At 44.4% G+C, this 56,923-nt stretch carries 51 protein-coding genes; 27 read left to right on the top strand and 24 right to left on the bottom strand.

Going from position 1 to position 56,923, the window contains the following annotated elements:
- Positions 1-32 precede the first annotated feature (32 nt).
- Both QUA10_RS18445 and QUA10_RS18440 read right to left on the bottom strand, forming a co-directional pair.
- Positions 33-221 (bottom strand): hypothetical protein, encoded by a 189-nt coding sequence (locus QUA10_RS18445; protein ID WP_333083932.1) that lies wholly within the window; start codon positions 219-221, stop codon positions 33-35.
- Positions 222-530: 309 nt separating this feature from the next.
- A complete protein-coding gene (locus QUA10_RS18440) occupies positions 531-902 on the bottom strand; it encodes a helix-turn-helix transcriptional regulator (RefSeq protein ID WP_333083931.1) in 372 nt (123 codons plus the stop codon).
- 433 nt (positions 903-1,335) lie between these two features.
- On the opposite strand from QUA10_RS18440, the gene QUA10_RS18435 reads away from it, so the two are divergent.
- The 7 genes from QUA10_RS18435 to QUA10_RS18405 all read left to right on the top strand — a co-directional run bounded on the left by QUA10_RS18435 (position 1,336) and on the right by QUA10_RS18405 (position 15,689).
- On the top strand, positions 1,336-3,033 hold the full coding sequence (locus tag QUA10_RS18435; RefSeq protein ID WP_333086334.1) for an aromatic amino acid ammonia-lyase: 1,698 nt from the start codon (positions 1,336-1,338) through the stop codon (positions 3,031-3,033).
- Positions 3,034-3,263: 230 nt separating this feature from the next.
- Complete coding sequence (locus QUA10_RS18430; protein ID WP_333083929.1) at positions 3,264-3,596, top strand: hypothetical protein; 333 nt, start codon at positions 3,264-3,266, stop codon at positions 3,594-3,596.
- Positions 3,597-3,603: 7 nt separating this feature from the next.
- Positions 3,604-5,166, top strand: coding sequence for a long-chain fatty acid--CoA ligase (locus tag QUA10_RS18425; RefSeq protein ID WP_333083928.1), 1,563 nt, complete (start codon positions 3,604-3,606; stop codon positions 5,164-5,166).
- A 131-nt stretch (positions 5,167-5,297) separates the two neighbouring features.
- The gene (locus QUA10_RS18420; protein WP_333083927.1) at positions 5,298-6,419 is read left to right on the top strand and encodes a 3-oxoacyl-[acyl-carrier-protein] synthase III C-terminal domain-containing protein; all 1,122 of its coding nucleotides are present in this window, start codon (positions 5,298-5,300) and stop codon (positions 6,417-6,419) included.
- Between the two features lie 236 nt (positions 6,420-6,655).
- Positions 6,656-12,106 (top strand): AAA family ATPase, encoded by a 5,451-nt coding sequence (locus QUA10_RS18415; protein WP_333083925.1) that lies wholly within the window; start codon positions 6,656-6,658, stop codon positions 12,104-12,106.
- Between the two features lie 307 nt (positions 12,107-12,413).
- Positions 12,414-13,688, top strand: a complete 1,275-nt coding sequence (locus QUA10_RS18410; RefSeq protein ID WP_333083923.1) for a response regulator — start codon at positions 12,414-12,416, stop codon at positions 13,686-13,688.
- Positions 13,689-13,946: 258 nt separating this feature from the next.
- Positions 13,947-15,689, top strand: a complete 1,743-nt coding sequence (locus QUA10_RS18405) for an EAL domain-containing protein (RefSeq protein WP_333083921.1) — start codon at positions 13,947-13,949, stop codon at positions 15,687-15,689.
- 733 nt (positions 15,690-16,422) lie between these two features.
- On the opposite strand, the gene QUA10_RS18400 is transcribed toward QUA10_RS18405, so the two are convergent.
- Entirely contained in the window at positions 16,423-16,599 is a 177-nt protein-coding gene (locus QUA10_RS18400) for a hypothetical protein (RefSeq protein ID WP_333083919.1), read from the bottom strand.
- 219 nt (positions 16,600-16,818) lie between these two features.
- Between QUA10_RS18400 and QUA10_RS18395 the strand changes: the two genes are divergently transcribed.
- The 6 genes from QUA10_RS18395 (at position 16,819) to QUA10_RS18370 (ending at position 29,242) form a co-directional block, all read left to right on the top strand.
- Positions 16,819-17,094 (top strand): hypothetical protein, encoded by a 276-nt coding sequence (locus QUA10_RS18395; protein ID WP_333086333.1) that lies wholly within the window; start codon positions 16,819-16,821, stop codon positions 17,092-17,094.
- Between the two features lie 381 nt (positions 17,095-17,475).
- The gene (locus QUA10_RS18390) at positions 17,476-18,723 is read left to right on the top strand and encodes a hypothetical protein (protein ID WP_333083917.1); all 1,248 of its coding nucleotides are present in this window, start codon (positions 17,476-17,478) and stop codon (positions 18,721-18,723) included.
- A gap of 127 nt (positions 18,724-18,850) precedes the next feature.
- The gene (locus QUA10_RS18385) at positions 18,851-21,184 is read left to right on the top strand and encodes an NAD(P)-binding protein (protein WP_333083916.1); all 2,334 of its coding nucleotides are present in this window, start codon (positions 18,851-18,853) and stop codon (positions 21,182-21,184) included.
- Between the two features lie 401 nt (positions 21,185-21,585).
- A complete protein-coding gene (locus QUA10_RS18380; protein ID WP_333083915.1) occupies positions 21,586-27,153 on the top strand; it encodes an AAA family ATPase in 5,568 nt (1,855 codons plus the stop codon).
- A 301-nt stretch (positions 27,154-27,454) separates the two neighbouring features.
- Positions 27,455-28,159, top strand: a complete 705-nt coding sequence (locus tag QUA10_RS18375) for a site-specific integrase (RefSeq protein WP_333083914.1) — start codon at positions 27,455-27,457, stop codon at positions 28,157-28,159.
- Between the two features lie 186 nt (positions 28,160-28,345).
- Entirely contained in the window at positions 28,346-29,242 is an 897-nt protein-coding gene (locus QUA10_RS18370) for a GIY-YIG nuclease family protein (protein ID WP_333083913.1), read from the top strand.
- A 53-nt stretch (positions 29,243-29,295) separates the two neighbouring features.
- Here the strand turns inward: QUA10_RS18370 and QUA10_RS18365 are convergent, their stop codons facing one another.
- Complete coding sequence (locus tag QUA10_RS18365; protein ID WP_333083912.1) at positions 29,296-30,567, bottom strand: alpha-L-fucosidase; 1,272 nt, start codon at positions 30,565-30,567, stop codon at positions 29,296-29,298.
- A gap of 130 nt (positions 30,568-30,697) precedes the next feature.
- On the opposite strand from QUA10_RS18365, the gene QUA10_RS18360 reads away from it, so the two are divergent.
- The 3 genes from QUA10_RS18360 (at position 30,698) to QUA10_RS18350 (ending at position 33,741) form a co-directional block, all read left to right on the top strand.
- Complete coding sequence (locus tag QUA10_RS18360; RefSeq protein ID WP_333083910.1) at positions 30,698-31,063, top strand: DOPA 4,5-dioxygenase family protein; 366 nt, start codon at positions 30,698-30,700, stop codon at positions 31,061-31,063.
- 155 nt (positions 31,064-31,218) lie between these two features.
- Positions 31,219-31,722, top strand: coding sequence for a hypothetical protein (locus tag QUA10_RS18355; RefSeq protein ID WP_333083909.1), 504 nt, complete (start codon positions 31,219-31,221; stop codon positions 31,720-31,722).
- A gap of 66 nt (positions 31,723-31,788) precedes the next feature.
- Positions 31,789-33,741 carry an AAA family ATPase gene (locus tag QUA10_RS18350; protein ID WP_333083908.1) on the top strand — a complete coding sequence of 651 codons (1,953 nt, stop codon included), beginning with the start codon at positions 31,789-31,791 and terminating at the stop codon, positions 33,739-33,741.
- A gap of 518 nt (positions 33,742-34,259) precedes the next feature.
- On the opposite strand, the gene QUA10_RS18345 is transcribed toward QUA10_RS18350, so the two are convergent.
- The 5 genes from QUA10_RS18345 to QUA10_RS18325 all read right to left on the bottom strand — a co-directional run bounded on the left by QUA10_RS18345 (position 34,260) and on the right by QUA10_RS18325 (position 36,860).
- On the bottom strand, positions 34,260-34,451 hold the full coding sequence (locus QUA10_RS18345) for a hypothetical protein (RefSeq protein ID WP_333083907.1): 192 nt from the start codon (positions 34,449-34,451) through the stop codon (positions 34,260-34,262).
- A 900-nt stretch (positions 34,452-35,351) separates the two neighbouring features.
- Positions 35,352-35,507, bottom strand: coding sequence for a hypothetical protein (locus QUA10_RS18340; RefSeq protein WP_333083905.1), 156 nt, complete (start codon positions 35,505-35,507; stop codon positions 35,352-35,354).
- Positions 35,508-35,683: 176 nt separating this feature from the next.
- The gene (locus QUA10_RS18335; protein ID WP_333083904.1) at positions 35,684-35,965 is read right to left on the bottom strand and encodes a hypothetical protein; all 282 of its coding nucleotides are present in this window, start codon (positions 35,963-35,965) and stop codon (positions 35,684-35,686) included.
- Positions 35,931-36,158, bottom strand: a complete 228-nt coding sequence (locus QUA10_RS18330; RefSeq protein WP_333083903.1) for a hypothetical protein — start codon at positions 36,156-36,158, stop codon at positions 35,931-35,933. The genes QUA10_RS18335 and QUA10_RS18330 overlap by 35 nt, the downstream gene beginning before the upstream one ends.
- 45 nt (positions 36,159-36,203) lie before the next feature.
- Positions 36,204-36,860 (bottom strand): hypothetical protein, encoded by a 657-nt coding sequence (locus tag QUA10_RS18325; protein ID WP_333083902.1) that lies wholly within the window; start codon positions 36,858-36,860, stop codon positions 36,204-36,206.
- Positions 36,861-36,987: 127 nt separating this feature from the next.
- Here QUA10_RS18325 and QUA10_RS18320 point away from each other — a divergent pair, with 127 nt between their 5' ends.
- A complete protein-coding gene (locus tag QUA10_RS18320; RefSeq protein ID WP_041623929.1) occupies positions 36,988-37,212 on the top strand; it encodes a hypothetical protein in 225 nt (74 codons plus the stop codon).
- A gap of 214 nt (positions 37,213-37,426) precedes the next feature.
- Here QUA10_RS18320 and QUA10_RS18315 read toward each other — a convergent pair whose 3' ends face one another.
- From QUA10_RS18315 to QUA10_RS18295, 5 genes are all read right to left on the bottom strand, one after another.
- Positions 37,427-38,059 (bottom strand): hypothetical protein, encoded by a 633-nt coding sequence (locus QUA10_RS18315; RefSeq protein ID WP_333083901.1) that lies wholly within the window; start codon positions 38,057-38,059, stop codon positions 37,427-37,429.
- Complete coding sequence (locus QUA10_RS18310; RefSeq protein ID WP_333083900.1) at positions 38,059-38,313, bottom strand: hypothetical protein; 255 nt, start codon at positions 38,311-38,313, stop codon at positions 38,059-38,061. Before QUA10_RS18310 ends, QUA10_RS18315 begins: the two co-directional genes overlap by 1 nt.
- A 14-nt stretch (positions 38,314-38,327) precedes the next feature.
- Positions 38,328-38,747, bottom strand: coding sequence for a hypothetical protein (locus QUA10_RS18305; protein ID WP_333086332.1), 420 nt, complete (start codon positions 38,745-38,747; stop codon positions 38,328-38,330).
- 130 nt (positions 38,748-38,877) lie between these two features.
- Positions 38,878-39,693, bottom strand: coding sequence for a siphovirus Gp157 family protein (locus QUA10_RS18300; RefSeq protein ID WP_333083898.1), 816 nt, complete (start codon positions 39,691-39,693; stop codon positions 38,878-38,880).
- Between the two features lie 163 nt (positions 39,694-39,856).
- Positions 39,857-40,192 (bottom strand): DUF3846 domain-containing protein, encoded by a 336-nt coding sequence (locus tag QUA10_RS18295; protein ID WP_333083897.1) that lies wholly within the window; start codon positions 40,190-40,192, stop codon positions 39,857-39,859.
- Between the two features lie 399 nt (positions 40,193-40,591).
- Between QUA10_RS18295 and QUA10_RS18290 the strand changes: the two genes are divergently transcribed.
- The 6 genes from QUA10_RS18290 to QUA10_RS18265 all read left to right on the top strand — a co-directional run bounded on the left by QUA10_RS18290 (position 40,592) and on the right by QUA10_RS18265 (position 45,787).
- Complete coding sequence (locus QUA10_RS18290; protein ID WP_333083896.1) at positions 40,592-41,128, top strand: hypothetical protein; 537 nt, start codon at positions 40,592-40,594, stop codon at positions 41,126-41,128.
- A gap of 53 nt (positions 41,129-41,181) precedes the next feature.
- On the top strand, positions 41,182-42,237 hold the full coding sequence (locus QUA10_RS18285) for a hypothetical protein (RefSeq protein ID WP_333083895.1): 1,056 nt from the start codon (positions 41,182-41,184) through the stop codon (positions 42,235-42,237).
- Complete coding sequence (locus QUA10_RS18280) at positions 42,230-42,742, top strand: hypothetical protein (protein WP_333083893.1); 513 nt, start codon at positions 42,230-42,232, stop codon at positions 42,740-42,742. The genes QUA10_RS18285 and QUA10_RS18280 overlap by 8 nt, the downstream gene beginning before the upstream one ends.
- A gap of 49 nt (positions 42,743-42,791) precedes the next feature.
- Positions 42,792-43,589, top strand: coding sequence for a mobilization protein MobD-like protein (locus QUA10_RS18275; RefSeq protein WP_333083892.1), 798 nt, complete (start codon positions 42,792-42,794; stop codon positions 43,587-43,589).
- 595 nt (positions 43,590-44,184) lie between these two features.
- Positions 44,185-45,306: a DUF6753 family protein gene (locus tag QUA10_RS18270; protein ID WP_333083891.1), complete on the top strand. Its 1,122-nt coding sequence runs from the start codon at positions 44,185-44,187 to the stop codon at positions 45,304-45,306.
- 58 nt (positions 45,307-45,364) lie between these two features.
- Positions 45,365-45,787 carry a hypothetical protein gene (locus QUA10_RS18265; protein ID WP_333083890.1) on the top strand — a complete coding sequence of 141 codons (423 nt, stop codon included), beginning with the start codon at positions 45,365-45,367 and terminating at the stop codon, positions 45,785-45,787.
- Here the strand turns inward: QUA10_RS18265 and QUA10_RS18260 are convergent.
- Positions 45,729-46,958: a hypothetical protein gene (locus QUA10_RS18260; protein WP_333083889.1), complete on the bottom strand. Its 1,230-nt coding sequence runs from the start codon at positions 46,956-46,958 to the stop codon at positions 45,729-45,731. The two genes, QUA10_RS18265 and QUA10_RS18260, sit on opposite strands and share 59 nt — an antisense overlap.
- 178 nt (positions 46,959-47,136) lie before the next feature.
- Between QUA10_RS18260 and QUA10_RS18255 the strand changes: the two genes are divergently transcribed.
- From QUA10_RS18255 to QUA10_RS18245, 3 genes are all read left to right on the top strand, one after another.
- Positions 47,137-47,370 carry a hypothetical protein gene (locus QUA10_RS18255; RefSeq protein WP_194012320.1) on the top strand — a complete coding sequence of 78 codons (234 nt, stop codon included), beginning with the start codon at positions 47,137-47,139 and terminating at the stop codon, positions 47,368-47,370.
- Positions 47,371-47,522: 152 nt separating this feature from the next.
- Positions 47,523-48,143: a Uma2 family endonuclease gene (locus QUA10_RS18250; protein WP_333083888.1), complete on the top strand. Its 621-nt coding sequence runs from the start codon at positions 47,523-47,525 to the stop codon at positions 48,141-48,143.
- Positions 48,130-48,276 carry a hypothetical protein gene (locus QUA10_RS18245; RefSeq protein ID WP_333078341.1) on the top strand — a complete coding sequence of 49 codons (147 nt, stop codon included), beginning with the start codon at positions 48,130-48,132 and terminating at the stop codon, positions 48,274-48,276. Before QUA10_RS18250 ends, QUA10_RS18245 begins: the two co-directional genes overlap by 14 nt.
- 109 nt (positions 48,277-48,385) lie before the next feature.
- Here the strand turns inward: QUA10_RS18245 and QUA10_RS18240 are convergent, their stop codons facing one another.
- From QUA10_RS18240 to QUA10_RS18230, 3 genes are all read right to left on the bottom strand, one after another.
- Entirely contained in the window at positions 48,386-48,907 is a 522-nt protein-coding gene (locus QUA10_RS18240; protein ID WP_333083887.1) for a hypothetical protein, read from the bottom strand.
- 181 nt (positions 48,908-49,088) lie between these two features.
- Entirely contained in the window at positions 49,089-49,448 is a 360-nt protein-coding gene (locus QUA10_RS18235) for a hypothetical protein (RefSeq protein ID WP_194060967.1), read from the bottom strand.
- A 282-nt stretch (positions 49,449-49,730) separates the two neighbouring features.
- Positions 49,731-50,453 (bottom strand): hypothetical protein, encoded by a 723-nt coding sequence (locus QUA10_RS18230; protein ID WP_333083886.1) that lies wholly within the window; start codon positions 50,451-50,453, stop codon positions 49,731-49,733.
- Positions 50,454-50,615: 162 nt separating this feature from the next.
- Between QUA10_RS18230 and QUA10_RS18225 the strand changes: the two genes are divergently transcribed.
- Positions 50,616-52,292, top strand: coding sequence for an AAA family ATPase (locus QUA10_RS18225; RefSeq protein ID WP_333083885.1), 1,677 nt, complete (start codon positions 50,616-50,618; stop codon positions 52,290-52,292).
- Between the two features lie 253 nt (positions 52,293-52,545).
- Here the strand turns inward: QUA10_RS18225 and QUA10_RS18220 are convergent, their stop codons facing one another.
- The 6 genes from QUA10_RS18220 to QUA10_RS18195 form a co-directional block, all read right to left on the bottom strand.
- Positions 52,546-53,490, bottom strand: coding sequence for a zinc-binding dehydrogenase (locus QUA10_RS18220; protein WP_333083884.1), 945 nt, complete (start codon positions 53,488-53,490; stop codon positions 52,546-52,548).
- Between the two features lie 162 nt (positions 53,491-53,652).
- The gene (locus QUA10_RS18215) at positions 53,653-54,444 is read right to left on the bottom strand and encodes a CPBP family intramembrane glutamic endopeptidase (protein WP_333083882.1); all 792 of its coding nucleotides are present in this window, start codon (positions 54,442-54,444) and stop codon (positions 53,653-53,655) included.
- 28 nt (positions 54,445-54,472) lie between these two features.
- On the bottom strand, positions 54,473-54,808 hold the full coding sequence (locus QUA10_RS18210) for a CPBP family intramembrane glutamic endopeptidase (protein ID WP_333065018.1): 336 nt from the start codon (positions 54,806-54,808) through the stop codon (positions 54,473-54,475).
- A 438-nt stretch (positions 54,809-55,246) separates the two neighbouring features.
- Positions 55,247-56,110 (bottom strand): extracellular catalytic domain type 1 short-chain-length polyhydroxyalkanoate depolymerase, encoded by an 864-nt coding sequence (locus tag QUA10_RS18205; protein WP_333083933.1) that lies wholly within the window; start codon positions 56,108-56,110, stop codon positions 55,247-55,249.
- A 15-nt stretch (positions 56,111-56,125) separates the two neighbouring features.
- Positions 56,126-56,344 (bottom strand): hypothetical protein, encoded by a 219-nt coding sequence (locus QUA10_RS18200; RefSeq protein WP_333065020.1) that lies wholly within the window; start codon positions 56,342-56,344, stop codon positions 56,126-56,128.
- A 58-nt stretch (positions 56,345-56,402) separates the two neighbouring features.
- On the bottom strand, positions 56,403-56,923 hold a 521-nt coding region (locus QUA10_RS18195), incomplete at its 5' end, for a TMEM175 family protein (RefSeq protein WP_333083881.1).

Below are 56,923 nucleotides of genomic sequence, written 5' to 3'. Positions count from 1 at the left end.
CAAAACACCTTCAAACAGGTAGGTGACGGTTGCTAAGTTGATGTGCGGATGCGGTCTGACATCCACGCCCCGGCCGGTGGAAACACCGCAGGGCCCAGATGGTCAAAAAAGATGAACGGGCCTACCAGTGCTAGAACGTCTGAGGGAAGCAAGCGGCGCGCTTGGAATCCACCCAAATCTTGAATGTGCGGCTCGATGAGATGCTGAATGCTATCCGTCATGATGTTGATGAAGTTTATAGCGGTTCTCAGATAAATCAGGTATACAGAAACCCTGTATTGTCAAGCTTTCCAGGTCAAAATTCGTACCTCACCTTTTTGAAAAAGGCTATATCTCCTTTTAAAGTTGTCTTAATGGAGACTGTCCGCTCTTTTCTAATTTTTGATGTTTCACAGAATTTTACTGATTTTTAGAGGCGATAAAAAAGTTAGTGAAATCAGCGTAATCTCTCTTAATCCTGTTCAGCAATAGTTTCAGAAATGGGGCAATAGTTGTGGAATTATTGCCTGTACAAACGAGCCGTTAAATTATTAGCCAATTAGCTCAAAACCCTTAGCAGGAGAGGAAACACTATTCTTAATCCGCGCCGCCACCACCATCAGTAGCAAGGCCAAACTGTCGTCAGAGAGTCCATCAACCAATATCTGCATATCTAACAAAGACTCTAGGTGCTTTGGCACTGACATCTGGCTGCTGTTGCCAAATCCCTCTCCACCCGTCAGCCGATTACAGAAGTAAACGCGGGCTCCCGGCTTAATCTCGTCCATTGCCTCGATTAATTTCCACAGCACCTCCGTAGAGATGCCTGTCTTGTCCCGCCGAAACTCAGAAATATGATTCTCGCTAACGCCTGAAAACTTGGATAACTGTTTTCCAGATATCCCGTAGCGTTCAATAGTCATCCTAAAAATTTCGGAAATCATTGTAACGTTTTGTGACAAAAATCTATGATTAGCCTTGAGCGGTGGTATTGTCCTGAAGTTATCGGTCAATAGCCCCAGTAACAGCTTAACAGCTTTAATAACTCAATCAATTATAACTCTGCCCGCATAATGTAGTGTCGGCGCAGTTTTATTTTGCCCTGAGCACAATAGACGCCAACCGAATTTAAGCTTCCAGCCTTAACGCAATAAGGCTTGTAGACTCCTCATCGGTGATGTCTAATGGCTGCGGCTTGTTTTACGAAACGAAAGGCAATATTTGAATACGAATGGCAGAGTATGGTATCTATCATATTTCTCTGTCATTTAATTCAAAGTAACATCCCGATTTCGAGTGTGCTGTGACTAGAGTCACATTTGAGTGGCATCTATCTATAAATTTAGGATCTAAGAAGTGTCAAGAAACTTAACAGAGCCGATTTCTCTACAATTACCCAAATGGCCGGAGCCTAATTTGAGTAACGTAACTGTGGGGAACCGACGGCTGAGTGTAGAAGAAGTTGCCAGGGTTGCCCGTTGTGGAACCAGAGTTCGGTTAAATGATGAAAGCGATGTTGCGGAACGAGTGCAAGCATCCTGCGACTACATTGCGAATGCTGTCGAGTCGGGAAAGCCGATTTACGGAGTCACAACTGGCTTTGGTGGGATGGCCAATACAGCGATCGCACCTGAAGAAGCCGCGAGTTTACAAAACAATTTGATTTGGTTTCTCAAAGCTGGTGCAGGGCCAAAGCTGCCCACAGCTTGCGTCCGCGCCGCCATGCTCTTGCGAATTAACTCCCACCTCCAGGGCGCTTCAGGAATTCGGCTGGAGTTAATTGAGCGGATGATCGCATTTCTAAACGCAGGAGTCACGCCTCACGTTTGTGAATTGGGCTCCATCGGCGCTTCCGGCGATTTAGTTCCCCTAGCGCACATCACGGGCGCATTAATAGGTCTAGATGACTGTTTCACTGTTGATTTTAACGGCAGAGAAATGTCAGCAATTCAAGCGCTAGAAATATTAGATTTACCAAGAATTGATTTGCGCCCCAAAGAAGGGCTGGCAATGACCAATGGTACGTCTGTAATGACCGGCATTGCTGCCAACTGCGTCCGGGATTCGCAAGTAATACTTGCCTTGGCAATGGGTACTCATGCCTTGACAATCCAAGGATTAGGCGGAACAAATCAATCGTTCCACCCCTTCATTCACAAGCTCAAGCCTCATTTTGGTCAAGTGTGGGCGGCTTCCCAAATGGTCGAACTCCTCGCAGGTTCCTGCTTGAATCGAGATGAGTTAGATGGTTCCCACGAGTCTCGCGGCCATCATCCGATACAAGACCGTTATTCGCTGCGTTGTTTGCCTCAGTACATGGGGCCGATTGTGGATGGAATCGCAGAAATTTCCCAGCAGATTGAAGTGGAAATTAACTCTGTTACTGACAACCCCTTAATCGATACTGAGAATCAAGCTAGCTATCACGGCGGCAATTTTCTGGGACAGTATGTTGGTGTGGGAATGGATCGTTTGCGCTATCTTTTAGGGCTGCTGGCTAAGCATTTGGATGTACAAATTGCGTTGTTAGCTGCACCTGAATTTAATAATGGTTTGTCGCCTTCTCTGGTTGGCAACACTAGCCGTAAGGTCAACATGGGATTAAAAGGTCTGCAAATAGTGGGAAATTCCATTATGCCGCTGTTGACTTTTTACGGAAACTCAATTGCTGACCGCTTTCCCACTCACGCCGAACAATTCAATCAGAATATCAATAGCCAAGGATTCGCTTCAGCTAATTTAGCTCGTCGCTCAATTGAATTGTTCCAGCAGTATATGGCAATTTCCCTAATGTTTGCCGTCCAAGCTGTTGATTTGCGAACCCATCAAGTCGCCGGTCACTATGACGCGCGCGAGTGTTTGTCGCCACTTAGCTTACCGCTATATGAGGCTGTGCGCAAAGTTGTGGGACAGCCACCTAATGTTGACAAGTCTTACATCTGGAACGACAACGAGCAATCTTTAGATTTGCACATTGCCATGATTGCTGCTGACATTGCACAGGAAGGACGAATTGTGCAAGCTGTGAATCAGATTTTATCAAGTTTGAAGTAGGAAGAGGAAGGAAAAGGGGAAAAATTGTTGTCAAAAATTTACATTATTTTCTTTCCTTTTCCCCCTCTCATGTCCTAGGTAAAACAGGTCATTTGTAGCTAAGAATAGTCTGCAAAACGTTGGAAAAATGAGTTGAAAATTTCACTCGTTAAGAGCTGCTTGTCTGTTACGCAAGCAGTCAAATTTTGCGGTTGCAAAGGATTGTTAAATATTACTAGAAAGGCACAACAATGGTTACTCACAATATTTCAGTTAACATCTCTGAAACTGCTTTTCAGCGAGATATTTACCCCAGTAAAAAAGCAGAAAGATTGTCAAGTCAGCAACATTTTTTGACTGATGCTGTTCGCCAATGCGTCAAAGTATATCAACTTGAACCGAGGGATTGGCAACAATTTTCTCAGACAATCCATCCGAGTTGCGTGGGGGATATTTCCTCCGAAAAAAAAGAGCGAGCAAAAGCTTTAGGTCGTGGTTTCCGATTTGTCTTAATGACGGTGCACCAGTGCATCCAAATCTTGAACACGAAACCTATTGTTTGGCGGCAATTTTACCGAGAATAAAATAGAGATGAACATTGCAGAGCATATCGAGAGAGGGTGTAGATTTTTCCCTCAGAAAACTGCCTTAATTTTTGAAGGTAAATCTTTTACTTACAAGCAGCTAAATCAATTAGCAAACTGCGCTGCGAATGGTTTGCAAGGATTGGGGATTAAACGGGGAGATTGCGTCGCTCTCTTCCTGCCTAATATTCCCGAATTTGTCATCTCTTATCTGGGCATCTTAAAGATCGGGGCTGTAGCAGTTTCTATCAATGCAATGCTCAAAAGCGATGAAGTTCGGTTTATTCTCAATGACTGTGCGGCTAAGATAGTAATTGCGACAGAATCATTGCGAATGCAAGTGCCTGATGATGATTTAGCTTACCTTCAATACATTTTGATTGCTGAAGATAGAGTTATTAAACCCCCGATTGTGGTTGGTAGCCATTCTTCTCATATTTCTGGGAGCAAGCTGAGTTTAAGCTGTAAAGAAATCAGTTTGTTACAACTGATAGCAAATGCTTCCACTGAAGCTAAAGCTATTGAAATGGAACCTACAGAACCCGCTGCAATTATCTATACATCGGGGACGACGGGTTTTCCTAAAGGCGCTGTGCTTTCTCATGGGAATGTGACTTCAAATATGCACTCTGTCAAGCACTGCTGCGGTATGAGGGCTGAGGATCGGTTACTTTTGTATTTACCTTTGTTTCACTGTTTCGGTCAGAATTTTATTCTGAATGCGGGATTGAATGCTTGTGCGACTATTATTTTGCAGCGCAGGTTTTATCCGACCGAAGTGTTGCAAGTAACGGCTGCAGAGCAGATTACAATGTTTTTTGGAGTCCCGACCGCCTTTGCCAAGCTGTTAGAAATGTCACCGGATGAATGCAACTTTAACTCAGTACGCTATTATTTTAGTGCTGCTGCCAGAATGCCCTTGGAAGTTGTAGAGCAGTGGCAAGAACAGTATGGTCTGGTGATCCATGAAGGGTACGGTTTGACGGAAACTTCGCCTTTTTCTTGTTACAACCATTACTTGAAATATAAGCCGGGCTCAATTGGAATGCCCATTGATAATGTGGAAATGAAGGTGGTGAATAGTGAGGGTTCAGAAGTTGATGTCGGCGAAGTTGGCGAGATTATTATTCGCGGGCCTAATGTGATGTCGAGCTATTGGAACCGTCCCGCTGAAACGGCCCAAGTTATGTCAAATGGTTGGTTTCATACTGGAGATTTGGGCCGCATGGATGAAGAGGGCTATTTCTACATTGTTGACCGCTTAAAAGACATGATTAATGTTTCTGGATTTAAGGTTTATCCGAGTGAATTAGAGCGGGTAATTTCTCAACATCCAGCGGTGGCGGAAGTGGCTATTTATGGTGTTCCTGACAGAGTGAAAGGTGAGAGGATTTTGGCTAATATTGTCCTTAACAATGGGCAAGTTGTCGCGCCAGAGGATGTGATTTCTTTCTGCTCTAAGCAGATAGCTGCTTATAAGGTTCCTCACCTTGTCCGGTTTGTTGATTCGCTGCCAAAGAATGCGACGGGGAAAGTTTTGAGGCGGGTTTTGCGCGAGGCGCATAGTTAAGTTGCTCATTGTTAAGAGATAATTCTTAGCTAATGAGCATTAAATTTGCCAGCTCTAGGAGTTAGAGCCTAGAGCTGGCAAATGTCCAAATTTCCATGTTCTTTATTTCTGTTCAAAGGAGTCTTGTCAAGATGAACCAAGCTGTAGGAATCCGCGCAATAGCAGTTAATTTTCCCGAGCGCGTACGTACTAATGATTACTGGAAAAAGAATTATCCAGAGTTCTTAGCTGAGCTTGAGCAAAAAAATCAAAAAGTGCGACTGTTTGATAATGATTTTCAAGAAAATCTCAATTGGGTACAGGCAGTAAAACCTTACCGAGAAGATATATTCAGGGGAGCGTTAGAAAGAAGAGTTTTGGCTGAAGGCGAAACTTCTATTTCTCTTGAATGTGGAGCTATTCAAAAGGTATTGCAAGCCAAAAAATTAGAAATTAACGATGTTGACTTGCTAATTTCTTGTGCTATGTTTTCCGAACAATTAGTGATTGGCAACGCTACTTTTATTTCACAAAAATTAGGTTTTCGAGGTGCGGCTTGGAATTTGAACGCCACATGTGGAGGCGCTCTATTAGCCTTAGACAATGCTGTTGCGTTAATCAGAGATAAAAGATTTAAAAGGGTATTAGTCTCCTTATCCTGCAATTATTCCCAGCACATAGAATATACTAATTCTTTTTCATTCACGCTTGGAGATGGCTCCGCCGCTTTCATTGTTGAGAAACTAGAAGAAGGACAAGGTTTACTCAATTCCTATTCCACAAACACTCATGATACCTGTGGAATAGTTTATTCCAGATTTACAGTGGATAAAATCGGCAATCCAAGAATATTCATTACAGTGAATAAAGAGACAGTGAAATACGCCACTTCTTTATTCATTAAATATTTCCAGCAATGCTGCCAAAAAGTTTTGTCTAAATCTGGAATGAAAGTGGAGGATATAGACTACTTCATTTTTTACCCGCCAGCAGCAGGTTATGTCGATTTTTGTGCTTTAGAACTAAATATACCTAAAGAAAAAACTATCGACATTTTTCCCACGTATGCTAATATTTCCGTAGTTTCAGCTATAGCTGCTTTATATCATGCAGCGGCCTTGAAAAAAATCAGAAAAGACGATTTAGTGATGATTTATTCGCACGGTTTTTCTGGCAGTTCCGCTGCCAGTATTATCCGATGGGGCGATGTAGCTCTAGGGTCTGCTCCAACCCCCTCAGAAAAATTAATAGCCACACTTGTAGGCGCACGATAATAGATTAGGGAGCTGCGCTAGTCTGGTTGTGTTCGGATAAAGCTTCGACTTTTTATCCGCTAACTATATTTTGTCAAAACTTAAGATTTAATTAATTAAACCTTAAGTTTTTGTTTTAGATCGAAAGTAATCTTCGAGACAAAGGTAAAATATCAAAAACTGATAACATGATATATCAACTCAGGGTTCATCAATATCATGCTCTTTCAGTACCATACCCCTTTTAAAAATATACCATGAGAACCCCTATACCCGGATATCAACTGATCGCCTCCCTCCACGAAGGTACAAAAACTGTTATTTATCAAGGTCGCTACGAGTTAGAACACACTCCTGTCATCATCAAAACTCTCAAAGCTGAGTATCCGACCCTAGAAGAAATCGCCCGAATCAGGCACGAATATCAAATCCTCCACTCTTTAAACATTCCAGGCATTATCAAACCCATCGAATTAAAACCTTATGAACACGGAGTTGCTCTGATTTTAGAAGATTTGGGCGGACAGCCCCTCAAGGAATATATTAACTCTAAAAAAACGAACTTAATTAACTTTCTTCAAATCGCCAGTCAACTCGCTAAGATTCTCGGAGAACTGCATCAAAACCACATTATCCACAAAGACATTAAACCCCAAAATATCCTCATAAAACCAGAAAATAGGCAAATCAAGCTCATCGATTTTAGCATCGCCACACGCCTAGAAAAAGAAAATTCTACTATTAGTAACCCCAACTATATCGAAGGCTCTCTCGCCTATATGTCTCCCGAACAAACGGGGAGAATGAATCGTTCAATTGACTACCGCACAGACTTTTACTCCCTTGGCATTACCTTCTACGAAATGCTTGCGGGTCAGCTACCTTTTAATTCTAACGACCCAATGGAATTGGTGCATTGCCACATCGCGAAACAACCCCCCTTGCTAAATCAGCTAAATCCCGAAATTCCCAAGGCTGTTGTTGACATCGTAATGAAATTATTAGCCAAAACTGCTGAAGACAGATATCAAAGCGCTCGCGGACTTTTAGGTGATTTAGAAGAATGTCTTAAACAATTAGAAGCATCTGGACAAATTAAAGATTTCACAGTGGGTAAGTTGGATCGATTTGGTCAATTTCTCATTCCTCAAAAACTATATGGACGAGAAACAGAAGTTGCAACCCTAATGGCAGCCTTTGAACGAGTTGCAGTTGGCTCAACAGAAATGATGCTTGTCAGCGGTTATTCAGGCATTGGAAAAACCTGCGTTGTGCAAGAAGTTCACAAACCAATAGTACGCCAGCGCGGTTATTGTATTGCCGGGAAATTCGATCAATTTAAAAAAAATATTCCCTATGCAGCCTTAATTCAAGCTTTTCAAGAATTAATCCGGCAACTGTTAACAGAAAACTCTGAAAATATAGAAATTTGGAAAGAGCAACTTGTAGAAGCTTTGGGACAAAATGGACGGGTAATTATCGACGTGATTCCTGAAGTAGAATTGATTATGGGCGAACAGCCAGAAGTTCCCGAGCTAGGGTCAACTGAATCTCAAAATCGCTTCAACCGAGTTTATAAACAATTTATTCATGTATTTACTAAGCCCGAACATCCGCTTGTTCTGTTCCTAGATGATTTGCAGTGGGCAGATTCAGCGTCTCTGAAGTTGCTCCAACTCTTGATCACAGACACCGAGAGCGAATATCTATTACTAATTGGAGCTTATCGAGATAATGAAGTCAGCCCAACTCATCCGACGATTCAAACCATTGAACAGATTGAAAAAACAGGTGCGGTTGTAAATAATATCGTCCTCCAGGCTTTAGATATTAGCAACGTCCGCCAATTAGTAGCCGATACTCTTCAGGGAGATAACAATTCCATAAAATTAGCAGACTTACTTTTCAATAAAACTCAGGGTAATCCGTTCTTCTTAACACAACTTTTCAAGACTCTATACTCTGAACAACTGTTAAAGTTTGATTTTATAAAAACTCGCTGGCAATGGGATCTCAAGCAGATTCACTCCCTGGGAATTGCTGATTATAATGTTGTGGAACTCGTAGCTAAAAACATTCAAAAACTGCCAGAGTCTACGCAACAAATATTACAATTAGCTGCTTGTATCGGCAACCGCTTTAACTTAGATGTCTGCGCGATTGTTAATAAAAAATCTCCGCTAGAGACAGCCGATAATTTGTGGTCAGCACTTCAATCAGGTCTAATATTACCCCTAAGTAACGACTACAAAATCCCTCTGGCTTTTCAGTCAGAAGAGCAGGAGACGCTACTTTTTGATGAATCGAGAGTTGGCTACAAATTTTTACATGATCGGGTGCAACAAGCAGCCTATTCAATGATTCCTGAAACTCAGAAAAAAGCAACGCACTTGAAAATTGGTACGCTCTTGTTGGATCAATACGCAGAAAACGCCTTGGAAGAGAATATATTTGATATTGTCAATCAGTTAAATATTGGCGTAGAATTTATTACGCAGCAGTCAGAAAAAAATCAACTTGCTAACTTTAATTTAATTGCTGGACGCAAAGCAAAAGCAGCGACAGCCTATGAGGTGGCTGTCAGATATTTGAATGTGGGATTAGAACTTATGCCAGAAGATAGCTGGCAAAGTCACTATGAATTGACGCGAGATATCTACTTAGAAACATTGGAAGCAGAATACCTCAATCTTAATTTTGAAAAGACACAAAAACTATCTAAAATTGTTATTTCACAAACAAAAACCCTACTTGAAACAATCAAAGTGTATGAATTAAAAATTCCGTTTTATTTATCCCAAAATCAGCCTCAAAAAGCCTTAGAAACAGCATTACAAGTGCTAAAAAAATTGGGAATATCTTTGCCTCTCCATCCAAACAATATCAGTATAATGCTTGAATTATTTCGTACTAAATTTATAGTAGGGAGAAAACAAATTCGAGATTTAGCAAGTTTGCCAGAGATGACCAGCCCCGATCATCTGGCAGCTATAAGGATTTTGATGAATATTATTCCGGCAGCTTTTGCTGCTAGTCCCGCTCTTTTTCCACTTGTTGTCTTTAAAATTGTTTATCTTTCTGTCAAATATGGGAATGCAGCTTTATCTGCTCAGGGTTATTGTATGTATGGTATGTTGCTTTGTGGAGTGCTAGAAGATACTGATTCTGGGTATCAATTTGGACAACTAGCTTTGACTTTATTGGAGCAGTTTAACGCTAAAGAAATAAAAGCTAAGGTATACCATTCATTTAACCATTTTATTCGAGAGTGTAAAGAACCCATAAAAAATACAATAATTCCTCTAACTGAGGCTTTTAAAAGTGGGGTAGAAACCGGAGATTTAGAATATGCAGGTTATGCAGCGTTGTACCATTCTACTAATATTTTCTGGAGCGGTGAACACCTAGAATATGTTGCTAATGTTCAGCAGCGCTATCTAAAAGCACTTAAAAATTACAAGCAAGAATTTACGGCTGATCTTTTGGCTATCTGGAATCAATTTGTCTTAAATATAAAAAATGAATCTACTAATACTACTATACTAACAGGAGAAAGCTTCGATGAATTGCAAAAATTATCTATTTTAAAAAAAGCTAATAATAATACAGCACTTGCTTATTTTTTCTTAGCTAAACTTATTTTATTTTTTTTATTTAAACATTTTGATCAGAGTCTTGAAACAGCTATTTCACTAGAAAAATACAAGCAAAACTTGAGTGGTGCTATGCTGCCAAGTACATACAACTTCTACTATTCCCTATCCCTCCTCATCCACTATCCAGCCACCACCAAAACCGAACAAAAGCAATACCTAAAAAAAGTAGCATCTCATCAAAAACAAATGAAAAACTGGGCGCACCACGCCCCGATGAACTTCCAGCACAAATACGAACTCGTAGAAGCTGAAAAAGCGCGAGTATTGGGACAAAACGAGACAGCAATAACCTACTACGAACGAGCCATCAATGGAGCCAAAGAACAAAGATTCATCCAAGAAGAAGCCCTCGCTAACGAACGCGCCGCCGAATTTTATTTAGCCATCGGTAGAGAAAAAGTCGCCAAAACCTACATGACCGAAGCCTATTACTGCTACATTCGCTGGGGAGCAGTCGCCAAAGTCCGAGACTTAGAAGAAACATATCCCCATCTCATATCCCGCACGCAGCAGTCTGAAACTATCAGCCTCGACCCCATTAGCACAACCACCTCAAACTGGACGACAACCTCTACTTCCAGCCATTCAACAGCACTTGACCTCGATACAATTATGAAAGCAGCACAGGCGTTATCTGGGGAAATTGTTCTCAGCGAACTGCTAAGTAAATTAATGACCATTCTCATAGAAAATGCCGGAGCTACTCGCGGCTCATTGCTCACAAAACCCACTTTTTTATCTCACCCAAGTGAGAATCAGTGGGTGATTTCAGCCACCGGAATCGTGGAAGGTAACGACCTCACCGTATTGACCCATCCTCAACAACTAGAAGAGGAAACTATTTCCGTTTCTCTCCTTGAAAATGCAGTTCCAGCCGCGATTATCAACTACGTTGCCCGCACTAAAGAAACAGTCGTTTTAAACGATGCCAGCCATGAAGGTATCTTTAAAAAAGACCCCTACATCCAACACAATCAGTCCAAATCAATCTTGTGTACACCCCTGCTCAATCAAGGTCAACTTACAGGGATTATCTATCTCGAAAATAACTTGACTACCGTCGCCTTTACCGCTGACAGACTCACAGTCTTACAAATGCTATCGGGACAATCTGCTATCGCTATTAGCAATGCAAAACTTTACGCAGAAGTCAATCAACTCAACCAAAACTTAGAACAAGCGAATCAACAACTTGCAGCCTATTCGGAAACCCTAGAACAGAAAGTTGAGGAACGAACCGCCGAATTAAAAACAGCTCAAAAACAAATAGTAGCCTCAGAAAAACTCGCCTCCCTCGGAGCCCTCACCGCAGGTGTGGCCCACGAAATCCGCAATCCCATCAACTTCGTCACTTCTCTTGCTACTCTCTCAGAAGACTTAACATCTGAAATCGCAGAAGAAATAGACCGCCAATCCCAAAACTTAGACTCAGAATCTCTGGAATTAATTAACGAAAACCTCACCTATCTTAAGCGCAACGTATCAGAAATTAACGAACAAGGACAACGTGCCAACAGCATTATTCAAAGTATGCTAATGCACGCTCGCAGCGAGGGCAGTAGCCGCCAAAAAACCGACATCAACGCCCTCGTCGCTCAAGCCCTACAATTAGCTTACCACAGCATCCGTGCCAAAGATAAAACCTTCAATCTTACCCTAAAAACCGACTATGACCAATCAATTGAAGAACTAGATGTCGCTTTTTCTGACCTCAGTCGCGCCTTAATTAACATCATCGATAATGCTTGCTATGCCTCCCATATTAAACAATTTAAAGTAACCGGAGATTTCACTCCCACAGTTTCTATTACCACTAAAACTCTAGCCACTGCAATAGAAATTCGCATTCATGATAATGGCATCGGTATTCCTAAAGAAAATCAACAAAAAATATTCCTCCCTTTCTTCACTACCAAGCCTCCCGGACAGGGCACAGGTTTAGGTTTATCCATCACTCACGATATCATTGTTGGACAACATCGGGGCAATTTGGAAGTGCAAACCGAAACCGGAAATTACACGGAATTTATCATTAATTTGCCCAAAAGTTAAATAGCTCTGGCGCACGATAGAGGCGCTAAAACACTACATCAATAACTTTACTCGAAGTTTGAGACCGCTTCTACACAAACCCAACCCACCAGCACGGCTTATAATTATACAGTGCATCTTAAGTTAAGTAGATCCCTTTAATTAAACGTAAAAGACGGATGACTAAAAAGGTGATTGCATAAGTTTTCTTCCTTCTTCCTGACTACATCCTCATTAATAAGTTGAACCCTTTACAAATTTTAAACAACGCGCTATATTAAGCTAGTGACCCTAGTTATTTCTACCATAGGATACAGGATAGCTCCCCATGACAGCCAAAATCCTAGTCGTCGATGATGAACAACTTTTAGAATACGTCATTCAACAAAAATTCAGGCAAAAAATTCGGGTCAAAGAAATTGAATTTGTCTTTGCTCACAATGGCAGAGAAGCCTTAGAAAAAATTGCAGAATCTCCACCATTTGATTTAGTGCTAACAGATATTAATATGCCCGAAATGGACGGGTTAACTTTACTAGAAAAACTCTCAGAAATCGACAATACATTAAAAGCAGTCGTCATCTCCGCCTATGGAGATATGCAAAACATTAGAACTGCCATGAACCGGGGAGCTTTTGACTTTTTGACAAAACCCATTGATTTTCAGGACATGGAAATCACCATCCAAAGAGCCTTAGAAACTGTCAAACAAGTCAGACAAAATTTAACAGAACTTCAAGAGGTGCAAACTCAACTCATTCAAAACGAAAAAATGGCTTCCGTCGGCCAGTTAGTTGCCGGAGTTGCCCACGAAATTTACAATCCCATCAGCTTCATTATAGGAAACATTGAACACGCCGAAAGCTACTTTCAAGAATTGATGACTGCTCTCAATATTTATCAAGAACACTGCTCCCTAAATAATCCAGAAGTACAAACTCAAATTGAAGCTCTTGACCTCCCTTTTCTCTTAGAAGACTTGCCACAACTGCTCAGTTCTATGAAAGAAGGAACTGAGCGCATTCGGGGAATCAGCATTTCTCTGAGGACTTTTTCGCGGACCGATACTAAATCCAAAGTTCGTTTCAATATCCATGAAGGAATTGATAGTAGCTTATTAATTTTGAGACATCGGCTCAAAGCGAATGAGGGTAAACCCGAAATTCAAGTGCTAAAAAACTACGAAGAATTACCCCCAGTAGAGTGTTATCCCGGACAGTTAAATCAGGTGTTTTTAAATATCATTGCTAATGCCATTGACGCATTGGAAGAGTGGGATTTAGGGCGGAGTCGCGATGAAATTAAGGCGAATCCTAATTTGATCAGGATTCGCACTTTCCTTACCGATGAGAGTGAAAAAATTATCAAGGAGAATTCCGCTCCTCATGTTATAATTTCTATTGCAGACAATGGAATGGGGATGACTGAAGAAGTGAAGGGGCGGGTATTTAACCACTTATTTACTACAAAATCTGTGGGTAAAGGGACGGGATTAGGTTTATCAATTTCGCGGTCTATTGTTGAAGAAAAACACGGGGGATGGCTCAGTTGTAACTCTACACCAGGCGAGGGAACAGAATTTATTATTGAAATTCCCACTTAAGGGTTGGGAACAGATCAAGTCAACACTTACGCACAGGCTAAAAACCGGGTTTCTCCGTAGATTTATAGTGAGAATCTTCAATTTTTTAGATCGACCCGGTTTAGGAGCGTAAGTCCTCAAAATGAGGAGTTTTCTGTAGGAGCAGTGCTTTCCTGCCTGCCCCAAACTTACTTACGGTGCAACCCCAGGGGGCAATCACAGGAGACTGTCCTTACAAGAGAATTCAACTCCTGGCTACTTGCTAACAAGAGCAATTCCATGACATCTAAAATCTTAGTAATTGATGACGAACCACTTTTAGAATATCTAATCCTTCAGCTATTTCGGCGTCAAATCAGCACTCAAGAATTTGAGTTTGATTTTGCAATTAATGGAGTGCAAGCTTTAGATAAATTGCACGCTAATGGCTCTTTTGACTTGGTGCTAACTGATATTAATATGCCCGAAATGGACGGGTTAACTTTGTTAGAGAATCTGCCAGCTATTGACCCGACGCTCAAAGCTATAGTGGTTTCAGCTTATGGGGATATGCCAAATATTAGGACAGCTATGAATAGGGGTGCTTTTGATTTTTTAACGAAGCCCATTGATTTAAATGACTTAAAAGTTACCATTAATAAAACTTTAGAGTTTGTGCGATTTGCTAGGAAAAAAGAGCAGGAACTTGCTACAGCGAATGCACAAATCCGCTACCAAGCATTTTACGACGAGCTGACAGATTTACCTAACCGTAATTTGCTCTTAAAGGAGATGCGTAGTGGCAGGAATTCTATAATAGAACCGGGTCATTTAGAAGCTATTTTATTGCTAACTCTTAACCGTTATCAAATTGTTAAATATAGCTTAGGTCACTCTAGAGGAGAGCAGTTGCTAGTAGAAGTAGCACGGCGGTTAGAGGCTTGGGCTTTGAATATGAATCTTATAGCAAGAGTGGGAGAAGATGCGTTTGCGATTTGGCTGGCAAATATTACTAATTCTCAGTTAGCTTTAGAGGCAGCAGAACACATTCGTCAAGCATTAGAAATACCGTCTAACTTAAATGGAACTGCGGTCTTTTCTAGCGTTAGTATTGGCATTGCTTTAGGTGCAATTGGCACCAAAGAGCCGGAAGATTTACTGCGAGAGGCTGACGCGGCTAGACATGAGGCTTTTGTTCGGGGTGCTAGTAGCACTGTTGTATTTGATGTTGGTATGCAGTCGAGAGCTTTAGAGCAACTCCAGTTGGAAAATGACTTGCAAAATGCAATTAATTTACAACAGTTTTACCTGAATTATCAGCCAATTGTATCTTTTGTAACTGGTCAAATAGTGGGGTTTGAAGCGTTGGTAAGATGGCGGCATCCGACCCGCGGCTTGGTTTCTCCGAGCGAGTTTATTCCCGTGGCGGAAAGAACGGGTTTGATTGTGGCACTAGGGGAGTGGGTACTGTCGGAAGCAGTGGCTTGTTTAAGTAAATGGCAGTTGCAATTCCCTGACTATTTGCCTTTAAATATGAGTGTTAATTTATCGGGACTTCAGCTATTTGCTCCTAATTTGTTACCGCTTTTAGACTCACTGCTGCGAGTGCATAACTTGAAGGGCGAATTTTTGAAGTTAGAGATTACCGAGAGTGTTTTAATGGAGAATGCTGAGGAGGCTGCTGGGGTGCTAGAGCTATTGAAAGCTCGGCAGGTTAAGGTGTGTTTGGATGATTTTGGCACGGGTTATTCAAATTTATCTTACTTACAATTGCTGCCGATTGATACTCTCAAAATTGACCGCTCTTTTGTTTGCTGCGTGGAGAAAGGAGGGAAAAATTTGACTTTGTTGGAGGCCATTTTAAATCTGGCGAGTTCTTTGGAATTAGAGGCAATCGCAGAAGGGGTGGAGACGCAAGAGCAACTAATTATACTCCGTTCTTTGGGATGCAGTTCCTATCAAGGGTACTTGTTTTCGCGACCTTTGGAGGAGGAAGGGGCTGTTGCTATGTTGAGTGCTGCAACGCTCTTGGGCGATGCTTAAACGGCGGATATTTCAAGGCTAACTAATATAGCCTATTCCTGGTTTATTAAGTAAAGTGTCAGCCGCTGCTAAACCAGCTTTTTAAATGCTTAGGATTGACCAAATAAGCGTGCCGTAGCCAGCAAACTATCTACTATCTGGGTAGTGGTTGGCGAGAACTACTGTAAAAAAGCTTTCAGTTGTGACACCCTAATTCTATAGGATTAAAACCAGAATAATAGGGTGATACATTCAGGATACATAAGTTGTATTGTCAATAATCTCAACCCTTACGGCATTTTAGCTATCGTACAACAAATCCTTCTCAGATATCTAATTATGCTTAAGATTACTCTTAACGTTTGCAGAAAATCTGCACACAAACTCTAACTTTTGTGTTAATCTTTGCTGAAAAATTAGGTTTTCCGTAAGTGTGGAATTTGTTACTCGCCAGTAGCAGAGATAGGTTTTGTGTAATTCCTGGATTTGCTACTGGCGGATGACCGGACAATGTGAGTACAACTCTGCCACGTTGTTCGGTGGAAGGTTTTTGGTTGGTCTGGTAAATCAGCGATTACGGTTTTCTGAAAATTGAGGACGATCGAAAGGAGGTCAGCCTGTCAAAAAGGCGTTGCTGATTTAGGATATGAAAGACTAAATATGCAAGTCATAGAAACCAGTATCTACAAAGCTTTGGTATTTTTAAGTGATTCTTTTCATACCCTGATTAAGCAACGCCCCTTAACCAAACATATCACCCCCCCGGAGCGATCGCCCGAACCAAACCCTTCACCCCATTCACCCACCGCATTAAGAAATACTCCCGACCGATGCAGTAATGCAGTATTTGTGGCAAACTCTCAGGTGTCGGGTCGGGTATACACCAAGCATGAAGATCGAGGGTCACGGACAAGCCAAAATACTCACTCAAGAGGACATCGAACTCTTATTTAACAAAGGTTTGCAAAGCGACCGCGACCGCCCCCTATTGGGAGTTTGCTGTACACCGCTTGTCGGATTGCCGAAGCCTGCAGCTTGAAAGTCATCGATGTCTTTACCCCGGCGAATGTCATCCGTTCCGAAATGATCATCCGCTTTCGTCAACACCAAAGGCAAGCTCGGCACCCGCACTATCCCGATCATTCAAGAGTTGAGGCTGCTGTTAGAAACCTACAAACATCCCAAACACCCCTACCTATTCCCCAGCCGCCACCTCAACCACCGCTGGAAACACGCGCACCCGGAAGCCGCCTGTCATCTATTCCAAGAAGCCTGCGAAAAAGTCGGCATCATCGGCGCTTCCACCCACAGCCTCAGAAGGTCGGCCCTGACGAGCGATGAGCAACGCGGGTATCCCATTGCGGATTATTCAAGAAATCAGCGGGCACCGCAACCTCGAACAGTTGCAGAAATACTTAGAGGTTAGGGCACAACCAGTCAGAGGAGCGATCTCTTCACTTTCCATACTTTCTAATACTGGAAAACGCTCGTTACCGTGTTGGCAGCGGTCTGTTAGTTTATGATGAGCGCCCCCAACCGCCGCAATCGCTCCATCTCCGCCTACCAGTGCAGTAATGCAGCAAGTTTGACCGACTCCGCTGTCGGGGTCAGATTTACACCACATGGATCACCCCAACGGTCACATGAAGTATAGGTGGGTTGTGAGCTCGGTTTGCTTTCTCGATCGCTTGATAAAGAGTTTGTAATTGAGAAAATTGGCGTTAATTCAGATCGAACCGATCAGTATTTGTGATATGACTGAAATATAAAAAGTTTGCAAGCTAACTCATAATGAGGTTATGAAGCAATGAATATTAACAGCGCCGCTCAACTTCTGCAAACAGGCTTTCGCACGGCACTAGGAGCAAGCAGCGCGATCGCGGAACTGCTCCATAACCCGCAAAAATTAGCAGACATCCTCGCACAACCGCCAGGCTCGCCAGAGCGACTCCTCCAAGACCTTGCTGCCAGAGGCGAAAGCATAGAACAAGAAGCACATAAATTTGGTGAGACATTTTTATCGGGCGGCAGTAACCATTCAAAACCTCCGCAATACATTGAACGAGCTAACGAGCAATGTTTTCTACAACCCTACGATATCAAAGGTACAAACCTCTATGGATTTGTGCTAGAAAGTTCTTTGCACCAACTACAGAGTTTGTGCGACAAATACCTCAATAATTTAGCCAGCCCACAAGTCGAGTACCGGCCAGCCACAAACTATATCATACTAACCTTTGGAACTATAGACTCCCTTGCTTCTAGAGACAAGCCCGACCGCGATCGGGGTTATATTGACGAGCAGGAAGTTGTTATTTGGGTCTTGACTATGGTCGGGAAACAATGCGGCCCAGTCTTTAAAATAGACCGTTTTGCTTGGTTCGTCCCCTACATATTTGTCAGCAATTCACCGGCTTTAGTTTCAGGGCGCGAGGTATACGGCATCCCGAAGGAAATAGGAAGTTTCAACATTCCCCCAATAGATCGGTTGCAAGAACCCTTCAGTTTGCACACTTATACGTGGAAAACGTTAACGGCTCAAACAGAAGCAAAATGGGAACAGCTAATCAGAGTATCGTCCAAAAATGTAGAGAGCAAAAGCCAATTACCTAAAAATTGGGCGAGTTATTCCGAAGCAGTAACTAACATCACGCAGTTACTTTTCGCGAACGACGGCATCATTGAAGTTCCCGGCTTATGGCTACCGCTGAATCTGTTAGAATACTTGCTCAATGCAGAAATTCCTGTAGTCATGCTCAAGCAGTTCCGCGATGAAGAAAACGGGAAACAAGCTTGCTATCAAGCTATCGTAGAAATTCCCATGAGAGTGTCAAAGTTTCACGCAGGGCGACTCCTAAGTTTTGATTCTTTTGGCTCTCAGTTCGAGGTGGCAATCTACGATTTTGCCAGCCACCCTATTGTCAAGGAACTGGGACTTTATAAAGGCAGCCTACAAACAGAACAATCAGTAAACATACAGCCGAAGCTGGTTTTCTGGCTCAACTTTGATTTCACAGTCGAAAATGGTACTACGGTTTGGAAAGCGCATTCTTAGGCTACACTTTTTGTGAGTCAGCTTGTAAAAAAGTGGACAATAACTTGCCATCATTGCATAACAGCATTGGCACGCCACCTCCCTTTTGAAGGATATACTTTTGAAACTAGATAATACAAATAAACACATGACCTCAGCATCCAAACTCAAAAAAATTGCCATCTTGGGAGGGGGAGTAGCCTCCCTAACCACTGCATTTGAACTCACCAGCCAGCCTGGGTGGAATGCCCTCTACGATATTACCGTGTACCAGCAGGGCTGGCGTCTCGGAGGTAAGGGCGCATCAGGACGCAGCGTGGAGACGAACCCACCGTACCACGAACCTACCTACCGCATTGAAGAACATGGATTGCACATTTTCTTTGGATTTTACGAGAATGCTTTTCGAGTGATGAAGCAGTGCTACGACGAATTAGGAGAAGACGGCCCATTTTTGAGTATAGAAGATGCCTTCAAGCCTCACAGCCTCATAGTTCTCGAAGAATATATTAACGGTCGCTGGATTCATTGGCCGTTCAACTTTCCCACGAATAAATTGCTTCCTTGGGAAGGAGGGGGCTATTTTTCGATGTGGGAGCATATCTGCTCCCTGCTCAAATTGATGCACGATGGTTTTGAAAATTCAAACTCTTTAAAATCTCAGTGTTCAGCTAACAAATTATCCAGTAATCAGCAAACCCCGAACTGGTTAGAACTTCTTGCCAAACAGATAGATATTGGTGGGGAAACTCTTAAACTCACCTCAGAAATTGCACCGCTTCACCTTCCCGACCAACTGGTGCAGTTACTCCTCAAGGAACCGACCCGCTGGTGTCAGTGGTTGGAAAATGCGATGAAACAGATAGGAACTACCTTAGACACTATTGATTTAACATCAGAAGGAACGTTTCTTTACCTGGCTTACAAACTTGCTAAATCTTTGCCAGACGATCCCCGCACTCACCGCTCCGAACACCATACCATCATTCTTAAGCTTTTAGAGCAATTTATGCAGCGGTTGAGAAGCTCTATCGAGTCAGAAATTGAGCAAGATGACGATACATTTCGGATTATAGTTTTGTTAGATTTAGCATTTGCCAACATTCGGGGATTATTTGTAGATGAAGTAATTTATTCTGGTTCTTTAGACTCTTTAGACGAATATGATTATAGAGAGTGGCTACAAAAACACGGGGCCGGGGAAACCAGCATCAATTCAGCATTTATTCGCGTTTTGTATGACCTTGTTTATGCCTTTCCAGGGGGAAACGTTCATCAGCCCAGACTAGCAGCAGGCACAGCAATCCGTATCCTAACAACCGTAATTTTCCAGTACAGCGGGGCGATTATGTGGAAAATGCAAGCTGGTATGGGAGATACGGTTTTCGCCCCGCTTTATAAAGTGTTAAAACGTCGGGGTGTCAAGTTTGAGTTTTTCCACCGTGTGAAACAGTTGCACCTTGACGATTCGCAGCAGTCGATCGCTAGCATTTCTTTGGGACGCCAGGTGAATCTCAAAGAACCATCGCAAGAATACGAGCCGCTGATTAAAGTTAAGAGACTTCTCTGCTGGCCGAGCCAACCCCGCTACGAGCAAATTGTAGAAGGTGAAGAACTCCAGCAACAGCAGGTAAATTTGGAGTCTTTTTGGACTCCGTGGCAAAATAATGAAACCCCAGTCACTCTCAATGTTGGAGAAGATTTTGACTTGGTAATTCTCGGCATTTCTCTAGGAGCCTTACCCTTTATCTGCGGCGATTTGATTAATGCTGAAAAAAATCCGGCTCATCAAAAATGGGCTAATATGGTGAATCAAATCGAAACAGTTCCAACTCAAGGCGGACAGTTGTGGCTTAAATCAAATTTACAGCAGTTGGGATGGAGGGGGGGCAGTCCTGTGGTCGGTTCTTATGTAGAACCCCTCGATACTTATGCCGATATGAGTGATTTGATCCAGCGCGAAAATTGGTCTTCCGAACATTATCCCTACAATCTTGCTTATTTTACAGGCGTAATAGCCGACTCAGGAATTCCTCCCAGCAGCGATCGCGATTTCCCAAAAAGGGAACAGGAGAAAGTAGAAAAACAGGCTATCAACTTCCTCGAAAACCAAATCGGTAACTTATGGCCTAAAGCTACCACTCCAGAAAATCCTCAAGGGTTGAATTGGGATTTGCTTGTCGATCTAAAAAACCAGCAGGGACAGAAACGTTTCTACTCTCAATACTGGCGAGTCAATATCGACCCTTCAGAGCGTTACGTGCTTTCTGTTCCCGGAAGCACTAAGTACCGACTCAAAACTGATAAATCTGGCTTCAATAACCTCTACCTGACGGGTGACTGGATCGACAACGGTTATAATTCTGGCTGTGTCGAAGCAACCGTTATGTCAGCTATGCAAGCTGCTCGTGCTATCTTAAAACAAATTTTTGAGATTGAATATGCAAAACAAATTATTGGTGAGAGGGATTCTTGGTTCTGAAACCTGTGTTAGGGTGCAACAGCAATGAATTTACAGCGCTCGAAGCGAAAAAAAAGCTAACACCGAAACGGAATAATATCTTTAATTACCGAGCTATACGAACGACAGGAGAGAGATTGCGATCGGCAGAACTCTGGTCAGAGGTACGTTGTTGCCCTGGTGCGCTCTTTGAGAACCCCCGCCCAACAACGTACCTCTCCAGACTCTGCAGGGGCGAGATCCTCCGCAACAGTCCGCAGTATTGCCCGATAAGAGTGAATAATTTAAACAGGGCTTACCTCGAACAGCAGAAGGCTTTGCCTTTTGTAGGGGCAAGTCGCCTCTGGTTGCCCTAGAGGAGCGGTGATGTTGCGTAAATTCTGTTCAAGCCACTATCAACGAATTATTAATCACCAAAAAATATGCTAAAACTTCCGGGCTACACAAATTTTCAAAAAATTAATGAAGGCGTGAAAACAGTTGTTTATCGGGGGCTGAAGCTTCAGAACCAACAGCCTGTTATTGTTAAGCTACTACGCTCTCAGTATCCACATCCTATTGATGTTGCTAATTTAAAGTATCAATATGAAATCGCGAAAAACTTGAACATCCCAGGAGTTGTTAAGTGCTTGGAGCTGGAAAGATACCAGAACAGCTTCGCCTTAATTATGGAAGATTTTGGCGCTCAATCTTTAAATTACATCCTTGCTTCTCTCAAGAACGATAAAATCGGCTTTCTCCGAATAGCAATTCAGTTAGCGGAAACTTTAGGGCAACTCCACAAACAGCAAATCGTTCATAAAGATATTAAGCCGAAAAATATTATCATCCATACTGCAACTTGGGTGGTTAAAATTATAGATTTTAGCATTTCTTCTCGCCTGGGCACAGAAAACCAAATAATTAACAATCCTAATTGTCTAGAAGGCACGCTAGCCTATATATCCCCAGAGCAAACGGGTCGGATGAATCGGTCGATTGACTATCGTACCGACTTTTACTCTTTGGGTGCAACCTTTTATGAAATGCTGACAGGTTCCCTACCTTTTGCAGCTACTGACCCAATGGAATTGGTTCACTGCCATTTAGCAAAGCAACCAGTTCCGCCGATTCAGTTAAATCCAGAAATTCCCCAAGCAATTTCTGACATCACGCTCAAATTATTAGCCAAAACAGCAGAAGAGCGGTATCAAACTGCTGAGGGATTAAAAGCGGATCTAGAAAATTGCCTAACTCAGCTACAGGAATTCGGCACAATTTCACCATTCATTGTAGGGTCTAAAGATTTATCCGGTCAACTGCTGATCCCGCAGAAGCTCTACGGCAGGGAAGAAGAGGTAGCTGTATTAATGGAAGCGTTTGAACGAACCAGCCTCGGCACAGCCGAAATGATGCTGGTCAGCGGTTATTCGGGAATTGGCAAATCTTGCTTAGTGAATGAAGTTCACAAACCTGTTGCAGCCAAGCGGGGGTATTTTATTGCTGGTAAATTTGACCAGTTTAAGCGCAATATTCCTTACGCTTCGCTGATTCAAGCTTTCCAATCACTCTTGCGACAGCTATTAACAGAAGATTCTGAAAAAATAGCTGTTTGGAAAGAGAAGCTTTTAACGGCACTGAGTCAAAATGGTTCTCTAATTATTAATGTTATCCCCGAACTTGAACTGATTGTCGGTCATCAGCCAGAAGTACCGCAACTGAGTTCCCATGAATCCCAAAACCGCTTTAATCGCGTTTTTCAACAGTTCTTCAAAGTATTTTGTCAACCCGAACACCCCCTCGTTCTTTTCCTAGACGACTTGCAATGGGCTGATTCAGCATCCCTCAAATTAATCCAACTGCTGATGAGCGATCGCGACAGCCAATATCTGTTAACGATCGGAGCTTATCGGGATAACGAAGTCAATCCAGCTCATCCCTTGATTCAGACATTAGAAAAGATTCGAGAAAGTGGGGCTGCCATCCATAATATTACTGTTAAACCTTTACAGCTAAACCATGTCACGCAGCTAATTGCAGACACCCTCAACGAATCTCTCGAAGCTAGCCGTATAAAATCTTTCTCAGAACTGCTTTTCAATAAAACCCAAGGCAATCCCTTCTTCTTGACTCAACTGCTGAAAGTGCTGGATTCCGAAGAACTGCTAACTTACGACACTTTTATCGGTATTTGGCAGTGGGATATCGAACTTATTCAAACCATTGGTATTGCGAATTGCAATATCGTTGAACTGATAGCAAAGAATATTCTCAAGCTACCACCATCAACGCAAAAAGTTTTAAAATTGGCGGCTTGCATCGGCAGCACTTTTAATTTAAGCGTTTTGGCAATTGTGAATGAAGAGTCGGAATCAGTTACAGCTTCTGGTCTGTGGCCGGCACTTCAGTCTGGTTTAATTTTGCCTCTAAGTGGAAACTACAAAATCCCGCTAGTTTTTCAACAGGAGGAACTGGGCGAACTTATTCTCAGTGATTCCAGGGTTGACTATAAGTTTTTGCACGATCGCGTGCAGCAAGCCGCTTATTCTTTGATTCCCGAATCCGAGCGAAAATCGACTCACCTGAGCATTGGCAAACTTTTGCTGCAAAATACCAGCCCTGAAGACAGAAAAGAAAATATCTTTGCTCTGGTCAATCAACTTAATTTTAGCGCTGACTTAATAGTTGGGCAAGTAGAAAAAGATGAACTAGCTTTCCTAAATCTAATTGCCGGTCAGAAAGCAAAAGCAGCGACAGCTTACGAAGCTTCTGCCAGGTATCTAAATATTGGTTTGGAACTCCTTGCTGCTAATAGCTGGCAGAGTCAGTATGAATTGACTCTCAACCTCCATGTAGAAGCCGTAGAAACAGAATTTTTGAACACCAATTTCAATCACTCTGAACTACTTGCTGAAGCTGTTTTAAAAGAGGCAGAAACCCTACTTGATAAAGTGAAAGTCTACGAGCTAAAAATTCAATCTTATGTCGCTCAAAACCAGCTCATTAAAGCTATTGATACGGGTTGGGAAATATTGTCCATGCTGGGGGTTTCTCCCAAATTGCTAGCAGCCGGGAATGCCTCTGTAAAATTGCCTTCGCTGACAGATTTGGAAAATGTTCCAGAAATGAACGATCCTGATAAACTGGCGGCGATGCGGCTGCTGATGACTATCTCAGCTCCCGCTTCTATTGCCAAGCCTGAGATGGTTTTGCCCATCGTATTGACTCAAATTAATCTCTGCATTGAAAACGGTCATTCAGCGCTAGCAGCTTACGCTTACAGCATTTATGGCTTGCTCCTATGTGCAGCACTTGGAGATTTAGAGACAGGATATTATTCCGGTCAAATAGCTTTGAAGCTGTTAGAGCAATTTAATGCTAAAGAACTCACCGCTAAAGTGTACACTCTGTTTAACGTTACTATCAGACATTGGAAAGAACACGCTAGGGAAACAATAGATGCTTTGCAATTCGGGGTGCAAAGCGGGCTGGATACTGGAGATGTAGAATATGCTGGCTATTGTGCTTTGAACTCTTGCGCTCATATATTTTTAATTGGCAACTATCTAGAATCTGTAGAGTCGCGCCAAGCTCATTATCTCGATTTACTGCTGAAACTCAAACAAGAATTTGGGCTCTACTACATTAAGATATGGAGGCAGCTAGTTTTGAATCTTTTCCGACCTACTGCTGACAAATGTTGCTTAATTGGCGAGAGCTTTGATGAAGTAGAAATGCTGCCGATCTTAGAAACAGCAAATAACCAGATATCCCTTTTTGCTGCCTATCTTGCTAAAGCCATTCTATCTTACTTATTTAAAGAGTTTGCTGCTGCCATTGAAAATGCTTCACTCGCTGAAAAATATAAAGCAGCAGCACCCGGACACATGACGGTTGCCGTTCACAATTTCTACTATTCGCTAGCTCTTCTGGCTCAGTATCCCAATGTCCCAGCTCAAACTGAATCTGGTCGGGAGAGCGAGCAACAAGAAGCTCTGGCTATTGTGGAGTTGAATCAAGAAAAAATGAAGGGCTGGGCTTACCATGCTCCGGCTAATTATCAGCATAAATACGATCTGGTTGAGGCAGAAATAGCGCGGGTAAAAGGGCAAAATTGGGAAGCGATGGAGTATTACGATCGCGCCATCGCAGGAGCTAAAAAACAGGGGTACGTTCAGGAGGAAGCTTTAGCTTACGAACTGGCGGCTGAATTTTATTTAGGGGCTTCAAGAGAGGAGATCGGTCAGACTTACATGGCATCAGCATACTACGGCTACACTCGGTGGGGAGCGAAGACTAAGGTGGCAGATTTGGAGTCAAGATATCCTCCGCTTCTTTCTCTGATATCTGCTACTAAGAACGCCAGCGTTGAGAGAACTACCTCTACAGAAACTACAACATTTACAAACAATACTACAGGTAATTCTTTCCTCGATTTAGCAACAGTAATGAAGGCTTCGCAAGTTTTAGCGAGCGAAGTTGTTTTGAGTAAATTGCTAGAAAAATTGCTAAAAATTCTGATGGAGAACGCTGGCGCCCAAAGCGGTTTTTTAATTTTAGCAAAAAATGGCAACTTGTTGATAGAAGCGTCTGGTTCTGTTGAACGAGATTGGATAATAGTACAGCAGTCGCTTCCAATCGCTTTAAGTCCAGATTTGCCATTGTCTCTAATAAATTATGTAGTCCAAACGAAAACAGATGTTGTTTTAGATGATGCCCGGAGGGATGAATTATTCAAAAATGATATTTACATTGTCAAAAAAAATACTAAGTCTATTTTATGTACGCCTATTATTAATCAAGGTACTTTAATTGCTGTGCTTTATTTAGAAAATAATCTGGCAGCGGGTGTTTTCACATTAGAAAGGCAGGAAGTTTTAAAGCTTCTTTCTACTCAAGCTGCCATTTCTTTAGAAAACGCTTTTCTCTATAAAAACTTGTCGGCAGCTAATGAAAAATTGCAGGAGTACAGCCAGACTTTAGAGGCGAAAGTGCAAGAGAGAACGCGGGAAGTTACCGAAAAAAACGCGCTCCTACAGCAGGAAATTAGCGAGCGAATCTCTACTGAATCGGCTTTGAGGCAGTCAGAAGTGCAGTTAAAAGAACAAGCAGTTCAGCTAGAAAATGCTCTGATTGAATTGCAGCAGACTCAGGCTCAAATGATTCAAACTGAAAAAATGTCAAGTCTGGGACAGCTAGTTGCTGGAATTGCCCATGAAATTAACAATCCGATTAATTTCATTTATGGCAATCTTACTCACGCCACTGAATATATGCAATATTTGCTGCAAATAATCAATATTTACCAGCGAACCTACCCGAATCTTACTCCTGAATTGGCAGCAGTAACAGAGGAAATTGAACTTGATTTCCTCCAACAAGACTTGCTGCAAATTCTGAAGTCGATGAATGTTGGAGCCGAGCGCATCCGCAATATTGTGATAGGTTTGCGGAATTTTTCGCGCCTTGCAGAGAGCGAGATGAAGCGGGTTGACATTCACGAAGGGATTGAGAGCACGCTGCTGATTTTGCAGCACCGCCTGAACTCAGCGGTAAAGCTGGGGGATGGAGATGATAGCGGCGACGAGGGAGGCATTGGGAGCAGAGAAATCCAAGTTGTTAAAGAATACGGGAACCTGCCTTTAGTCGAGTGTTCTGCTGGAGAACTCAATCAGGTGTTTATGAATATTCTAAGCAATGCGATCGATGGGCTGGTACAGTTGGATAACCAGCAGTGTCCAACGCCTGCGATTCGGATTCGCACAGAGGTAAAAGGCACTAGCGCGATCGTCTCAATTGCAGACAACGGACTTGGAATGAGTGAATCAGTCCGCGTGAGGGTATTCGATCCCTTTTTTACAACTAAGCCTGTAGGTTCGGGGACTGGTCTGGGCTTGTCTGTTTCGCACTCAATTATCGTACAAAAACACGGCGGTTCGCTAACGTGCATTTCAGCACCGAGGCGGGGAGCTGAATTTGTTTTGGAGATTCCCCTATCTCGGGGTATATAGACGTTATGTTAGTACATGATTTAGTTGAGTTTTTAGGACAATTTGGAGCTACAACAGTAACAGCAGGTTGTCAACCAATTTTAGAAGTGCATCGACCCATTTAGTATCCTTAATCCTACTACTTTTGTTAAGCTAATTGCTCCGATAAATGTGAATGAGTGCATCTTTACTGCGTTAGCTGCACTTGGGCTAATTTATGACGCTCGCCCTCAGCCACCGCGTTAAGAAATACCCCCAGACCGGTGCAGCAATGCAGTAAGTATGCAAGACTTTGGAGCATCGGGTCGAGTATACACCAAGCATGAAGATAGAACGGCACGGACAAGCAAAAATACTCGCGCAACAGGAAATCGAACTGCTGTTCAACAAAGGTTTGCTTTCTGAGCGCGATCGCACGCTTTTCGGCGTTTGTCTCTACACCGCCTGCCGGATTGCCGAAGCTTGTTCCCTGGAAGTCATCGATATTTACACTGCCAGAGGTACAGTCCGACCTACGATTAACTTCCGCAAGGGCAACACCAAAGGTCAACTCCAAACCCGAACGATTCCGGTGATCGAGGATTTGCGGAGTCTCCTGACATCTTGGAAACCCCACGCCGGCAAAACTTATTTATTCCCCGGCCGCCACCCTTCCCACCACTGGAAGCATTTGCATCCCGACTCAGCGGACAAGGTTTTGAGAAAAGCGTTCGATCGCGCCGGCATCGAGGGAGCCTCCACCCACAGTTTTAGGAGAACGGCTCTCACCCAGATGAGCAACGCGGGAATTCCGCTGCGAATTATTCAAGAAATCAGCGGTCACAACAACCTCGAACAGTTGCAGCACTACCTAGAGGTGAAGCCGGAGCAAGTCAAAGGAGCGATCGCCTCTTTATCGATGCTTTCCTACACCGGAAAAGGTACATTTCCCGGTCTAGAGCATGAATTGCCCAGTGTGCCGTTAGCGAGAGAGCAACTGTCACAAGACCAATCCAACGACGCGGCCCAAGAAATTCCCGACTGGTGACGAGCAATTTTAGATTTTAGATTTTAGATTTTAGATTTTGGATTGACAGTCGCATCAAGAGCATTGAGTGCCGATCGCTTTCTTACCCAAGGCAGAAGCCTTCACCCCCTGGATTTGTTGTTACAATTCTCGATCGTGTGGAGCAGGTGCATCTACAAAACCGGCTCAAAGGAGAATTGACAGACAATGTGGCTTAAATTTGGTGTTGCTCTCAGTGGTGAACTGACGAGCATTGATGAAGTTGTGCGCGGAAAAACTCAGCTAACTTGTCTCTACTGCGGTGGCGGATTGACAGCAAAAAAGGGTTCGGTGAAAGAACATCACTTCGCCCACACCGAAAAGACTTGCAAGCCCGTGTCACAGCGGATTAAAACCAAAGCTTTCCCATCGCTTCCCCTCTACGACAACTTCACCATCCAGCTTAAGGGAGAGGAATTGGAACAGTTGAAAGTGCTGTGGAAAGAGTACGGGGCTCAAAAGCGACCGATTCCCAAAGACTTGGTAAACTTTCGGTGGCAGTTGAAAGGATTGCTGGAATCAGAGGGATCTCGCTCTTATCAGTTTACTCACCTCGGCAAAATTCCAGTGGGTGCGCTTCCCCTGGCGTTGTTCAACCAAGTCCAAGAACCCTTGCTGCTGTCAGAGTTAGTGAAGTTAGAAGGCTCTGTAGAGATTGCTGAAGCTGCGGGGTTATCTTGTTTAGAAGAACGGCGGGCTGATTTGCTGATTTATCGAGCACAACTTCGTCGGATTTTGGTCAATTCGCTCTATTTCCTGGAGGTGAAAGCTGACGGGAACACGTTCTATAAAATTGGAATTACTACTCGATTGATTGAGGAGAGAATCGCCGAAGTGCAGCGGGATGTGAGAGCGCATTACTCGGATGTGGTTGTCAACTTACTAGGATTGTGGGAACATCGGGGGAATGTGGAGCTGTACTTCAAACACCGATACAAAGCGTTTAATTATCGCATTGGCAAGCTGACGGAATATTTTGTGTTTCCTGATGTCAAAGCCGTGCTGAATGATTTGTATGGGATGGAACCTAAAGTGCTGAGTGAGGTTGAGGTGGATGCGATCTGACGAGTGGGGTAGGAAGTGAAAAAGTGCGATCGCTATACTGGTCAAATCTTCCTTTAAGTATCGTTATCGTTGGCTGGAGCAATATCAACTGCAACCACCGTAGCATAGGAATTGAGAGCTTCTTCAGGCACTTGAATCGTTAACTCCCCCCTTGGATCGGCACTTAACATAGAATCGACAATCGCACAGCGAGTTGAGTATTGTAATAATTCCCCTCCACCTACAAAATAAACTGCTTGAATCCGTTTAATGGGTACACATCTTACTGTTACTGACTCGTAGGGCTTCATTAGCAAGAATAAGTAAAAGCGATTGCCCCGCCGAGTAGAAGGGCCGTAGAATTGCCAAGGTTCCAGTCCCGGCTGTGTTCCTACAATACTCTGGGCATGGACACTCATCCATGCTTCTACGAATTGCAACAATTCCAATTGTTCAGATTGAATCTGCCCATTGCCCATAGGGCTGACATTCAACAGCAGATTGCCGCCTTTACCTGCAACTTCACAGAGGGTATGAATAAGTTGGCGAGCTGACTTGAATTGGGTGTCCTTCGGGTTGTACCCCCAGCTTTCATTCAGAGTTAGGCAAGCTTCCCAAGTACGCGGAGGCGGTTGGGGAGGAATGAATTGCTCGCAGGTATCGAAGTCTCCAAATCCAGGGAGGCGATCGTTGATTAGCAAATGCGGTTGCAGCGAGCGAATCATTTCATGTAGCTGTCTAGCTTGCCATTGCTCTGGCTTTCGCTCCCAACCCCCATCAAACCAAAGCAAGTCAATCTTTCCGTAGTTGCTCAACAATTCTTGGACTTGAGCGAACATAAATTCAAGGTAGCGCTCCCACTGGGAACTCGTCGGCTGTCGAAACTTCCCAAACTGATACGGTTTGTCGGCTTCTGTAAAAGCCGGGTAGTCAGGGTAATGCCAGTCAATCAAGGAAAAATACAACCCAATTCGCAAATCTTCAGCCCGCATCGCCTCCACAAATTCTCGGACAATATCTTTTTTGTACGGCGCATACTCGATAGAAAAGTCGGATTGCTGGGTATGAAATAAGGAAAATCCATCATGATGTTTCGCCGTCAAAATCACATACTGCATCCCCAAGCGTTTCGCTAAATGTGCCCAAGTTTGAGGGTTGTATTCAGTTGGATTGAAAGTTTGGGCGGTGCGGTGATAATCCGCTACCGGGACATCTTGGCAGTACGGCAAGCTAAAGACGCCTCCCACCAACGGCCAAGATACTTCGTACCCACACTGGCTGCTATGACTCCAATGAATAAACATTCCCAATCGTGCTGTCTCAAACCAGTTATTTTCTTGAGTCATTGGTTTACGCTGAAATATAGGCGGCATTGCTGAAAGAGTAATGTTTACTCGCAGGTAAAATTAATCAGCTAGAGTATACTTCTTTGTGGGATTTGGCTGCAATGAACCTCCCCATAATACCCCACTGAAAATGATGAAAGCAGACACCATCAAAATTGTTGGTTTTCACGCCCATATTTACTTTGACACAGCCAGCCGCGATGCCGCAGAGCGCGTGCGCGAAGGATTGGCTCGGTTTGAGGTGCAGCTAGGGCGCTGGCACGATTGCCCCATCGGCCCCCACCCCCAAGCGATGTATCAAGTTGCATTTTTACCCCCGCAGTTTGGCATGGTAGTTCCCTGGTTGATGCTCCACCGCGAGGAACTAAATATTCTCGTCCATCCCGAAACAGGCGACGATCTGGCAGACCATACAACACATTCTTTGTGGCTGGGAGAAAAACTAGAGCTGAATGTCGAAGTCCTGCGACCTAGGACAGCCAACGCGAAGTTCTAAGTCATCATTCTCAGCGGTGGATTGCTCTATGTAGAGCAAACACTACTTGCTAGGTTCGGTAGTCCGCAAACTAAATTATTTGCTCAGAGATATCGTTGATTAATTAGTCAAAAACCGGCTAATCTTTGGCAATTGTAATTTATTTGAAGTAACAAATGACAGTTAAAGCTATTTCCGCCACCATCCTTTTAGGTGCAATTCCACTTCATGTTTATCAACTACCCGACGGCGGCTACAAAGTCGATGCGATTGGGGTTATGGGTGCGGTGGACAAAAAGGGCAGCGCCTTGAGCCGGTTTCTCACTGGGAAATCGCCCTTGGCTCTGCCTTTTGGCGGATATAATTTTACGCAAGCTCAAAGCATTCCAGTTGAAGGCAACGCTCAATTAATCAAGCCTATTCCCATTGCATTAGCTACAGCATATTGGTTGCATGAAGTAGGTAAAGGCAACGTAAAAGCTCAAGCTTTAGTGCAAGCCAGCATGGCAGAATCCATCGAACGGCGGGCTGACGCAGCATTCAGCATCAAGCGTACTGAACCTGAGTACAATCTGCGGTTTGGTGAATCTTTTGAGTCAGTTATGTTGGAGAACCGGCAAGAGATTACGGGCAGGAGATTGCCCGGTGATGATTTGTACTTGCCAGATGGGATTAACTGACCAGGAGTGCGATCGCTCCTGCAACTGCGCTAGTTTATTGATTAAAGTTTGCCCCTAAACACAGCTATGTACATCTCTCGTCTTCAGTTACTTAATTACAAGTCATTCCGGGAGTCTGGGGTGTTAGAATTCCAACCCGGCATCAATATTATTGTGGGAGCCAACAATTCAGGGAAAACAGCGCTGCTGGAAGCTCTGAGCTTGAGCTTTGAGACAAGCCCGCACCGCAGTATCGAAACGCTTCCGCAACCCAATTCAACGCCAATCCGAGAATCGGTCGCCAAAGTAACTTTAATCTTCACAAAAGCAGAAATTCACAGCCTGTTCGATAATTTATCACCCAACTACTATGTAGGATTGTCTTCGGCTCGCAATTCGTACTTGCCCGCATCCGAAGTGCTTGCTTTATTCCAAAAGTGGATGGACAATCCCAGCGATGTAGAGTTAACTGTTTCAAAATCAACGGTTCATTCAGTAAACCGGGATGGCATTTCAATCAAAGATTTAGATCCGGCTGTTGAGTTAACGTACTACCGGCCAGACCCAATGAGGATGGGGTTTAATAGAGGGAGCCAAAAAAATCTTATAAAAAAAGATGCGAACGATCGCTTTACATTCTGCCAAGAAACTGATGAAGCAGACAGGCATATAGAGGAAAATTTTTTCGTAACGCTTTTTGACGAATTCGCAAACCGCGTTTCCCAACTTCAAGCCCAGCGGTTCGTTGGACAATGCTCTATTGGAAATGATGAAAATCTCAATTCAAGCGCTTCAAACCTGGCTGAAGTTATTCATTTATTGGAATCGCCCAGTAAAAAAAAGTTGTACGAAAGTTTCAATCAGCACGTCTCTACCATGTTTCCACAGTTTGAATGGGTTTCAACTAAAATTTTATCGAAGCAAACTCGTCAGCCTCCCGACCTTAAAATATTACTTTGGCCTACAAAATCTCTCGAAAGCGGCAGAGAAGACTTGGCATTTAGCTTGTCAGACTGTGGAACTGGTACCGGTCAAGTGCTGGCGATTCTTTACGCGGTACTGGCTTCCCCAGAACACAGACCGATTATTATTGACGAACCCCAATCTTATTTGCATCCAGGGGCGGCCAAGAAGCTGATACAAATTCTCAAAGAGTTTCCGCAGCACCAATATTTTATTGCCACTCATTCGGCTGAGATTATTTCCGCTGCCAATCCTTCAACTATTGTGAAACTTCGATATGAGGATGGCCAAACCCAAGCATCAGCGATGAATGCAAAAGATATTAAGGAACAGCGCTCTCTATTAGCCGAACTGGGAGTGAGTTTGTCTGATGTTTTCGGTGCTGATAGCATTCTCTGGGTGGAAGGGCCGACCGAGGAACTGTGCTTCCCGCTCATATTGGAAAAGCTAGCTCCAAAACTTTTGACAGTAACTAAAATTGTCAGCATCAAAAACACGGGGGATTTATCGGGAAAGAAGGCTCACTTTGCTGATGTTATGTTTGACTTATACCAACGGCTCAGCGGTGGGAATAATTTGTACCCTCCTGCTGTTGGATTTGTGTTTGACCGGGAAAATAGAACTAAACAGGATCTCACGGATTTGCGGAAAAGGAGTCCAGAGCCAATTCATTTTCTGGAAAGGTGTATGTATGAAAATTACCTGCTCTATCCCGATGCTATAGCAGCCGTTCTCAATCGAGAAGATGCGGGGCGAGAACAACCTCTTACCAGCGAAGCAGTCCGAGAAGGGCTGGAAACCAATAAGGTTAAGTTAAAGGAAAAGAAGGATTTTTTATCGAAAGATACTACTCAGCAGGATTTATCAAATCCCCAATACGTTGACGCAAATATTAACGCAGCTAAACTGCTCGATGTGCTATTTTCCGAGTTATCCGAAGCGCGGGTCGAGTTTAGGAAAACTACGCACTCAGTAATGCTTACAGAATGGTTGCTTGAAAATAACCCAGAGCAATTTGCTGAATTAGTCCAGTTTTTGCGAGGTATCCTTGATGCGGGTAAAGCAGCGGTGTCTTGACGCGAGTGCGATCGCTTCCAATATCCAATTCTGGGAGAAACTAAACCAAACCCCAATCCACCCGCCATGCCCAAACTTCCCGAATGCGTAGGCGTAAGCCGGGGCGGAGCCATCGCTGTCTTCTCTACGCGCGCAATCAATCCTTACTTAGTTTGTGCCGTCCACGCCACAGGCTCAGACACCGACACTTGCCCCGACTTTTAAGAAAACCCTAACGCTGAACCGGAGGAACTCTGGGAACCCGAGGGTGCAAGCTACTATGACGGCGAACTTATCCTGCAACGCCCGGCAGCGGTGGACACGCCTTGCAACAGTTAGAGCTGCTGGATACCCATCCACTATTTACCGATCGATGTCCCCGGTGTGAAATGACTTATCCCCAATATGAAACGCCCCCGGTGCATTGGGATTGTTCGGCTTGCGGGTGGATCGATGATTCGGTGTGAGGCGATCGCTCCTGAGTTGTTCGTGAAACTAAATTTACCGAGCATTTCAAGATACTCGTTTCTACAAACCATTTAACGGGCAATCCGTTTGATGGGATGTTCCGATCGCAAAATACGTTCCTTCTGGGCCCGACTCCGCATAAAAGCCCTGATGCAGACATTTCGTCGGCAAGGCATATTTTGATTGGGAGGAGGAAAGGGATAACGAATGGACGTATCTTTAACATATTGCGCGCCAGACTTTCCCAATTCCCAGCTCATCATGATGATTTCCCCTCGGCTTTCAAGGTCGGGAATATATTCAAAATAGAGTTCGACTGGACCTGTTGCAATCGGCGGATAGTTGTGCAAACCCTGCTTCAGAATACAAACTCCAATTTCGTTTTTTAATTTTGAACTACAACTGGTAAGATCGGGGATTAACCCATCAGAAGCCCGCATCAGAACCAATTTCTTCACCAGCCGTGCGCCAAAAACCTGAGACTCCCGAACAATAGGCTACTTTAACCGAAGCATGGTTCGTAGCTTGTGAGTATAAGCCCACCGTTGAAGATTTTCGCTTATTGGCAGAATTACTGTGGGAGAATCAAGACAGCGTTGAAGTTGATTAGCTGCTGATAATTTTGAATTGAATTTACTTAACAGAGCGATCGCCCTATTTTGAAAAGATGAGCTTTTACCGCTATGCCTAAACCAAAGAGGTATCCCGACAATTGGCAAGAGATTGCGCTCTCGGTGAAAGAAAACGCAGGGTGGCGTTGTGCTAAGTGCCATCAACAATGCCTCCGACCCGGTAAACAAAGTGGCTTAACCAAATCTGAACGATGTGCCTTAACTTTAGCGGTGCACCATCGCAATCGGATACCGGAGGACAATCGCCCTGAAAACTTAATCGCTCTGTGTACCGCGTGTCACCTGTCCTATCACAATCGTGGTCAATCCAACGTATCGCCGGGGCAATTATCCTTGTTCCCCGATGATGGCCTTAACTGGGATATTATGGAGTGCTCTCTGGAATCGGTATGAAACAATGTATCCGATCCGAATCCGCTGGTGTCCGCTTACTTTGTTTAAAGGTAGCTTTACAGTTTTCCAGCGCGAGCGTATTCGCCGTTGAAGAGGAAATTTCGTATTTTTGTTTAAGTATCTTTCCGTGCAGTAACTTCATCGGTTTGCCAGGATTCGCTTGAGCCGCTTCTTGGCTAATTCCCACAGTTCTTGAGAGTCTTCTGATTCCTGATTCGGAGCCAACTCAGTTGCTTGGGATGTTTCAATATTTACGGAAATTTCTGGTTGGATAGTTCTTTCAGGAGCTCTCATTTCCACTCACTTAAGCCAGGCACGAGTGCTGGAAATTCATCCAATTTGCAGCTAATCCAAGCAGCGCGTTTGCCGAGCGAAATTAAGAAGCCCCGAACGATCTCGCGCCTCATCCACAAAAAACAAAACTCACCCAGCAGCGGATGTGGCTGGGCTGTTTCGCGAACGGCAGACCACTACTCTAGGTGCTGCTCAACTAAGGCAATGAGTTTAGCGATCGCTTTCTGTTCTTCTAGAAGTAGTTCTTTGAGCTGGCGCATCTGTTCTTGATTTGGGGGTCTATGCACCAAGTCATCAACGAAGTCTAGCAGGGGAGACTTTCTAAAAGGTCTACCCAAAGCAGCTTCATCTCGCAAGCGCTTGGTTCGCTCCAGCTTAGACAGTTGCAATCGGTTTTTAGCCTGACGGCGTGCGATAAGTCCGTCAAGTCTTTGACATACTTTTCCAGTCCTCTTCATCTCCATACATCTCTTTTATTTCTTGTTTTAACTCAGTTATCTGCTCGGTCTGATTTGCCACCTGATCTTCAATAACGTCTGTTTTATCCTCCTGAATTTCCAGAGAAATTTCCAAAGATTCGACATATTCCGTTAACTTTTGTATTGGATCTGGCTGGGGCGACACGCCGTTAGACCCATTGCCGTTGGTCATAGTCATTCCTCACTGGTGTCTTGATGGAAGAAACTGGCGAGATCGCTATCGATCGTCCGGGACGTCGCCCGGTGTGGGTGGGATTGATGCGTTGGAGTCGCTAGCTATTCGCCAGCACAGAGCGCTTGCTAGTTGGTTTTGTTCGACGCGGCAAAGTGCTCGCACCGTCGGGAACCAAGCCTGCAAGTGGGATAAATCGTTGTTGACGCTACCGGAATACGCTTGGAAGGGGTCGCTCTCCAAACAAACGAAGGTTCGCAAAGCGTAGAGTTGGTCTAACTTCAACCCGTCCAATCTGTTGATTAAGGATTCGAGGGAATATTTTCGGGGCGTTGTGTGTCCCGCAATCGCTTGTTCCCTCAGTTCCCACCAACTCATCATGTTGGTTCGTTCGGTGGAACACAAAATCTCTAACTTCCGAACGCAGATGTAAACTGGCTGTCCGTCTTCCTCTAACGGGTTGTCTTGATCATCCAGCAGACGACCAGTGACGGTTTCAAGGCGAACGTCGGTCACTTCCATGCGTCCGATTGTGGTGGTGACGCGGGGATTGGGTATTTCTACAAAGCTTGGCTGAGCGGGTTGCGATGGCTGCCCGTAATCTGCGAACATAGAGGAAATCTCCATTGTGAGTGCCGTACCCCGCCCCAGAAGATTGCGAGTCAGAGGGGGCGGGGTTTGGTTTTGGATGAATTTCCACATTGTACCCCTTCTGAGTCCCTGTGTATACCCTCAAAGTGAACTATTGGGCATGAGGGAGAATCCTTAAGGACTTAGGAACCCCTAAATCCTTGTAGGATAAGCAGTATATGAATTGTGGAAATTGAAAATGCCCGACATTGATGCTCCTAAAATGGTACGCATAGATTTTTCCGTGCCTGCTCCGCTTTTAGAGCAAATGCAAGAATTAGCCAAGGATGAGGGTTGGAAGCCTGCCGAATTGCACCGGATGCTCTGGGTACTCGGGTTTGCAGCGTATACCGAACAGAGCAACAAACGCTTGGTAAACGATCGGCTTAGGGCAAACAAGGCTAAGGATAAACTCGACACCTGAGCTGTTGAGGCAGTCAAAACGCCTCGAACGAGGTGACACCCAGAATTAAAGGTCTTCGTTACTGTTAGAAAGCTGCCAAGCAGCGAGAAAATTACTAAATTGCTTTATCCCTCCAAGTCAATCGCTTCATTGGCTAACTCCGCGTTTGCTACACTATGGGTGTTTTGTACCCATGCCGGGGCTGTAATATCGAGACTTCTCCGGCATAGATAATTTAGTTGCTCTCTAATTGCTGGTGGTATTTCCTAGTTTCCGAGATTCTACGCTTGAGGGTGTCTAATGCCATTATCGCTGTCCAATTACCCCGATTAGCTAATTGGATATATTGCTGTATCAATTCTTCGGTGATTTGTTGGTCTAGCCACTGCACCAATTCTGCGGTTGCGAGGCGCGCTTGGGGATTGGTGTTGCCGAACATCTCGAACATTCCCAAACGCTGCATTTGCTCTAAGGTCATACTTTCCACCGCTTTCACGGCTTCTTCAAACTCTTGGGCGGTCAACTGGGACGGCTCATGGGGATGCTGCTGTAACAGGAAATAATCGATTTCTTTGTACGCGCCGACATACATTTTATGGCGAACAGTGTCGCATAAAATTGCGTGTTCGGACAATTCATCATCAGAGCCTAAGTTGTAAGATTCTAAGTGGATTGCGAGAGTTATGTGTTCTATCAGAGGTGCATACACGGCGTAGTAACTAAACGTAGCCATTGCTCTGCCATTACTCCATGTGGCTTTGCTTCCTTGATAGTACATGGCAAAGTATTGGCTGTTGCTGACTCCCACCATCTCCGGTAACGTGGGTGGCATGGGTACGGGTAATTCAATAAAGTGCGTTCCTATCATTATTGTGGCTCCTGGTTTAGTTCAACAGAAAGAAAACAGCCTTTAGATGGGTGGGGCAAGCTTTTAACCGCCTTAATTCCTCGTGCATTCAAAACTCCGTCTGCTTCATCTAACAACTCAAACGAGTTAAAAAAAACTTGGATGAGGGCTTCGCTTTTATGATGCTTTAAGGTGTAGCCTCGTTCGTGATGGGAAGGGTTACGGCATTTCACCAAACAAGCCGTTCTGAGGAATTGGTGAATGTTTCTTGTCATTTTTCTGCGGTCTGTTATTCAAATAGAATGAGAGCGCTGGTTTCTTGGTGTTTCCCGTAGTCTGGGTCTACCTGCTTTCTCAACGCTTCAAACTCATCAAATAACTCACTCCGAACGTACTTGGTGTTATTTCTAGAGCTTAGTTTGTAATAGGCGTGTTGCCATTCTGCAAAGGCATTCAATGATGCGCTGCTGTGCAGCAACCAATCGCAGTTGTTGAGGTGCTTGAACCCCCACTTTTCATCAGTCCATTCGGTGTTCGCATTATCCTTGCTATGCCAGCAAAGATACACGGCACCTGGGAATCCTTTGAGTAGCAGTATTTCGTACAAATTCCAAGCTTCTGTGTAACGGTAGCAACTTTCTTCGTTGATGCACTCTCCGCCTTCATCTAAACCCATTTGAGTACAATCTAACCCGAAACAGCAGTGCATTGTGTACCTCTAACTTACTATTTTTTCTACACTAGCGACAGCTATCTTATTAAAATTACTTTTTTTTATGTTAACATTCCGCCGGAAATATTTCTTGGTAAAAAGTGGTTATTTCCTGCTTAATGGCAATCTATAGAACTCTCAAATGAGTTTCGCGTTCTCCGAATTGTGCAACTTCCTGAGCTTCGATATCTCCCGCTTCCAAGGCTTGTCGGATGACTGAATTATCGGGCGATACTTCAATGCGTTGAAACTGGGGAGGAAGTTGATTTACTTCACAAGGGAGTTTGAGGGGTAAAACTCCGCCATTGTTGCTGATAGTTAAGTGGAAGCGATGCAGGCTTAGTTTCTTGACACCCTGAGATTTGAGACACTTTTTGAGCTGCGCTTTCATCCAATTCACTCGTTTGCTGTCGGTAGCTGCGAGTTTATTCAGGCGTTCTGCTTCAGATTTACGTTGTTGGCTCAGGGCATGGCGGTTGGTAATGGCAGCGCAGTAGTTATCAACCTTGGAAAGCCATTGCTCGTAGGTACTACCCCGTTGTTCTAAGAGTTGTTGCACCGCTACTTCTAATTCGGGTGTAATTTCTTCACCTTCGATGTTGTCGATTAGCTTATCCAAGTCCTCCAGTTCTACAGTAAGTAAATGCAATGACTTAGTGCGCCCTCGGTGAGCCTCACAGCGACTGGAAATCAGAGCACGTTGGTCTGGGTTCATGTGTTGCCATGCTTGCTGCACAATTGAGTCGGTTTCAGGAGTTTCGGGGGTGTCGTATTGTGCTTTTAGTTGAGCTTTGAGGGCGGTCAGTGCTTCTATTCCCTGCTCTGAGGTTGCTAGTAATTGAGTGCAAATAACCTCCACTAAGGACGTATTGGGCGTATTAGCCGTAGATTCACTCGATGTGACTTCTTGAGATGCGGGTAATTGTGTCTTCTTTGTGGGCATGTGTCGCAATTGTTCTAATTGTGATTTACAACCATTGCGATAGCCATTTTGTTGAAGTTATTTTAGGTATTAATTTTATAATTATTAGCTATTAGTAAGACGTTATTATTATAATATTTTAAATAAGGAAGTTGCCCCAAGCGCAAACTTGAGGCATGATAGATTAGATCCTGATCGCAATAATCAGATTTGTCGCGACTAATTGAAACTGAGCTTCGGTCAACCCTATTGTTTCACCATCATCCGTACAGGCAGTAGCAATCACTTGACCGCCAAGTGCAATACTGCGACGGGTAATGCAGGTTAAGGGCAATTCCTTGTATAAGAATTCCTCATCACAGATTAGGTCTATCGCGGGCTCTGGAAATTGATTCCGGACATATTCTATGAACGCAGGTTCACCTGCAATGCCCACTCGGTTTTGCAAATCTGCAAGTTCCAACTTTTCTTCTACTTCCAGCCGATGGATTCCTGTTGAATTAATCAAAGCGTAGAGCATAGCTTACTCCCTATTTTTTACACCCTAGCGGTAGCCCTTTACTTTAAATTTTTCGTATATTTAAAATTACTCTTGATATGCGGGTATTGCTTATAACGATGGCGTAATTACCAAGTGGGGTACGTTCGATAAGTGCTACTCCCACACCGAACTCAAACACTTTATTGAAGATACTTTGGGCGTACCTGCTCGGTATCTCACTCACAATACCTACACCGTTTCTCACAACTCTAAAGCTCTTTCCCTGATAATCCACCCAAGATTTTTTCTTTGAAAGGCAGTCTGTCCCCGCCATTTGGAGGGGGCTATTTTAATTATCCAAAACCACCGGATTTGGTGAGGTCAGACTTAAACTGAAGCCAATACTATCATTTTATAACGTAATAAAAGCCAGCATTTATGAAGAAAAAACCATCAATACCAGATGCGATTCTGGCTATAGATTTTGGCGGCTTATCTACTAGAGTTTTCTGCCAAAGCTCGCAAGCAGGCAGTAAAGCAAGCTCCTTTGTAATGGAATCGCAGGTGGGGCCAGTGAGCCAAGACATAGCCAATTGTTTCACACAACCCAACCTCGCATCAGCATCTCCCGAAAATATTGCTTGGGTGGCAATTGGCAATGAGTGCCGAGCCGTTGGCTACTTGGCAGCAGCGCAATTCAATGCTCACATCGGTTTAGCGGGACTGAAGTACAGTAGCGCTTTGTACAAAGCTCTAGCAGCTTTGTGGGTAGTGTCGCGGAAGTTAGATTTAGGCAATCAATTTAGCGCTGCGATCTCCGTTTTCTTGCCCCCAGGCGAATTTAATGACTCCAAGCAATTTTTTGAGCTATTAAGTCAATACTCTGCTTCATTTGAAACACCCACAGGCAAGCTATCGGTCACCCTGGACAAAACCCAAGCTTTGCAAGAAGGCGGCGGCATTGCTTTGATCTGATCCACAACAGCAATTTAGGTTCAGCCTTCAAGCAGCGGGTAACTGCCTTTGTTATGGTAGGATTTCGCAATGCTTCGGTAATAGTTTCGGCACGCGGTGCTGTCGGTAAGGGCAAAACTTCAGACTTAGGAATGGTAAGGTTGGTGGAGCTAGTTCAAGAGCGAACCTCTAACTACGATGCTTCCCGTTTGGCTTTATCAATCGCTCAAGCGGGCGTAAGCTACAACCGCCCTTACTTTTACCGAATTGCTCGGAATCGAGAGGAAACAGCTAAAGATCGAGAAGTTGACCAATTGATTGAAGCAGTCAAGCTGTCTCGTTTCGATTACGCTCGAATGCTATCTCATTGGATTAATGAAGTGCTGCCGCCCGATTTAGATGAAATTGTATTTTGCGGGGGTACTTCTGAATATATGAAGCCAGAACTGCGAAATCAGTTTTCTCATTATTCGCTGTCTTGGCACGCAGGTATAACAGTGCCAAAAACGCTCGATCCTGATGGTTTAGGTTGCCGCATAGCTGATGTTTACGGACTATTTTCTTACTTCAAATCTCAGTTTGAGGTACTGAGGCAAAGGTCTGTTGCGACAACTTCTCAGAGGGCAGAAGATACAACTTCCAGTTCAGGAGATGCTCTAGTCCCTACGACTGATATACAGAGTGTAAAAGAATGTGCTGAACAATCTACAAAGCCAAAATCTGAACAACCTACTCACCCAAAATCCGAGCAACCTACTCACCTAAAATCCGAGCAACCTACTCAATTAAAATTTGAGCAATTTACTCACGCTAAATCCGAGCAATCTACTGAACAAAAATTTGAGGAATCTACTGAACAAAAGACTGAAGATATTACTGAACAAAAATTTGAGGAACCCACTGAACAAAAGACTGAAGATATTACTGAACAAAACACTGAAAACTGCGCTCAACAAAAGGCTGATTCAAGTATCAAACATAGCTGCTTAGATGATTATAATAAATTGAGTGATGAGTCGTCGTCGAATACAAAACCTTCATTAGAGGAATCAGAAGCAAACTTAGATGCAGCTCTCTTATTGGGAGGGCCCTACCGAGGTGCTGGAAAAAAGGTGAGGAATTATGCCTAGAAAACGCTACAAGGAATTTTGCTGGCGCTGTCAAGTTTTGCCAGATTCCGAAGACGCTATCTTGCTATCTTACCTGCAAAATCATCCTTTTTTTAGTTTCAAGGAAACGATTTTACCTCTAATCAAAGCGCGGTGGCTGTTAGCATCTTTACGCAATAGCGGTAGTCATTCTACTACAGACTTAGAGTATTTGAGGCGAGAAAGCATTAATTTTTTGCTCAGGCAGATAGATGAAGTTTGCCGAGATGCGGGATTTAACTGTACCGAGTTAGGAGTAATTGCCCCTGGTATTTCTTCGGGTTTAATTCCTTTAGCTACTTTCCCTCACTTATCGAATTCAAGTGCATCTATTGCTGCAGAATTAACTGCCCCTGAGAGTTCAAAGTCAGCAAGTTTGCCCGAAGAAAAAGAACCAGAGGACTTTTCGGGAGAAGTTGAGTTTGAAAACAGCGCATTTAACTTAGCTGGTTTCGATCCAGCAATGGTCGGGCCTAGCTTTAGTTAAAAATTATTAAGTCTTGAATAGATATCGACATCCAGCAAGGAGGAATGAAATGACTAACATGATTCACTTGGTTGACGGCGAGAAAGGTGGCGTTGGCAAGTCGATGCTAACTCGGATTCTGGTTGAATTCAATCAGAAGTATGAACTGCTGTACACGTTAATTGATGGCGATTTTCAAAATCCTGATGTGCAGCAGCGCTATCCTGAACACAATGCAAAAATCGTAGCTTTAGTTGAAGATGAAGAGAAGTTTTTCGATATCGATATTATTTTTGAAACAGCAGTAGAAACTCCTGTGATTGTCAATTTACCAGCTCGGGTTTACAGCATTATCAACAAATGGATTGACGAAGCTAATTTAACATCTCCTGATTTTAAAGAGCAGTCAGGAGTTGATGTATGCAAGTGGTTTATTTGCGGGGGCACGACGGACAGCATTGAAATGTTTATTGACTCTTTCAACTACTTTGAAGGTCAGCTCAATCACATTTTTGTCCGCAATTTTGGAGTTTGCAAAGATTGGTCGCACGTACAAAGCCATAAGGAAATGAACAAGCTCATTAATAATTACCGAATTCCTGTGGTAGATTTGCCAGCTCTGAGTGCAAGAGAGCGCAAGTTTATTGATACGAAGCGGTTGTCATTTTCTCAAGCAATGAAACACTCTGAATTCTTCTTGATTAGTCAGCAGCGATTGCATACTTTTCTGGAAGACTGTTTCCGTCTGATAGAAGATGTAGGTTTGTTTAACAACGCGCCTAATCGCAATAAAAAAGAAGTCATTGTGCCCTATGAACGAAAAAAAAATGAGGAAATGCCAATAGAAAATGAGCCCCAAAATGAGTAACAAAATAAGCAACAGGTTGTAAAATCTCAGGAGGCTGTAATTTGTAAAAAAGGTATCGTAAGCTTTTAAGAATCTAAATTAAGGCTTACGCACAGACTCTACTGATAGGGTGTGCCGAAACCAGCCCGCTGGCTGAGTGCAATCAACGCAGTTGTGTTATCCCAGGCGTTGGTTCTTAGCAATAAACGTTGCTTATTGCGTTTAAATTCTGAAAATAAGAAGATTGATCGATCGCCCGCTAAGAGATTTCGAGGGTTTCAAGAACTTCTTCACCACTGGGCCAGCGGGCTGGGTGTGCCGAAACGCATCTTACTACTACAGGTAGTGTCTAAACCGATAATTTACGTCCAGGAATGTAAATTTTACAGTCGATGTGTAATGAACTCGTTATGGGAGGGAAAAAATGTGAATTCAGACTATAAGACAATACGCTTGGGTTAGCGCTTTCAGACGAATTTCATTTCAATATTTTTTGGAAGATAGAGACTTGTGAAAGGAAGTCAGATTGTTGTTATCCCAAGCCTATTAGACTAGAGAATGCGCGATGCAGAACAGCATAAAGATTTATTTGGATTTTAATTAGCTAGGAGGTTAAATGTCCGAGCGACTTTTAGAAGAACTTTCCGAAGTTGACTCTCAAGAGTTGGGCGAGATATTGGAAACGCCAAGGGAACAGGGCAGACTTAATAATACCAAAAATAATTCCATACAATCCGCTGAAAATTCGCAAAATTTGCCCGATTCTCCAGATACATTCCCAGAAGATGCAGTAGAAGAAAAGTTGAAATCAGATGGGAGTAAGCTAAATGAAGAGGAGTTTTGGGAACTCATAGACGATGATTCGAGGGAAAGAGAAGCTCTGAACAGACATCCTTTATCTGCCCCTCCCATGTACGAGAGAGATACTGAGTCACTAATCAGCCAGGTACTCAAGAGCAAAGACTCCAAATTTCGCTCTCACGTCATTCAGACAGCTTACCGATACGGTCTCAATAAAAATGACCCACTTTTTATCGTATTGCTGGCGACCGGTCAACTCGAACTGCTGTTAGAAAAAAAACCGCAAGAGATTGACCAGTTTTTCAAGAATTGGCAATCTCAATGGCAAGGTGATTTGAAAGATTCTCAAGCTGTTATTTCTCAAGAACTGGAACAAGTTCGCCAGCTTACTGAAAATTGGGAAAAAGAAAGCAGGGAGTTTTTAGAACGGCAGGGAAAAGCGGCTGTTAAGGTGCAACATCGCCACATTTCCAACTCAGTTTACACTCTAGTGCGACAAGCAGCTTTAGAGAAAGTTGCTCACGATATTTGGTCGGTGATTTTTGGGAGCGGGGTGGTGTTAGGGGCAATGGCGATCGGCGCTTTTATCGGGTTAGCGGTGCCCCGGTTCATTCCACCGCCTGAACTCGATCCAAAAGGGCCGCGCCAGCTCACTTTAGAACAAGCCGTAGCGCTCGAATGGGGGCTGAGCAAAGAGGGTCAGTTTGCTCGCAAGAACGCGGATACAATTCAGTGGGCAACAAGCAATGAAGGGAAATATGCTCGCCAATTTATGAGCTGGAATCAAGCTTTGTTGAGCGAGAAAGGTGGCAAAAAACTGTGTGAAATTGAGATAAATCGATTGGGGGTGACGCTGACAGTAGAGAGTAAACCTGCACAAAAAGGATTTTGTACTTTGTGGATTCGCTCCCCTCAAGAACGAGAGTTTGTTCCTTGAGGGCAAATACTAAAGTCGCGAAAGGGATGTAAATAAGTTAGCTTAACAGGAGAAATCTATGATTGCCAATTTGAACAATCAGCCGTTACCTGACCAAAATCAGAAGCAAGTGCAGTCGCAAATATCGGGTGTTTTAGTTGCACTAGACGACCCATTCGATAAGATGGTTTGGGATTACTGTTTGAGTCAAACATACCCAATATCGGAACAGATTAAGATTGTGCTGAGTGCTTTCTGGGGGCCGTTTGCTGCTAAAAATGCTAGCAAGTCTCCCGAGCGAGTGCGAGCGCTCGCTTGTTATTCACTGCGACAATTAGCAGCTCAACAAAAATTGATTGAATCTGTGTTTGAACTGTCAAGTGAATCAACTAAAATTTCCGAAGTTATTGCTGTTCTCAAAAGGGAAAATAGTTGTGAGGCACTCAATCAAGCTTGTGTCTGTTCTCCATGTGTTCTAAATACTGCAATTCGGTGGGAGTAAGAGCCGTTGCTCTTTCTAACAAGTTCAGAATTTCTACTTCAAACGGATCGAGATTTCCTAATTTGTGAAGTCGGTCAGTGCGATCGCAAATTTCTTGAAGTCCGGGTTGATTTTCGAGCGGTACAGCAGTAAGAGCCGAGTGTTTGAAGGTATGCAAATTCATGGCAAGAGTAGGGATGTGCCGCATCCACACGGTAGCCGTTTTCTCGCCCACTGACTGAATGCGCCCCAACCGACCGTTAACGTCCTGGCGATCGGGCGCGTACACTTCCACCAAGGAACCAATTTTGAGCGTCAGGTGGTGGGCGATCTTAGGTTCGCCTTCAGGTTTTACTTTTTTGTCGCGCCCCTGTAAAGTTTTGGCAACCTGAGCCGGATTGCTGCGAGTGTCGTTTGCCAAAGCGATGACCTGCTTCTTGGTCAGCCCAGCAGAGCGATTCAGTATTTTCCACTTCACTTCGTCCCCTCCAATAAAACTGAGAGCATCCACAGCTCGAGTAAATTGGGCATCCCGGTAAATCGTTCTGGGGGAAGCTTTGAACCGTTCTCCTAACTCTCGTGCTGTTTTGTCTGTCAAGCTGCCATTTTGACAGCTTGCTCCTTCTGGCATTGTTTTGTCTGTCAAGTGGTCATTTTGACAGCTTGCCTCATCTGGCATTGTTTTGTCTGTCAAGCTGCCATTTTGACAGCTTGCTCTATCTGGCGATATTTTGTCTGTCAAACTGTCATTTTGACAGTTTGCCGAACGCTTGCCCCCGTGAGATTCCTTGGTCAGCTCGTACCAGGTGCCGCGCAGGTAGCTAACGGATTCTGGCGTCAAGCTGCGCCGTCCCAGTTGGTTGGCGATCGTCCAGACCTTGACTGCATTCCGACTGTCAAAAGACATCTCTACAATTTTGTATGGTATGCCGTGCGCGGTACAGATGGCGAACCTGTTGTGGCCGTCGATGAGAAGCTTTTCCTCGACCCAGACTACTAACGGATCGCGGCATCCTTCCTCCAGAATGCTCGCTTGCAGGGCGGCTTTTTCGTCTTTACTCAGGGGAGGAATGAGAGATTGAAATTCGGGGTCGATTCGCAGTTGTTTCGCAGCACAAGAGGTACACCCTCCAATACCCCCCGGCAAAACAATTAACGCTTGCGGCTCCCGATCGTCTGCTTCTGATTGCATTTGACGCATTCCTGGCGAGTTTGTTGAATGCAAGGCTCGCCCGCGCTCGACCGCAACCGGAGTAGGGGAGTCAGCGCGGGCAGGAATTTTCTTGAACTATTCAACACTAACATAGTTATCGTCGAGAAGCCTCCAGAAAATGCGAAAATAGTAAAAAAAAGGAAATGCTATCGACGCTATGTCACCCAGGAAAGGAATTCACCCCCATCCGAACTCACTAGCCAACCTCAACCGCTCTGGGGGACAACCCCGCTATGAAGAACCCAAGAAGCAAAGAAATATCCAGGTAACGTCGGTGGGATGGGAGGGAATTCGCGCGATCGCCATTGAACGCGGATTGAGCCTCAACGAGTTGATAGAACAGATTGGCAGGGGTCTAATTCCCCTTGGCAATGGTGAAAAAAGTAACTAATCGCCAGATATGGAAAGGGAGGTTAGATAAAAAATTTTTTCTATCAACTCGTTACTAGAAGTTTTATTGATAGTAATGACGGGCTTTTTATCGGTAAAAACTTGTTAAAAATTACGGTTTTGTGCCGTGTAAATTTATCAGGAAAAAACACAATGGTTCAATCACCTCCAAAACTTATAACTGTTGATGAATTTATTACAAACTACGGCGACAGCGATTGCTACGAACTGATTGATGGTGAATTAACCGAAATGGAACCAACAGGGCCGCACGAACAAGTATCCGGTTTTCTGGGACGAAAACTGAATGTAGAAATTGACCGCCTGGATCTACCCTACCTTATCCCCCCTCGCTGTCTCATCAAACTATTAGGAACAGCAACAGCCTTTCGCCCCGATGTGCTTGTATTAGACCAAACTCGACTAATTAATGAACCTTTGTGGCAACAAGAACCTGTAATTACATCAGGTTCTTCTATTAAACTGATTGCTGAAGTCGTTAGCACCAACTGGCAGAACGATTACGCTCGCAAAGTTGAAGATTACGCCATACTAGGAGTGCCTGAGTATTGGATTGTTGACTATCTGGGCATTGGTGGCAGAGAATATATTGGCAAACCCAAACAACCGACAGTTACTATTTGTACGCTGCGAGAAGACGAGTATCAAAAACAGTTGTTTCAAAATGACGATCTGCTTATTTCCTCAATCTTTCCCGGCTTGCAATTAACAGCGCAACAAATTTTCGCGGCAGGCAGATATGCTGCTATCTAGCTTATATCCAGGTAACGTCGGTAGGATGGAGAGAATTCGTGCGGTCGCAATGGAACGGGGATTGAGTCTCAACGAGTTGAGCAAACAAATTGGCAAGGGTCTGATTCCCCTTGGCGCTGAAGAAAGTAACTAATAGCTTGGTCAGGAAAAGGAGGGTTCATTCAAAAAAACTTTATATCAACTCGTTACCATAAGTTTTTTTGAAATAAAGGACTAATTGGCTTGTTGATTCCCCGAGCCTGCTAACTAACTTTCAAAATTTGCTCAATTAGGGAGACAACTTGCTGCGGTCGATGCTTAAAATGCTTCTTGATTTGAAATTTTAACGAATCTGCTGGCACATCTTTTTTGTTTAGTTTCAGGCGAATATGCTCAATTCGTGGGAGAGTGGAATTGAGCGCTCGAATAACGGTGCGGCATTGTCGAAGAGTCAGGCTATCGACTTGAATGAAGGGTAGATTAAATGTGTCGGTATCGAGTTGAATATTAGAAGCAAATTCGGCTTTAAGTTGTAGCGAAGAGGTGAGGCGCTGTTCTTCTGTGGGTTCTGGAGTTGCTGCCGATTCGGTAACAGCAGGAAAGGAAGCAATTTCATTGAGAAGAGGCACAAAATCTGGGGCAAGTTCTGCTGAGAGTTTTTCAGAAGGATTCATTCGCTTCGATGCTAACAGCGTAGCGATATAGTGAACAATTAAGCCACCGTAACCAAAAATTACCACAGTTTCAATTGTGAGGGTGAGAAAATGCTGAATATGTTCGTACATGATTATAATTTGCAAGTGGAACATCTCTTAAACGCGCTCGCGTCTAATATCAAAACCTTACTAAAGCCTTCTGAGAATGCGAGCGCAAGTATGGCAAACGGAACTGGTGCGGTGGGTGGGCGGGCAAAACAAATCCTGCTTGGAGCAGGATTTTATCCCCTTTATCGGGGGTCGTCATTGATTACTTGATAAAATCATCAATCTCTTCATTATCGTCAGTTGCCTTTTTCTTATGAGAAGCTTTGACTGCCGATTCGATATAACGGAAGTGCAAGTCAATCACTGCTTGCTCAGATGAAAGCCAGTAAACGTTGCTCAAGATTTCTTCAAGCATCTCGTCAGCCGAGTAGCCTTCATATTGCTTGTTAAACCAAGTATTGAACGCTTCCCAGTCAAGAGCTTTACCTTTCTGCAACTGTCGTTGTTTGGCACGTCCCGTTAACTCGCGGGCAACGTGCAAAAACATCTCGAAGCGCTGTTCTTCAAGAGTTTCTGCAAATTGCTTTTGCATCGGAGTTGGAGCGGATTTGCGATTAGCCATGATTAACCCTCAAGCGTGTTTTTTTTCACAACTAAAGCGACGGCAGTCTGCTAATTACAATTAATTCAAAAAAAATAGTGGTGGGTGAGTGGGTAAAATTAAATTCACAATCAAGGTCAAAACTTCTTTGATTGTAAATTTGTTGGGTCTGCTTCCCAGAGCGTCCTGATTCGGACGGTGGCGACAATCATTACCCTGAATCGCGATTCGTGGAAAAGGCCTCGATAGAGGCAAAAAAATGCTCTGCTTTTTCAGCAGAGCTTTCTAATCAAACTTTAGCAATTATTCGTCGTCTTCCTCAAATTCTTCCTCTTCGTCTAAACTAAAATCATCCTCCTCCTCGTCATCATCCTCATCCTCATCGCCTTCCTCGTCTTCGTCATCCTCATCAATTTCATCGAGTATGTCATCAATTTCATCATCTTCATCATCGAGCTCGTCGTCATCGAGTTCTTCAGTATCTTCTTCTGAGGATTTAGCTAACTCGTTGCGACGCTTTAAGCTTTGAGCATTGAACTCCATTAAATCGGCAATGGCAGCTTGCGGGTTGTCAGCAATTGTATCGTAAAGGTGGCTCATCGCTAAGGCAACAACTTCGACATCATACTTGAGTTCATCGGGCCGGCCAACTAGCTTGGGAAACACAGTATTGTTCCACTCTTGCCAGTCGAACTTTTTACCATTGCCATTGCCGTTGCGCTTGTTCAACTGAGCTTGAATATCCAATCCCAGTTTTTCGCGAATTGCGTGGCCAACCTTTGTCGAAATACGGCTATCGCGACGCTGAATTGTCACGCCGTACTTCTTATGAATTGTATTGCGAATCTGTTTGACTAGCTCGCCAGCAAGTTGCTCGGAGCTGAGGTTAGGTTGAGGTTTTGATTTTGCTCCATTGTTACTGCCGACAGTTTGACTGTTCTGTTTTTCAGGTGGCTTAGATTTAGCAGGCACTGGTGACTGAGAGCGAGTGGGAGTGGCTGCGGTTTGCTTTTTACTTGTGACCATGATTGACAATTTAACTTGCATAACATCAATTAATGAGTGCCGTTAGGCACAATTACCCCCTCCAGTAGAGGGGGAGTATTTCGCTCATTAGCAGGAAGCTAAATTTTAATTATGTTAGTTTAACTTTTATGTTAAATATCCTCTATTTAGATGTATAACCTCATGAAATTTTTCACTGCTTGGTCTAATTTAAGAGCGACTCAAACTCAAATATTTGCCCTCGAATATTACAGTGCAGATCGCCAAAAAATATTGTCATCATTTCATCAGTACGCCAGTGAGTGTTGTTTACCTGTTTATTATTGGAATCCTGGCTATGCAACTCTTCAACAGGTGCGGTGTTTGGATAAACATCTCCCGAATTTAGGTGGTCATTCTGATATGACAACCGTTTCAGATCCTTTTCATCAGATGGATAATAGTGAATACGTCTTATGCAAAACTGAGCTATCTGTCGAGAGTGATGTGCTGCAATTTCTGCTGGAAAATGACTGTCCCGGTATCTTTTTGTTAGAGGATATTTTGGAATCAGACAGTACCGAACAGCCTCTTATCCGCCGTTATTCTCAATTGGCTAACGCATTCTTTGAGCTGAAAGGGCGTTGGGCCAACCAATATTGGGTACTGCTGGGCGAGTACATCCAATTGCCATCAAAGCTAAGTCCATTAATTCCTCTACTCAAATGTCCGTTACCCGATCGTTTTGAAGTCGAAGTTCTTGTAGATAATTTTTGCGATCGCAATTGCTCCCTTGATTTTGGTTCAGATGCGGTAGCTGCTAAAAAACGGCTGGCTGTTTCTAGTCTAGGGCTGCCAACTGCTGAAATTGAATTGGTGTTAGATCGATCGCTCTCTGTGACCGCTTCAGTTGTCCAAATCGCACAGTTGGTATTGGAGCATAAAATATCGCAACTTCGAGACCAGGGGTTGGAGTTCATTGCTTCTCCAGACGTGCCTCATGCTGGCGGTTTAGATTTATTAGACGCTTATTTGAGCGAAGTCGTAAAGCTGTCAGAAGCTGATGCCAAGAAATATCACCTCAGACCTCCCAAAGGAATGCTGCTGTGGGGGCCGCCGGGGACGGGCAAAAGTTTGAGTGCAAAGCTAGCTGCTAAGAAGCTAGGTTATGCGCTTTTAGCAGCAAGTTGGGGCAATATTCTAGGTTCCTCTAATCCAGATCGCGCTCTCAACAAAATGCTGGATACAGCCGATAATTTGGGCGGCTGCGTGCTGTTCTTTGACGATTTTGACAAGGGTTTTTCTGGCTGGGAATCAAATGCTGATGGCGGTGTAGCTAGGCGGCTGTCGCAGAAATTGCTCACATGGATGCAGGAGCATGAAAGCCCCGTGTTAATGTTAGCTACTGTTAACCGCTTAGAAATGCTGCCGGCTGAACTTATCCGCAGATTTGACGACGGCGGAATCTGGTTTGTGGATTTGCCACACAGCGGCGCTCGCTATGAGATTTTCAATTTGCACTTAGCTAAGTATTTCCCAGAGCAGTTTGGGGAAGGAAAAGAGAATCTTTGGAGCGACAGGCAGTGGTATTCGCTACTATCTGATTATGCGGGAGCAACGAGTGCTGAAATTGCGCTCGCAGTTAAACGCTGTGCTGAACGAGCTTATTGTGAAGGACGACCTGGTAAAATTGAATTGGCCGATCTGCGTTATCAGAGAACTCAGTTTGTGCTGTCGTCTGAGCGTTCTTCTGAAGATATCCAGGGGATTCGGAATAAAGCGTCCTTTGCTCGGCCTGCTTCTGGGAGGGATGGGTCTAAATTTGCGGCGGCAGAGCAAGAATTATTCGAGTATCGACCACCTGCTTACGACAAAAGTTGAGTGCATGATAAACAACAATAGCATGGGTTTGTTGGTGAGCCAAAAAGTTTTGACTGTTGATAGAATTAGCGCAAAAGTTTTATGGCACTTTCTATAGCAGGACTTACGCCCTACGCCGCGCGATCGCTGTCAGACAAACTCCCAGCGCGAGATACAGGAAAGTAAACAAGGTAAATCGTTTCATTTTTTGCAAATAAAGCTCAGCGATAATCTATTCCTGTGTGGCTGACATAACTCAGCCGATGAACAACAATTAGTCCACATGCAGCACAGCCTTACCTGAAAATCTGCGCCCGATCAAATCAGCCGCTGTTACGCCTGCTTCACGCCATGAAACTGCTCGATCGATGTGCGTTTTGAGCCGCCCCTGCTCAACCAACCTCAGCAGACGAGCCAGCCCAGAACTAGCACTTTCTAGCTCTACTTCGGTGTACAGCGTGAACCCGTAAAGCGTGCGCTGTCCTCCATTCTCGAAATAGAAGTCTGCCAGGGACAGCTTCATCTCGTTGCCGCTGCTACTGCCATAACAAACGCAGGTGCCTCCTTGAGCCAAAAACGCAGTTAGCTTCCCGACCAATTCACCTCCTACTCCATCGACAATCAGTCGATAAGGCGCGAACTGCTCGGCTTCTTGCCCAGTCTCGGTCACCACCACTTCATCCGCGCCGTAATCTCGCACAAATGCTTCTTGCGCTGGCTGACGAATTTGGGCAACGACGCTGGCTCCCATCATCCGAGCAAGCTGCATGGCGAAGAGTCCCACTCCCCCTGTTGCCCCTGTGATCAGCACCCGACTTCCTAGTAAACGAGATCCCTTTTCCACTGCATACAGTGCTGTTAACCCTGCGACGGGCAGTGTAGCGGCATCGGTATGTGATAAGCCCTGGGGAATGATAGCTAGAAAGCGAGTCGAAATTGCTACATATTCTGCCCAGCCCTCCGAGCGGATGGAGAGGGCAACAATTTCTGTCCCTGTGGGTGGACCACTGCCGTCTTGCGCTGTTTGTTCAACAACGCCAACGATATCCCAGCCAATTGGAGTGCCCCGTGGATCATTTTGCGATCGCTTCAGTTCGCCCCGATTCATCGAAAATGCCTTGACGCGAATCAAGCACTCGTTAGCATTCGGAGTAGGAACTTCAGTGTCTTGAAAGGTGAGGTTGCCAACGGCATCTGGTGAACTTACGAGTCTACGCATTGCAATATCCTTGTGTGTAGAGGGCTATAGTTTTATGTTCTAGATAGAACTGTTTCAATCAACTCGCTGTATATCCACCATCGATCGCTAAGGGTTGTCCCGTGATATAGCTAGTGGATCGGTTTAGGGTGAAGCAATCGTGAAATCACTTTAGAAAAAAACTTAGACAAATCTTGCCAGCAAAAGACTAAGAGCAAAGGAAAAGGCATGAAAGCTGATATGGGCTAACATTGCCGCTTCTAGCGAATATTTCCAAAAGAGCCAGCCAAACGCAATCCCCACAATTCCATTCAGTAACAACGCCCGAATAATCACAACTGGAGTGAGGGAAACGATCGCGGCAGTTGCGGGTAGGTGTAGTAGTCCAAATACCAACGCGGCTAGAACGATCACACCCTGGTAAATCCCTTGACCTGGCAACGTAACGCCTTGTTTTAGACCTTTCCACGCAATCCAAACAAGCAGCGACATTAAACCCCAGCGCATCAAAATTTCCTCAGTGATGCCGCCATAAAGCATTGCTGTAAGTGAACTCAGCCAATTTGGTTCTGTGTTATTGGATGCCTGTAGCGCTTCAGGTAGGACAGGTTGCATCAACCGATCGAGCAACAAGAGAACGATCGTCGCCGCTACACCTACACCCAAGCTCCATTGCATCTCAACGGCAAAAGATGGAGACTTAGCGATGTGAAACACCCAATGATCAATCAAATGGGAGCGTAATCCAACACGATAGGCACAACCAATTCCGATTAGAATGCTGATTGCCAGTAGAATTGAATACTGTAGTCCTTGCAGAAGCATTAAAATCCACAATGGAGGCACTTTTTCCAGTGTTTCTGGAGACAGTTTCGCTAACTGTTGCTCGACTAAAGGAATAGACGCGATCGTAGACATCACAATTCCCACACTACCCAATACAAATAAAATGCCGAATTGTTTCAAAATTGCCATTGGCTTAATCTCCAGATGATCCGTCCTATCAGCCCATGCCAGCAGCTATCATCACCGGAATTGTGGGCAAGTTGAAAACGACGTGAACGACAACAGCAGTCCAGACTGATCCACTACGGCGGTAGATTTCGGCAGTGGCAAGACCTGCTACCACCGCCGCAGGAAAGACGATATTGATGCCGTGAGCGAGGGCGAAGATCAAGGTGCTGCCCACGACTGCGATCGCCGGACGACTGTAGCGGAGCAGAACAGTAGTGATCACACCTCGGAAGAGCAACTCCTCGCCAAGGGGTGTGAGAAAACCAAAAAACACCGTAGCCAGAACCAGGGATAGCGCTCCGCCACTGCCACCCTGGGCGTACACACCCTGGATGTTTTCGGTGTTCCCAGTGATCTGAATCCAGACCAGAACCGCCAGTCCTTTGAGGACGAAGGCGACCAGTCCGACTCCGACTCCGATCAGGAGCCACCGCCGGGAGGTTCGACGAACGCCGAAGGGTCTGAGGGAACGGATGCGGAGCAACACAGCGGCTGCAAACCCGGCGATGCCAGCGATACCAGACAGGGCAGTGAAGATCAGTCCGGAAACTACGGGATCGAGTCCGAGTCGCGAGAGTTGTGGGCGGCTCACAAACCCAACTACGAAAAGGACGACAAGACCAACAATGCATTCAGGCAAGCCTGGACGGGGAACCTTGTTGGGTTGGGATGAGGATACAGCAGTCTTTCCTAAGTCCGGCGGGTGGTTAGAAGAACCTTGAGACATGATGATGAACTCCTTTCAAAACGTTGCCCCGACTGACTACGACTTCGGATGGCGCTTGGCAAAATTCCAGATAATGGCACTGGCATCGGGACCGGCATGATCGATATAAATGCCGTCTCCAGCAGGTTCCGGCCAGATATGTCCCATATCCTGGACGAGATACGACTCAATGAGAGATGAACCGTCCGGCGCAGTGATGGTAGTGTGGGTGTACGAATGCTTGCCCTGTTCTGAAGGCACCGTTGTCGTCTTTTTGAGTAGGTTCAGGCTGTCGTTAAGCAGATCGTCATCAACAAAATCACTTACCGCAGTCCAGTGTGCAACCAGCCGAGTGGCAACGAGGGGCGGAACGACGGCATCCTCCTCACCTTGGATGACGAGTAGTGGCACCTGCCGCGCCCGATCGCCCATCTGCGACCACGCCTGACGTGCAGTGTAGTCTGGTGGCGTGGAATTAGGGTTGTCCGGGTTCACCTGGTTCAGTCCGTACTCGCCCCCTGCAACCGATGTCACCGTTGCGAAGACATCGGGGTAGGTCACGGCGAGAATAACGGCAGCACCCGCACCCGATGAGGCACCGGCGACATGTACTTGTGCTAGATTTGCATTGTACGCCTCGACCACCTGTTGGGCAACGCCAGCGAGAAGCGCCGGTTCTCCGCTGTAGCGGTGCTGCTCTCGTGGGTCAGTCGAGTTCCAGCAATTGATCATGTTGCGAAACATCCGTTGTGTCGGGTAGACAACGATGAAGCCTTCGCTGTCAGCCAAGCGGTTGAACTGCGTTGTGGACTTCATTGAGTTCCATCCGTAACCCGTCATTCCGCAGCTGTGAATCGCCATGATCACTGGCAGTTTGATTGTGCCATCAAACTGAGGCGGAAGGTGAACCTGGTAACGCAGAGAACCGATATCGCTTTAGTACACATGATTGTGGTCTCCTGCCTGCATCCACCAGGGCAGCCCAAACTGGAAAGCCGCAGTGACGATGCCGATGGCGATCGCACCTGTGACGAGGATACTAGAGGTGATCCAGAGCGATCGCCGTCGCCTACGAGGAAGGTCTGACCGCGATTGATCGGACTCGAACACTTCGTCCAGATTTCGTTCTTGCGGGTGATCAGAAAAAATTTTCATAGCGATCGATTCCTTTCATCCTTGTGCTGAAAATTCAGCCCGTGCCAGCAAATACCATTTATGAGTTCAACGTCTTTTCAATACGGCGATCGGGAATGAGCCACAGGACTGCAACCAGAACGTATAATGCACATGCAAGCCAAGGGGTTGCAAAAGCAAGTGGAATGGTAACTGCATAAATCAATACCGATAACTTGCCTTTAAAATCCCGACCAAGAGCGTTCGCAAGTGTGGAACCTTGACCGTGGTGAAAAATAAGTGTGCGGGTCAGAGTGAAGTAGGCGATCGCAGCCAACAATAGAACCACACCATAAAGCGCCACAGGCAACGCAGCAAAGTGATTTTCACCCATCCATGCGGTGACAAAGGGAAATAATGATAACCAGAACAACAAATGTAGGTTTGCCCACAAAGTTGAACCATTCACTTGTCGGACTGCCTGAAATAGGTGATGGTGATTGTTCCAGTAGATACCAACATGCACGAAACTCAACACATAGCTTAGGGCTTGCTGAATATATCGATGGCACTTGACGTAGCCTGGGTTATGCGCTCGCGAGAGCGAGGGTAAAGTGCAAA

Source organism: Microcoleus sp. Pol8_D6 (assembly GCF_036700965.1).
Taxonomy (GTDB): Bacteria; Cyanobacteriota; Cyanobacteriia; order Cyanobacteriales; family Microcoleaceae; genus Microcoleus.
This window is presented reverse-complemented; position numbering and strand designations above follow the sequence as displayed.

What these genes read in the sequence shown, in the direction of transcription:
- QUA10_RS18235 (WP_194060967.1), bottom strand. Translation starts at nt 49,448, where the DNA reads ATGGCTAATCGCAAATCCGCTCCAACTCCGATGCAAAAGCAATTTGCA.
- QUA10_RS18230 (WP_333083886.1), bottom strand. Translation starts at nt 50,453, where the DNA reads ATGGTCACAAGTAAAAAGCAAACCGCAGCCACTCCCACTCGCTCTCAG.
- QUA10_RS18330 (WP_333083903.1), bottom strand. Translation starts at nt 36,158, where the DNA reads ATGACCAACGGCAATGGGTCTAACGGCGTGTCGCCCCAGCCAGATCCA.
- QUA10_RS18300 (WP_333083898.1), bottom strand. Translation starts at nt 39,693, where the DNA reads ATGCCCACAAAGAAGACACAATTACCCGCATCTCAAGAAGTCACATCG.
- QUA10_RS18315 (WP_333083901.1), bottom strand. Translation starts at nt 38,059, where the DNA reads ATGATAGGAACGCACTTTATTGAATTACCCGTACCCATGCCACCCACG.
- QUA10_RS18340 (WP_333083905.1), bottom strand. Translation starts at nt 35,507, where the DNA reads ATGAGAGCTCCTGAAAGAACTATCCAACCAGAAATTTCCGTAAATATT.
- QUA10_RS18345 (WP_333083907.1), bottom strand. Translation starts at nt 34,451, where the DNA reads ATGATGAGCTGGGAATTGGGAAAGTCTGGCGCGCAATATGTTAAAGAT.
- QUA10_RS18265 (WP_333083890.1), top strand. Translation starts at nt 45,365, where the DNA reads ATGATTGCCAATTTGAACAATCAGCCGTTACCTGACCAAAATCAGAAG.
- QUA10_RS18370 (WP_333083913.1), top strand. Translation starts at nt 28,346, where the DNA reads ATGTGGCTTAAATTTGGTGTTGCTCTCAGTGGTGAACTGACGAGCATT.
- QUA10_RS18335 (WP_333083904.1), bottom strand. Translation starts at nt 35,965, where the DNA reads ATGAAGAGGACTGGAAAAGTATGTCAAAGACTTGACGGACTTATCGCA.
- QUA10_RS18380 (WP_333083915.1), top strand. Translation starts at nt 21,586, where the DNA reads ATGCTAAAACTTCCGGGCTACACAAATTTTCAAAAAATTAATGAAGGC.
- QUA10_RS18250 (WP_333083888.1), top strand. Translation starts at nt 47,523, where the DNA reads ATGGTTCAATCACCTCCAAAACTTATAACTGTTGATGAATTTATTACA.
- QUA10_RS18415 (WP_333083925.1), top strand. Translation starts at nt 6,656, where the DNA reads ATGAGAACCCCTATACCCGGATATCAACTGATCGCCTCCCTCCACGAA.
- QUA10_RS18280 (WP_333083893.1), top strand. Translation starts at nt 42,230, where the DNA reads ATGCCTAGAAAACGCTACAAGGAATTTTGCTGGCGCTGTCAAGTTTTG.
- QUA10_RS18390 (WP_333083917.1), top strand. Translation starts at nt 17,476, where the DNA reads ATGAATATTAACAGCGCCGCTCAACTTCTGCAAACAGGCTTTCGCACG.
- QUA10_RS18430 (WP_333083929.1), top strand. Translation starts at nt 3,264, where the DNA reads ATGGTTACTCACAATATTTCAGTTAACATCTCTGAAACTGCTTTTCAG.
- QUA10_RS18295 (WP_333083897.1), bottom strand. Translation starts at nt 40,192, where the DNA reads ATGCTCTACGCTTTGATTAATTCAACAGGAATCCATCGGCTGGAAGTA.
- QUA10_RS18375 (WP_333083914.1), top strand. Translation starts at nt 27,455, where the DNA reads ATGAAGATAGAACGGCACGGACAAGCAAAAATACTCGCGCAACAGGAA.
- QUA10_RS18360 (WP_333083910.1), top strand. Translation starts at nt 30,698, where the DNA reads ATGATGAAAGCAGACACCATCAAAATTGTTGGTTTTCACGCCCATATT.
- QUA10_RS18320 (WP_041623929.1), top strand. Translation starts at nt 36,988, where the DNA reads ATGCCCGACATTGATGCTCCTAAAATGGTACGCATAGATTTTTCCGTG.
- QUA10_RS18220 (WP_333083884.1), bottom strand. Translation starts at nt 53,490, where the DNA reads ATGCGTAGACTCGTAAGTTCACCAGATGCCGTTGGCAACCTCACCTTT.
- QUA10_RS18305 (WP_333086332.1), bottom strand. Translation starts at nt 38,747, where the DNA reads ATGCACTGCTGTTTCGGGTTAGATTGTACTCAAATGGGTTTAGATGAA.
- QUA10_RS18385 (WP_333083916.1), top strand. Translation starts at nt 18,851, where the DNA reads ATGACCTCAGCATCCAAACTCAAAAAAATTGCCATCTTGGGAGGGGGA.
- QUA10_RS18275 (WP_333083892.1), top strand. Translation starts at nt 42,792, where the DNA reads ATGACTAACATGATTCACTTGGTTGACGGCGAGAAAGGTGGCGTTGGC.
- QUA10_RS18310 (WP_333083900.1), bottom strand. Translation starts at nt 38,313, where the DNA reads ATGACAAGAAACATTCACCAATTCCTCAGAACGGCTTGTTTGGTGAAA.
- QUA10_RS18270 (WP_333083891.1), top strand. Translation starts at nt 44,185, where the DNA reads ATGTCCGAGCGACTTTTAGAAGAACTTTCCGAAGTTGACTCTCAAGAG.
- QUA10_RS18325 (WP_333083902.1), bottom strand. Translation starts at nt 36,860, where the DNA reads ATGTGGAAATTCATCCAAAACCAAACCCCGCCCCCTCTGACTCGCAAT.
- QUA10_RS18260 (WP_333083889.1), bottom strand. Translation starts at nt 46,958, where the DNA reads ATGCAATCAGAAGCAGACGATCGGGAGCCGCAAGCGTTAATTGTTTTG.
- QUA10_RS18405 (WP_333083921.1), top strand. Translation starts at nt 13,947, where the DNA reads ATGACATCTAAAATCTTAGTAATTGATGACGAACCACTTTTAGAATAT.
- QUA10_RS18290 (WP_333083896.1), top strand. Translation starts at nt 40,592, where the DNA reads ATGAAGAAAAAACCATCAATACCAGATGCGATTCTGGCTATAGATTTT.
- QUA10_RS18425 (WP_333083928.1), top strand. Translation starts at nt 3,604, where the DNA reads ATGAACATTGCAGAGCATATCGAGAGAGGGTGTAGATTTTTCCCTCAG.
- QUA10_RS18255 (WP_194012320.1), top strand. Translation starts at nt 47,137, where the DNA reads ATGTCACCCAGGAAAGGAATTCACCCCCATCCGAACTCACTAGCCAAC.
- QUA10_RS18245 (WP_333078341.1), top strand. Translation starts at nt 48,130, where the DNA reads ATGCTGCTATCTAGCTTATATCCAGGTAACGTCGGTAGGATGGAGAGA.
- QUA10_RS18440 (WP_333083931.1), bottom strand. Translation starts at nt 902, where the DNA reads ATGACTATTGAACGCTACGGGATATCTGGAAAACAGTTATCCAAGTTT.
- QUA10_RS18200 (WP_333065020.1), bottom strand. Translation starts at nt 56,344, where the DNA reads ATGAAAATTTTTTCTGATCACCCGCAAGAACGAAATCTGGACGAAGTG.
- QUA10_RS18240 (WP_333083887.1), bottom strand. Translation starts at nt 48,907, where the DNA reads ATGTACGAACATATTCAGCATTTTCTCACCCTCACAATTGAAACTGTG.
- QUA10_RS18225 (WP_333083885.1), top strand. Translation starts at nt 50,616, where the DNA reads ATGAAATTTTTCACTGCTTGGTCTAATTTAAGAGCGACTCAAACTCAA.
- QUA10_RS18215 (WP_333083882.1), bottom strand. Translation starts at nt 54,444, where the DNA reads ATGGCAATTTTGAAACAATTCGGCATTTTATTTGTATTGGGTAGTGTG.
- QUA10_RS18445 (WP_333083932.1), bottom strand. Translation starts at nt 221, where the DNA reads ATGACGGATAGCATTCAGCATCTCATCGAGCCGCACATTCAAGATTTG.
- QUA10_RS18350 (WP_333083908.1), top strand. Translation starts at nt 31,789, where the DNA reads ATGTACATCTCTCGTCTTCAGTTACTTAATTACAAGTCATTCCGGGAG.
- QUA10_RS18365 (WP_333083912.1), bottom strand. Translation starts at nt 30,567, where the DNA reads ATGACTCAAGAAAATAACTGGTTTGAGACAGCACGATTGGGAATGTTT.
- QUA10_RS18410 (WP_333083923.1), top strand. Translation starts at nt 12,414, where the DNA reads ATGACAGCCAAAATCCTAGTCGTCGATGATGAACAACTTTTAGAATAC.
- QUA10_RS18420 (WP_333083927.1), top strand. Translation starts at nt 5,298, where the DNA reads ATGAACCAAGCTGTAGGAATCCGCGCAATAGCAGTTAATTTTCCCGAG.
- QUA10_RS18355 (WP_333083909.1), top strand. Translation starts at nt 31,219, where the DNA reads ATGACAGTTAAAGCTATTTCCGCCACCATCCTTTTAGGTGCAATTCCA.
- QUA10_RS18285 (WP_333083895.1), top strand. Translation starts at nt 41,182, where the DNA reads ATGGTAGGATTTCGCAATGCTTCGGTAATAGTTTCGGCACGCGGTGCT.